This window comes from Actinomadura opuntiae (assembly GCF_030283205.1).
GTDB lineage: Bacteria > Actinomycetota > Actinomycetes > Streptosporangiales > Streptosporangiaceae > Spirillospora.
On record NZ_JASNWF010000031.1, the window covers coordinates 1 to 57,671 of the forward strand.

Here is a 57,671-nt window from a genome sequence, read left to right on the forward strand (position 1 = left end):
CCAGGTCAACAACCCCGGATCCCTCCTGCACTGGACCCGCAAAATGATCGAGATCCGGCAACGCCACCCCGTCTTCGGCGTCGGCTCCTACGTCGAACTCTCCGCCTCCAACCCCTCCGTCCTCGCCTTCACCCGCGAGATCGACGAGGTCGACGAGGCGCGCTGGGGCGGGATGGACACCGTGCTGTGCGTCGCGAACCTGTCGCGGTTCCCGCAGCCGGTCGAGCTGGACATGCGGCGGTTCGAGGGCTACTCCCCCGTCGAGTGCATGGGCGGCGTGCAGTTCCCCGCCATCGGCGAACTGCCCTACCTGCTCACCCTCCCCGGCCACGGCTTCTACTGGTTCCAGCTCACGCCGCCGGACGAGGCGCCCGCCGACCCGCCCGCCGGCGCCGCACCGGGCATCGCCGGGTTCGCCGACGGTGACGAGTCCGGGCGCGGCGTGGAGAGGGACGGCTGACGGTGCTGCCACCCGAGCACGTCCTCAGGCGGGATCTCGCGGAGTGGCTGCCCCGGCAGCGCTGGTTCGGCGGCAAGGACAGCCCGATCGAAGAGCTGTCCATCGGCACCGCCACCGAGCTCCGGGCGGGCGACCCGGGCCTGCACCACCTGGTCCTGGACGTCCGCCAGCACGGCGCGGCCGACCGGTACCAGGTCCTGCTCGGCGTCCGCCGCGACCTGCCGGACCGGCTCCGGTACGCGCGGATCGGCGGGCCGCCGGACGGCGGGGCGAAGGTGCAGGTGTACGACGCCGCGCACGACCCGGACCTGACCCGCACGCTGCTGGAGCACCTGGCCGCCGGCGCGTCGGTCGGCCCGCTGCGGTTCCGGCACGTGCCCGATGCCCGCATCCGGACGGACCTGACGAGCCTGCCCATCACGGCCGAGCAGAGCAACACCTCGCTGCTGTTCGGCGACGACTACATCTGCAAGCTGTTCCGCAGGCTCAGCGACGGCGTCAACCTCGACCTGGAGGTCAACCTCGCGCTGACGCGGGCCGGCTGCGAGCACGTCCCGGCGGTGCACGGCTGGATCGAGCTGGAGGAGGCCGGCGGCGCCGGCGGGGAGCCGGTCACGCTCGGCCTGCTGTCGGACTACCTGCGCACCGGCGCGGACGGCTGGAGCCTGGCGATCGCCAGCGTCCGCGACTGGTTCGCGCACACCACGCGGCCCGAAGAGGACGTGTGGGCGGAGCTGGACGCCAGCGCCGCCGGGGGCGACTTCGCCGCCGAGGCCGAGCGGCTCGGCGCCGCGACCGCGCAGGTGCACCGGTCGCTCGCCGAGGCGTTCGGGGTGACGGTCGTCCCGGCCGAGCAGATCCGTGCGCTGGCCGCGCGGATGAACGCCGAGCTCAACGGGACGTGCCGCGACGTGCCCGGCCTCGCGCCGCACGCCAAGGCGCTCACCGGCGCCTACATCGACCTGGCCGCGCAGGCCGGGCCGCTGCCGGTGCAGCGCGTGCACGGCGACTACCACCTCGGCCAGGTGCTGCGCTCGGAGTCGGGCTGGACGCTGCTGGACTTCGAGGGCGAGCCGGCCCGCACGCAGAGCGAGCGCCGCGCCCTGTCCCACCCGCTGCGCGACGTCGCCGGGATGCTGCGCTCGTTCGAGTACGCGGCGCGGTTCCTCATCACCCGGTCGGGGACGGTGCCGCTGGAGTCGGGCGGCCATCTGGAGACGCGGGCGCACGCGTGGGCGGCGCGCAACCGGGCCGCGTTCTGCCGCGGCTACGCGGCGGCGGGCGGGGCGGACCCGGCCGCGCACGCGGTGCTGCTGCGCGCATTCGAATTCGAGAAGGCGGTCTACGAGGTGCGCTACGAGGCGCGGAACCGGCCCGCATGGCTGCCGGTCCCGCTGAAATCGCTGGCCCATCTGACCGCTTGATCAAAGACACCGAACGGCGGCCTCAATTCCGCTCCATGATCACGCAAAATCGTCCGGTTCTCCCCCATTCAAGCGCGATCACCGGGTACCCGAACTGTCGGCGGGATGATCAACCGACGAGGGAAAACGGAGAGCGCGAGAATGTGCATCGCACGCCACTCACATCGGGACGGCGCAGATCGCCGCGCACGCACCGGCCGGTCCGCGCACCATACCGGGCAGGCCGTCCGAAAACATCGGGCGATCGCCATCGCCGTCACCGCGACCGCCACCGGGTTCGCCCTGGCGGTCCCGATGGGGGCACCGGCGCTGGCCCAGCTGAACCCGACCGTGCTGAAGCGGCTCAACCTGGACGCGGCGACGCTCAGCCAGGTCAAGGCCTACGACCGGTACCGCACCAAGGTGGCCGAGCAGCGCACCGACGCCCGGCGGGCGCTGGCGTTCGCGCGCGGGCAGATCGGCAAGCCGTACCGGTGGGGCGCGACCGGGCCGTCCAGCTACGACTGCTCGGGGCTGGCCATGGCCGCCTGGCGCCAGGCGGGCGTGAAACTGCCGCGGGTCACCTATTCGCAGTACCGGACGGTCGAGCGGAAGGTGGGCCTGGGCGATCTCAAGCCCGGCGATCTGGTCTTCTTCCACGGCCGAAGTCACGTCGGCATCTATGTCGGCAACGGCCGGTTCGTGCACGCGCCGCACACCGGCACGCGGGTGCGGATCGACAAGCTGGGCGGCGCCCGAAAACGGCAGTTCGCCGGCGCGGTGCGACCCGGGGCGCCGGCGAAGCGGACGTTCTCGCCGTCCATCCGCGAACTCGTGGACAAAATAGACAAAATGGCCGCACAGGGCCGCGAGACGCAGCGCAAGCCGCCTGATAAGCAGCGGACCCCCCATCTTCCGCCGCCCAACGACATGCCAGCAGGCCACCAGAAGAAGCCCCCGTCCCGCACCCCCGCCCATTCCGCGGCCCAGGCACCGCGAAGCGACCACCCGTCGATCCACAAGAAGCCTGCCAGACCGGACAGAGAGCCGGCCCCGCGGCCGAGGCACGTGAAGCCCGCCGCGAAGCACCCGCACCACGCCACGGACGCACCGCACGGGCACGCCGGGCAGAGCCCCCGGCACGACTCCGACTGGCGGTCCTGGACACCGTTCGGGCACCCCGGGACCATGAAGGCGCCCGGCCACATTCCCGGCTGAATCCAGCCACTCCACATCACGTCTCAACCGGCACCCACCCGGGCGCCGTCACCGATGCCGTCGTGACGCCGCCCGTGTACGCCGCCATGGACGTCCGGACGTCCATGGCGGCGAGTCGCCCGGCCCCGGCTTGACCTGGAGCACACTCCAGCTGCTTGGCTGGATCACCATGGAGTACACGCAGCTCGGCCGCACCGGCCTGAAGGTCAGCCGCCTCGTCCTCGGCACGATGAACTTCGGCCCGTTCACCGAGGAGGCGGACGGCCACGCCATCATGGACGCCGCGCTCGACGCGGGCGTCAACTTCTTCGACACCGCCAACGTCTACGGGTGGGGCAGGAACAAGGGCCGCACCGAGGAGATCATCGGCAGCTGGTTCGCCCAGGGCGGCGGCCGCCGCGAGAAGACCGTCCTGGCGACGAAGGTCTACGGCGACATGGGCTCGGAGGACGACCCGTGGCCCAACCAGGGCAGGCTGTCGGCGCTGAACATCCGCCAGGCCTGCGAGGCGTCGCTGAAGCGGCTCGGCACCGACCACATCGACCTTTACCAGTTCCACCACATCGACCGGTCGACACCGTGGGACGAGATCTGGCAGGCGATCGACGTCCTCGTCCAGCAGGGCAAGGTGCTGTACGCGGGATCGTCGAACTTCCCCGGCTGGGGCATCGCGCAGGCGAACGAGTCGGCCGCGCGGCGCGGCTCGCTCGGCCTGGTCAGCGAGCAGTGCCTATACAACCTGGTCGAGCGGCGCGCGGAGATGGAGGTGATCCCCGCGGCCGAGGTGTACGGCCTCGGCGTCATCCCGTGGTCGCCGCTGCACGGCGGCGTGCTCGGCGGCGTCCTGCGCAAGGAGAGCGAGGGCGGCACGTCCCGGTCCCGGTCGGGCCGCGCGGCGCAGATGCTGTCCGACCCGGCGGAGCGGGCGAAGATCCAGGCGTACGAGGACCTGTGCGACAAGCACGGCATCGCCCCCGGCGACGCCGGCCTCGCCTGGCTGCTGACCCGCCCCGGCGTGACTGGCCCGATCGTCGGCCCGCGCGTCCGCGAGCAGCTCGACTCCGCGCTGCGCGCCGTCGAGCTGGAGCTCTCCGAGGAGTTCCTGAGCGCCCTCGAGGAGATCTTCCCCGGCCCCGGCCCGGCTCCGGAGGCGTTCGCCTGGTGACCCGTCCGGGCTCGCAGCCGCCCGGATGATGCGAACGATCACCACGGAGCGGCGCAGCGGTATACCGTTCCAATCGAGACAGATCCCCCTTCACTGCGCAGATGCGGAGCGGGCCGTGACCGACGACCAGCCCTCGATCGCCGACATCCCGAACGACGTGCCGACCTCGGCGCGGGCCTACGGATGGCTGCTCGGCGGCAAGGACAACTACGAGGTCGACCGGCAGTTCATCCGGGGCCAGTTGGAGCACCATCCGGCCGGGCTGGACATCACCCGGCAGAACCGGCTGTTCCTGTACCGGGCCGTCCGGTACCTGACGGCCGAGGCGGGGATCCGGCAGTTCATCGACATGGGCTGCGGCCTGCCGACCGACGCCAACGTGCACCAGGTGGCCCGGCAGTTCGCGCCGGACGCCCGCGTCGTCTACGTCGACATCGACCCGATCGTGCTCGCGCACGGGCGCGCGCTGCTGGCCGGCGACGAGCGCACCACGGTCATCACCGCGGACATGCGCGACCAGGACGCGGTCCTCGAGCACGAGGACGTCAGGCGGCTCATCGACTTCGCCGAGCCGGTGGCGACGCTGTTCCTGTCCGTCGGGCACCACCTGCCCGACGCCGACGACCCGAAGGCGGTCCTGCACGCCGTCATGGACCGCGCCGTGCCCGGCAGCCACCTGACGTTCTCGCAGGTGGCGTGCGACGACCCGGTGCGCAGCGCGGAGATGACCGAGCAGGTCACCAGCGCCGGGATCCCGTGGCAGACCCGTACGCCCGCCGAGATCGACGCGCTCCTGGCGGACTTCGAGCCGGTGGAACCGGGACTGTGCAACCTGGTCGACTGGCGCCCGATGGATCTGCAGCCGCCGCTCGCGCCCGTCCCGGAGGAGCTGCGCCGGTACGAGGGCGCCTCCAAGCAGGACACCGGCATCTACGAGTACGGCGGCGTCCTGCGCAAGCGCTGACCTCCCCGAACCGTCCGACCACGCCCCCGTAGGCCACAGCGGCCTGCGGGGGCGACGCATTTCCCGGCGCCGCCGCGCCCTCCTCCCGGCATGGGACGCATCCGGACACGTCGTGCTAAGTTGCACTGAAAACCGTTTTCATTTTCAGGAGCGTCCGATGCCCTCTCTCCCCCTGCGCGCCCTCGGCGCCGCCGCCGCGGCCCTGCCCGCGCTGGCGCTCGCCGCCTGCGGTTCCCCGTCGGAGGCCGAGCCGGCCGGGTCGTCCGGCGGCACCGTGGCGGTCGTCGCCTCGACCAACGTCTACGGCGACATCGCGCGGACGATCGGCGGCGGCAAGGTGCGCGTCACCTCCTTCATCAGCGACCCCGCGCAGGACCCGCACTCCTACGAGGCCGGGACGCGCAACCGCCTCGCCCTGAGCCGGGCCGGGGTCGTGATCGAGAACGGCGGCGGCTACGACGACTTCATGGGCACGCTGCTGAAGGCGTCGGGGTCGAAAGCCGAAATCCTCGACGCGGTGCGCATCTCGGGGCGGACGGCGCCCAAGGGCGGCGAGCTGAACGAGCACGTGTGGTACGACCTGCCGTCCATGGCGCTGCTGGCCGACCGGCTGTCGGCCGCGCTCGCGAAGGCCGATCCCGCCGGCGCAGGCGCGTTCACCGCGAACGCCGCCACGTTCAAGGCCAAGCTCAAGGATCTGGAAGGCAGGGTCGCGGCGCTCAAGGCGGCGCATTCCGGCGAGGGCGTCGCCATCACCGAACCCGTCCCGCTCTACCTGCTGGAGGCGGCCGGGTTGCGCAACGCGACGCCGGAGGCGTTCAGCGAGGCCATCGAGGAGGGCGACGACGTCGCGCCGCGCACGATGCGCGAGACGCTCGGGCTGTTCAGCGGCAAGAAGGTGAAGGCGCTGGTCTACAACGCGCAGACCAGCGGCCCGCAGACCGAGCAGGTCGAGAAGGCGGCGAAGGACGGCGGCGTCGCGGTCGTCCCCGTCACCGAGACCCTGCCGTCCGGTCAGGACTACCTCTCCTGGATGGACGGCACCATCGCCGCGCTCGGGAAGGCGCTGTCGTGATCGCGATGCGCGGCGGGGCCCTGCGCTACGGCGAGCGGACGGTGTGGAGCGGCCTCGACCTCGACGTGGCGGCCGGCGAGTTCGTCGTCGTCCTCGGCTCCAACGGGTCGGGGAAGACGAGCCTGCTGAAGGTGCTGCTCGGGCTGCGGCGGCTGTCGGCCGGGACGGTGACGGTCGGCGGGCGCCCGCCGCGCCGGGGCGGCGACCTCATCGGCTACGTCCCGCAGCACCGCAGCGTCCCCCCGCACACCCCGCTGCGGGCCCGCGACCTGGTCCGGCTCGGCGTCGACGGGCACCGCTGGGGGCCGGGACTCCCCCGCCCGCACGCGCGGCGCCGCGTCGAGGAGGTGCTGCGCGACGTCGGCGCGGAGGCGTTCGCGGACGTCCCCCTCGAACTGCTGTCGGGCGGCGAGTTGCAGCGCGTGCGGGTCGCGCAGGCGCTCGCGTCCGGCCCGCGCGTGCTGCTGTGCGACGAGCCGCTGGCCTCGCTGGACGCCGAGCACCAGCGGATCGTCAGCGAGCTGGTCGACCGGCACCGCCGCGCCCACCGCACCGCCGTCGTGTTCGTCACCCACGAGGTCGAGCCGGTGCTGCCGCTGGCCGACCGCGTCCTGCACATGCCGGGGGAACCGGGCCGGGAGGCGCGCGATGTGGCATGAGATCGTCAACTTCGACGACTACGGCGCGCTGCTCGGGCTGGTCCGCAACTCGCTGATCGCGGGCGCGGTGCTCGGGCTGGTCGGCGGGCTCGCCGGGACGTTCGTCGTGATGCGCGACCTGGCGTTCGCGGTGCACGGCATCAGCGAACTGTCGTTCGCGGGCGCGGCCGCCGCGCTGCTGCTGGGCGCCGGCGTCGCGGGCGGCTCGGTCGCGGGCGCGCTGGTGGCCGCCGCGCTCATCGGCGCGCTCGGCACCCGGGCGCGCGACCGCGGCTCGGTCATCGGGGTGCTGATGCCGTTCGGGCTGGGCCTCGGCGTGCTGTTCCTGTCGCTGTACAAGGGCCGCGCCGCCAACAAGTTCGGCCTGCTCACCGGGCAGATCGTCGCGATCGACACGCCCCGGCTGTCGTGGCTGCTCGCGACGTCGGCGGTCGTGCTGGTGTGCCTGGCGGTCCTGTGGCGGCCGCTGGCGTTCGCGAGCCTGGACCCGGACGTGGCGGCGGCGCGCGGCGTCCCGGTGCGCGCGCTGTCACCGGTGTTCATGCTCGTCCTCGGCCTGGCCGTCGCGGTGTCCGTGCAGATCGTCGGGGCGCTGCTGGTGCTGGCGCTGATCTGCACGCCGGCCGCGGCGGCGGTGCGGGTGACCGCGTCGCCGGTGCTGGTCCCGGTGGTCAGCACCGTGCTCGCGACCGTGTCGGTGGTCGGCGGCATCCTGCTGTCGCTCGGCGCCGGCGTCCCGATCAGCCCGTACGTCACCACGATCTCGTTCGTGCTGTACGGGGCGTGCCGCGCGGCCGGCGCCGTCCGGGCCCGGCACGGCTGGACGGCCCGGCGCCATCCGGCGCGGCGGTACGACACCGTCTCCACATGATCTCTTGACGCCCGCCCGGCACTGGCGGCCGGGCGGGCCCGGACCCCCCGTCGCCGTATCGGATATTCCGGATCCCTGTTCGCCGGGACGTTGCGATTCGCTTACCCGCCGATGGGCATCGCCGCAGGTCGGCAGGGCATCAGCACTCTGCGAGTGCAGGGCGACAGGGAAGGGGACGCGATGTGGGACTTCGCGGGCCGGGACACCGCCATCGACCTGGGGAGCGCGACCGTGCGGATGCATGTGAAGGACCGCGGGGTCGTCGCGCGCGAGCCGTCGCTGCTCGCCCGCTGCCTGCATACCGGCAAGATCCTCGCCCTCGGCCTGCCGGCGCAGGAGATGGCCGGCCGGAACCCGGACGTGCGGCTCGTCCGGCCCATCCGCGAGGGCGCCCCCACCGAGACCGACGAGGCCGAGTACCTGCTGCGCGCCCTCGTCCGCGCCCACCACGGGCGCCGCCACACCGCGCGGCCCCGGCTGGTGGTGACGGTGCCGAGCGGCATGTCGTCGGTGCACTACCGGGCGCTGCAGTTCTCGGCGTTCCAGGCCGGCGCGCGCCGCCTCACGCTGGTGCCGACCCCGATCGCGGCCGCCATCGGGATGGGGCTCACCTCGTCCGGCCGCAAGGAGGTCGTCGTCGTCGCCGACATCGGGGCCGACATCACCGACGTCGGCGTCATCTCCTTCGGCGGGCTCGTCACCTCGCACACCGCGCTCGCCGGCGGCTCGTCGCTGGACCGGGCGATCGTCGCGCTGGTGCGGCGCGAGCACAACGTGCGGATCTCGCCGGCCGCCGCCGAGGCCGCCAAGCTGGAGGTCGGCGCGGTGCCGCCGATCGGCCGCCGCCCGCTGCGGCAGACCGTGGTGCACGGCCGCGACCTGTCCACCGGCCTGCCGCGCGGGATCGTGCTGACCACCGCCGACGTCGCCCGCGCCATCGCCGGCCCGGTCGCCGACATCGTCGCCGCGATCCAGCAGGGGCTGTCCGGCTGCTCCCCGGAGATCTCCGGGGACCTGCTCGGCGTCGGCATCACGCTGACCGGCGGCACGTCCCGGCTGCCCGGCCTGGACCGGCTCATCAGCGAGCGCACCGGCCTGGCCGCGCGGATCGGCGACGACACCGGCGACGCCGCCGTCATCGGCGCGGCCGACGTGCTGCGCTCGTCCGGCTCGCAGGAGCCGCCGGCCCGCCGCAGCTCCCCGCGCCCGCACCTGCTCACCACCGTGCCGGAGTTCTAGCGGGCCGCGACGCGGGGGCTCGTGGGGGCCGCGCGGGTCTCGTAGGGTACGTCCCGGACGAGGGAGGTCCCATGAGCGACGCGCCCGGACGCGACGGCCCCGGCGAGCCCCGGCTCGAGGAGGTGTCGGACGGGGTGTTCGCCTATGTCCAGCCCGACGGCACCTGGTGGATCAACAACACCGGCTTCCTGGCCGGCGAGCGCGGGGTGATCAGCGTCGACGCGTGCTCGACCGAGCGCCGCACCCGCGCCTACCTGGAGGCGATCGGCCGGGTGACCGTCCGTCCCGTCCGGACGCTGGTGAACACCCACCACCACGGCGACCACACCTTCGGCAACTACCTGTTCCCGGGCGCGACCATCGTCGGGCACGAACGGACCCGCGAGAACGCGCTCGCGTGGGGCGGGCCGTTCGACGAGCCGTTCTGGACGAAGGTCGACTGGGGCGGCGTCGAGGTCGAGCCGCCGTTCCTCACCTACACCGACGGGGTGACGCTCTGGTCGGACGACCTGCGCTGCGAGGTCCGGCACGTCGGCACCGCCGCGCACACCACCAACGACTCGATCGTGTGGATCCCCGAACGCCGCGTCCTGTTCTGCGGCGACCTGCTGTTCAACGGCGGCACCCCGTTCGTGATGCAGGGGTCGGTGGCGGGCACGATCGCGGTGCTGGAGGAGGTCGTCGCGCCGCTGGACGCGGCGACGATCGTCCCGGGCCACGGTCCCGTGGCGGGCCCGGAGCTGATCGGTGACGTCCTCGGCTACCTGCGGTTCCTTCAGGCGACGGCGGCGCAGGCCAAGGCCGCCGGGCTGGCGCCGCTGGAGGCGGCGCGGGAGACCGACCTCGGCCCCTACGCGGAGCTGACCGACGCCGAGCGGATCGTCGGCAACCTGCACCGCGCGTACGCCGAGCTCGACGGCCTGGAGCCGGGCGGCGAGATCGACACCGCCACGGCCCTGCTGGAGATGGTCGACTACAACGGCGGCCGCCCCCTGACCTGCCGCGCCTGACACGCCCGGCCCGGCTCGGCGGCGGCGCGCTCGTCCCGGTCGGTGCGTCAGCGGAGTTCCGCGGTCGTCAGGAGGCGGATGTGGGCGGTGGCCCAGGCCTCGGCGGTGCGGTGCGGGTCGTCGGCGGCGAGCGCGGCGGCGAGGCCGGCGAGGGTCGCGGCGGCGGCGCGCAGGCCGATGCGCCGCAGGTCGTCGCCGGCGCGGGTGATCCGGTCGCGCAGTACCGGGGTGGTGTGCAGCAGGCCGCGGTGCGCGGCCTCGGCGCAGACGTCGAGCGCGGCGTGCACGACGTCGCCGAGCGGGTCCGGCGCGGCGGGGGGCGGGCCGTCCAGCACGGCGGTGCCGGTGCCGGGCGCCAGGTCGGGGACGACGACGCCCGACCCGGTCCACACCGCGAACGGGTCGATGACGAGCCCGCCCCGGTCCCGGCGGACGGCGCCGGTCACCATGCGGGGCGCGTCGGCGAGCGCCGCCGCGAGGGCGTCGAGCGCGGCGGGACGGTACGGGCCGTGCTCGGCGGACACGACGGCGGTCGCTCCGGCGGCGTCCGCGATCACCGCGTCCAGCCGCTGCGCGCCCGGGTGGTAGCCGACGTCCCGCACCTCGGCGACCGCGACCGCGCGGACCAGTTCCGCCTCCACGCGCGGCCGGACCAGGCGGGGCGGCAGCGCGTCCAGCGCCCGCACCTCTGCCTTCAGGTCGCGGACGAGCAGCCCGGCGGGCAGCCCTTCCCAGGCGTCGCCGAGCGGCGTGACGGTGGTCTTGGCGATCCGGCCCGCCGCGACGCGGACGACCCGCCCGGCGCTGCGGGCGGCGCTCTCCGACACGACGTTGGCGGCGGCGAGGGCGCGCAGCGGGGAGCCGAGGACGCGGCGCCCGGCCAGGTCGGCGCCGGTGAGCTGCTCGCCGTCCGGGACGTTCCAGCGGCGCTTGAGCACCAGGACGACGCCGGTGCCGGCGTGCGCGAGGAAGACGTCGGCGGTGCGGACCCCGCCGGTGCCGCCGACGCGGCAGCCGAGCGCGGTGAGCCGGACGCGGCGCAGCGGCGTCTCGGCGGGCTCGTCGGTGCCGAGCACCTGCGAGCGGGTGCCGCCGGCGGCGGACGCGCGGTGCCGGGCGTGCACCTCGGCGATCAGCGCGGCGAACCGCGCGGGGTCGTGGGCGGCGTCGCGCCCGTGGTAGGCGGCGAGCTGCCCGGCGAGGTCGTCGAGCGCCCCGGCGGGCCAGTGCAGGTTCCGCGCTGTCAGCTCGGCGGCGGTCCGGCGCAGTGCGGTGGCGAGGACGGGGCCGGCGTGCACGGCGCCCTCCAGCAGGATCTGGTCCACCAGGCCGACGGCCGCGTCGAGCCCGCCGCCTCGCTCCCCCTTCGTCTCGCCGCCGACGTCGAGGCGTACGTCGGCGCCGGTCAAGCCGCGCTCGTCGGCGGCGCGGAAAGCCCAGGCCGCCAGCACGGTCATCTCGCCGCGCACGGACGCGACGGCGTCGGTGTGCACGTAGCCGAGCTCGCCGGGCACCAGGAACCGGACCGTGCAGGTCTGCAACTCGACGCGCGCGACCGGGTCTCCGGCGGTCGGCCGGTGGATCGTGGCCGCGTATCCCGCGCGGTGGGCGCGCCGGGCGGCGGTCAGGGCACGGCGGCCGAGGACGGCGGCGAGCGCGTCGTCGTCCAGCGACCCGGGCGACCAGCCGGCCGCCTCGCCGGGTTCTTCGGCGCGGTCTTCGGCGTCGTCTCCAGAGGCGTCGCGCTGGTAGGCCAGGACGAGGCAGATCTGGTGGCGGCACGTGCCGGTCGCCGCGCAGGTGCAGGTCGCGGCCTCCAGGCCCGCGCCCGCCGGGAGCGCGGCCGTGGTGCCGTCGGGGTACCTGCCCTCGACGCCGCCGTCCGGCGCGACCGTCATCTCCGGTCCGTTGCCGGCGTCCAGGTCCTTGGCGGCGCGCTTGACCAGGCCCCGGTTGGCGAGGGCGGCGAGCGCGTCGGGGGTCAGCGCGAGCAGGTCCGCGCGGGTCATCCGCCGATCCTCTCGGCGACGAACTCCGCGAGCCGGCCGGGGGTCATCGCGCCGACGTGCGCGCCGGCGTCGGCGAGCCGCCGCCCCATCTCGCGGTCGAACGCGGGGTTGGCGGCCTCGTCCAGCGCGGCGAGGCCGAGCACGCAGGTGCCCTGCTCCACCAGCCGCCGCACCTCCCGGACGAGCCGGCCGGGGTCGCCGCCCTCGTAGAAGTCGCTGATCACGGCGACGATCGCGCGGCGCGGGTTGTCGACCAGCCCGGCGGCGTAGGCGACCGCGCGGCCGATGTCGGTGCCGCCGCCGAGCTGCACCTTCATCAGCAGCTCCGCCGGGTCGGTGACGTCGGACGTCAGGTCGACGACGGAGGCGTCGAACGCGACCAGGTGCGTCTTCAGCCCCGGCAGGCCCCACAGGCAGGCGGCGGTGACCGCCGAGTGGATCACCGAGTCGACCATCGAGCCGGACTGGTCGACCAGCAGGATCATCTGCCACTGCTCGACGTGCCGCCGCGTCCGCGACACGAACCGCGGGCTCTCGATGTAGAGGCGGCGCTCGTCGGGGCGGTAGTGCGCGAGGTTGGCGCGGATCGTCCCGCGGAAGTCGAAGTTGCGGGAGTTGCGGATGCGGCTCGGGCGCCGCGACCGGGTCCCGTGGAACGCCCGCCGGACCTCGGTGGCGAGCTTGTCCATCAGCTCCCGCACCACGGCGTCGACGATCCGCCGCGCGAGCGCGAGGACCTCGGGGTTCATCAGGTGCTTGGTGCGCATGACGGCGCGCAGCAGCGCCCGGTCGGGCTCGATGCGCTCCAGCACGGCGGGGTCGGTGACGATGTCGTGGATCTCGTAGCGTTCGACGGCGTCGCGTTCGAGCCGCTCGATGGTCTCCTTGGGGAACAGCCGGTGCACGTCGTCGAGCCAGTCGACGGTGGTGAGCACGGACGGCCCGTCGCCGCCGGTCCGGTCGTCGGGCCGGCCGCCGCCGGGCGCGGTGCCGGGACCGCCGGCGCGGACGCCGCGGCGCGCGAGGCCGGGGTCGCGGCCGTAGAGCCAGGCGAGGGCGCGGTCGCGGGCGGCGGCGTCGCCGCCGAGCGGTCCGGTGGCGGCCCCGGCGGGGGCGCCGAGGATGAGCCGCCAGCGTTCCAGGTCCGCGCCGGGGTCGGGGGTCATGGTCGTCCTCCGGTGAGTCCGGCGGTCTCCAGGGCGCGGTCGACGCGCTCCTCCAGGGCGCGGGCCTCGGCGATGGCGAGCGGGTCGCCGCCGGGGCGCAGCAGCGCGCGGCCGGACCCGCGCAGCCCCCGGCGGGCGAGCAGCTGCCCGGCGATGGCCTCGCGCTCGCGCGGCGGGAAGTACTCGAACGCCTGCCGCAGCGCGGGCAGCGCGATGAGGAAGTCCTCCTCGGTGAGCGCGCCGACCAGCTCGTCCAGGACGGCCAAGACCGTCCCGCCGGCGTCGAGGACCTCCTGCCTGGCCAGCGCGAACAGCCCGGCGAGCCAGTCGCCGAGCACCCGCGGGGCGGAGGCGCCGCGCACCGCGCGGGCCGGGTCGGCGGTGTCGCCCAGGGCCCGGCCGAGCCCGAACGCGGCGCCGCGCAGGTCGGGCGGCGCCTCGGGCGCGGCGGCGACGCGGCGGGCGACGCCGAGCGCCGCGTCCCGGTCCAGGCCGAGCGCGGCGGACGCGTGCAGCAGCGCGTCGCGGGTCGCGGCCAGCGCCCGCAGCCGCGCGGGGTCGGCGGGCTCCGGGCCGCCGCGGATCCCTTCGGCGAGCCACAGGATCCGTTCCGTGCACTGCTCGATGACGGTGCCGAACAGCGGGCTGCGGGCCGTGCCGAGGACGTGGTCGTGCCGCCACAGGCCGAGGACGGCGTCCAGGGCCCGGCCGAGCGCGCCGATGTCGGACGCGCCCGCGACGCCCGCCTCGATGGACGCGGCGATCCGCCCGGACTGCCCGGCGCATCCGCACAGCGCCGCGTCGAACAGCACGTCCGCCAGGCCCGCCATGTCGCCGGCCGCGCCGGACGTCCGCTCGTCCAGGACGGCCGCCGCGGCGTCGGCGAGGGTCGGCCCGTACGCGCCCGCCTCGATCAGCGCGGCCAGCCGGGTGCCGTCCGGGTCGGCGGTGTCGACGTGCCAGACCTCGTCCAGCACCGGGTCGGCGCCGGTCGCCGGGCCCGACTCGCGGTCGGCGCCGGGGACGCCCAGGACGCGCAGCCGGTGCAGCGCGCGGCTGCGCTCCAGCCCGCGCGCGGCGGTCAGCTTCAGCGCGACCCGGCCGCCGCGGCCGAGGCCGAGCCGTTCGAGTTCGGCGGCGGCGTCGTGGACGAGCGGCGGTGCGGGCGTGTCGGGGTGCAGCCGACCGACCCGGTTCCCGCTCAGCGCCGCCACCATCTCGGCGACCGCGGGATGCGCGCCCGGCGCGAGGGGGCCGCGCCACGTCCACGGGAGCCGCTGGTCGAGGTCCTCGCCGACCAGCGCGGACACCAGGCCGTCCAGCAGGTCGGTGCGGGCGGGCGCGCGGTGGCCGCGCAGCCGGGTCAGCCCGTCGGTGAGCGTCCGCGCGGCGATCAGGTCGGCGGTCGACACCACCTGCCTGCGTTCGCGCAGCCGGGTCACGACGGTCTCGGTCAGCGCGGCGGCGGCGCCGTCCGGGCCGTCCTCCCAGAGCCGCTGGTAGTACTCCGGCGACGGCATGCCCGACTGGTAGCCGGTGAACGCGTCCAGCCGCCGGAAGGAGTACGGGACGAGGAAGCTGCCGCCGGTCGCGCCCTCCGCGGGTGCCGGGACCTCCGGCCACTCGGTGCCGCCGTCGCGCACGAGGACTTCGAGGGCGGGCTTGTGGAACCCGCCCGTCACCACCACGACCGGGCGGTCGCCGGCGTCGGCCTCCGCCGCCCGGATCCACGCGGCCATGTACGACTCGCGGGCGGAGTCGTCGGGCCCCGGGTCGGCGTCGCCGCGGACGAGGGCGAAGTAGGCGTCGAGCCGCGCGGGCAGGTCGTCGGCGTCGATCTCGAACAGGTGGTCCCACAGCACGTCGGTGTTGTCGACGGCGAACTCGCGGCACAGCCGCGCGGTGGCGTCGGCGTGGCGGCGCTCGGCGTCGGCGTACCGGTTGCCGCGCTCGGCGAACGCGGGATGCCAGGCGGGCAGGTCGATGAACCGCAGCTCCGCGCCGACGGCCCGGCCGGTGGTGAGCGCCGCCCATTCCGGCGAGTAGTCGCAGAACGGTGACCAGGACGAGTGCACCCGCTCGGCGTCGCGGTAGAAGCTGTAGACCGCGACGGGCGGCTCGTGGCCGAGCAGCAGCTCGTCCAGCCGCCCGCTGAAGTCGGCGGGGCCCTCGACCAGCACGTACGCGGGGCGCAGCCGCGCGATCGTGTCGCGGACGAGCCGCGCGCACGCCGGGCTGTGGTGCCGGACGCCGACGAACGTGACGGCCATCAGCCGGGCAGCAGGTGCCGGGCGGCGTGCAGCGCCCTCCACTGCTCGCCGTCGCGCCGCGGCGCCTGCTGCTCCAGGTAGCGGCGCAGCCGGGTCAGGTCGTCCGGGCTGTCCTTGGCGGCCGTCCCGGCGAGGCACTCGACGATGTCGGCGGCGCCGCCCGCCTCGCCGCGCAGGAACCAGCCCCGTACCCCGACCGCGTGCGCGACCGACACCGCCTCGGCCGTGCTCATCACCGCCGACAGCCGGTCCATCGGCCGGCCCTCCTCCGTGGTGGCGTTGCGCAGTTCCCGGAACGTGGTGACCAGCACCTCCAGGACGTCGCGGCGCGGTGCGACGCCGACGCCGCTGCGCTCCAGCAGCCGCGCGGCCTCCTGCTCGACCAGGTCCAGTTCGGTGGCGAAGTCGGCGATCGGGAACACCGTCTCGAAGTTGAACCGCCGTTTGAGCGCGGCGCTCATCTCGTTGACGCCCCGGTCGCGGGTGTTCGCGGTCGCGATCACGTTGAACCCGTCCCGCGCGAACACCATCGACTCCGGCCCGGACAGCTCCGGGATCGCCAGCACGCGATCCGACAGCGGCGACAGCAGCGAGTCCTGCACCTCAAGCGGGCACCGGGTGATCTCCTCGAACCTGACGACCCTGCCCTCGGCCATCCCGGTCAGCAGCGGCGCCGGCACCAGCGACCGCGTGGACGGCCCCTCCGACACCAGCAGCGCGTAGTTCCAGGAGTACTTGATCTGGTCCTCGGTCGTCGCGGCGCCGCCCTGGATCGTCAGCGTGGACGTCCCCGACACCGCCGCCGCGACCAGCTCCGACAGCAGCGACTTCGCGGTGCCCGGCTCGCCGACCAGCATCAGCCCGCGGCTCGTGGCGAGGGTGACGAGGGCCCGGTCGATCAGCGCGGTGTCGCCGACGAACTTGCGGGTCACGCCGAGCGCCTCGTCCCCGACGATGAAGCGCCGCGCCCCGGTGAGGCTGAGCGCCCAGCCGGGCGGGCGCGGCCCCTCGTCGTTCTCGCGGAGCCGCTCCAACTCGTCGGCGAACCGCACCTCGGCGGGCGGCCGCTGGTACTCGGTCATGGCGTCCGTTCCGGGTCGGGCCGGCCGGGGAGGTGATCTTCCATGCCGCCCCACGGTAGAGGAGCGCGCCGACAATCCGCGGCGAGCCCGACCACGGGGACGAGCGCGACCGCGCCCGCCAGCGCGCCGAACCCCACCGCGCCCCGCACCAGGTGCCGTCCCAGCGACTCACCGGTCATGGCCGCCCTCCAGCGCCTCATGGACCGCCGCCCGCGCCCGATGCAGCCGCGACTTCATCGCGGGCACGCTCAACCCGAGCGCGGCGGCGGTCATCGGTCCCGAGATCCCCTGCACGTCCCGCATGATCAGGACGCGCCGCCGGTCGGCGGGCAGCGCGGCGATCGCCGCCGCCACCCGCTCGGCCTCCAGCCGCCGGAACACGTCCTCCTCCGCCGACGGCGCCGCGCCGTCCGGAAGCAACGCCGCACCCACGGCGATCACCGCGATGGTCATGACAACCTCCGTTCCCGCACCGGCAGGGCACCGGCGCCCTCATAGGAGGCCGCGTCCCTCCGAAAGGATTCACCCCGCACCCGTTTCCGCCCGGAAACCCGTCCCCGCCGCGACGTCCTATCCTGCGCCGACCGGGCGTAGCTTGGACGATGAGGGGTGGTCGACCATGGCCGACGACGTCCGCCGCATAGGCGACAACATCCGCGCCGCCCGCCGAGCCAGAGGCATGTCCCTGGAGGTCGCGGCCGGGCTCTGCGGCCACACGAAGGGATGGCTGAGCCGCGTCGAGAACGGGCGGCTGCGGCTCGAGCGACGCTCCGACATTGCCGCGCTGGCCCAAGCCCTCGAAGTGTCGGCGGACGCCCTTCTCGGCATGCCCGCGCCGGAGATCCGGCCCGACCGCCGCGAGTTCAGCCTCGTCCCCATGCAGAACGTCCTCTTGGACGCCGCCCCGGACGACCCGCCGGACACCCCAGCGCGTCCGGTGGCGGCCCTGCATGAGGAATTGCTCCGCCTGGAGCAGGCTCACCGCCAGGGGGACATGGGCACGATGATCCGCGGCCTGCCCTCCATCATCGGCGAACTCTACGTGCACGCCTCAGGCGAAGGTCGCTCTCGCGATGAGGCGCTGAAACTGGTGATCTGTGCATGCGGCTCGGACGCGACGTGCACGCTGCGCTTCCTCGGCGAGACGAACCTGGCGTGGATCAGCGGCGAACGTGCGCGCGAGGCGGCGGAGCTGCTCGGCGACCCGGTCTGGACGGGCGCCGCCGCGTTCGGCCGCGCCCACGCGCGCAGCTCGACCAACAAACCGCGCGCCCTCATGACCTCGGCCCGCGCCGCCGACACCGTGGAGCCGCACGTCGGCGACGATCGCTTCTCCCGCGAGGTCTACGGCATGTTGCGCCTGTCGTCCGCCCTGGCGTGCCAGGTCGAGAACGACCACGACGGCGCCCGGCACCACGCCGCCGAAGCCGCCCGCATCGCCGAACCTCTCGGCGACGCCCCGGACGCCTGGGAACTGTTCGGTCCCGCCAACGTCGGTGTCTGGCGCACGTCGCTCGCTGTGGAGGCGGGTGAGCCCGGCGAGGCGCTGACGCACGCGGACGCGGTCGAGCCACGCGCCCTGGCCTCCAACAATCGGCGCGCCGCCCTGCGCATCGAGCGCGCTCGTGCCCACGCGATGCTCGGCCGCAACGCGGAAGCCGTCCGCGAATTGCGCCAGGCCGAACGCCTCTCCCCGCAGCAGGTGCACAACCATCCGCTGATCAAGGACCTCGTCGCCGACCTGGTGACCCGCGCCCCAGGCCGCGACCTGCGCGGGCTCGCTTGGCGCATGAACCTCGCCTGAGCGGTGGGTGGAGGGGTTTCGGGGGCGCAACCTCGGGAGTGTGTTCGTACTTAGCGTGGTCGTCTCGTTGCGGAATGTGAGACGAACACGGAGGGTGCATGAGGCGGGGGTGTTGCGAGCCGCCGGCGCTTTACTCGTGGGACGTGCCGGAGGCGTCGGCGGGTGGGGTGTCGGACGACTGGGCGACGGTGGCGCGGCACGTGGACGCGGCGCTGCGCGGGCTGCCGGGCGGGGCGCGCGGTGTCGTGCGGCGGGTGCGGGTCAGCCTCGTCGGGCGCGGCGGGTACGTCGACCTCGGTGAGGTCGCGGAGGCGTCGCGGCTGGACGGCGGCGTCGTGTGGACGGCCCGGTGAACGCGGTGCGGTACCTCGACGCGCTGGCGGCCGAGCTGGTCGGGAAGGGGTGGACGGTCGCGCTGCGGCTCGGGGAGCCGCCGCTGCTGCGGGTGTCCCACCGGTCGGCGCCGCGCGTCGGGGAGAGCGTCATGGTGGTGGTCGTGGACGGGGCGCCGTGGTTCCGCGATTCGGTGGGGTGTCTCGTCGGGCCGTGCTCGGACGTACAAGCGGCCGGGGTCGTGGTGGGGCGGACGCTGCGGACGATCGTCCGGGGGCGTGTTCGTGCTGGTGGGAGCAGTGCGGGACGATGGTGGCGAGGAAGAGGAGGACGTGTGACGCGTGAGCTTGGGGACGGGACGCTGGCGGTGGGGGCCGGGAGGCCGCCTGCGAAGAAGTACGCGCCGCCGTTGCCGGGGCCGGTCTTCGCGGCGCATTTCCACCTGCCGGGCGAGCCGACGGGCCCCTACACGTACGGGCGCGACACCAATCCGACGTGGACGCTGCTGGAAGCGGCCATCGGGGAACTGGAAGGCGGCGCCGAGGTCATTTCTTTCTCGTCGGGAATGGCGGCGATCGCAGCGGTCCTGTTGTCACTGGTGCGGTCCGGTGATGTGGTGGTGCTGCCGGACGACTGCTATCAGACGACGCGGGCGTTGAAGGAGCGGCTCGAATCGTATGGCGCGGTCGTCCGTATGGGGCCGACGGCGGGGAATGCGCAGATCGAATTGCTCGACGGCGCCCGGCTGGTGTGGGTGGAGACGCCGTCCAATCCGAATCTGGACGTATGCGATGTCGCGCGACTGGTCGAGGCGGCGCACGAGGCGGGCGCGCTGGTCGCGGTCGACAACACGCTCGCGACGCCATTGGGGCAGCGGCCGTTGGACCTGGGCGCGGACTTCTCGGTGGCCAGCGACACCAAGGCGTTGACTGGTCACGGTGACCTGCTGCTGGGCCATGTCGCCACGCGGGACGCGGCGTTGGCGGAGAGCGTGCGGCTGTGGCGGAAGACGGTCGGCGCCATTCCGGGGCCGATGGAGGCATGGCTGGCACACCGTTCGCTGGCCACTCTGGAATTGCGGCTGGACCGGCAGGACGTCAATGCGATGGCGCTCGCCGAGGCGCTGCGGAAACGGCCGGAAGTCACCGGCCTGCGGTATCCGGGATTGCCGGACGATCCGTCCCACGAAATCGCCGTGAAGCAGATGCGGCGGTTCGGGTGCGTCGTTTCCTTCACGCTGCCGGACGAGGCGTTCGCGGAACGTTTCCTCGGCGCGATGCGGCTGGTCAACCAGGCGACGAGTTTCGGTTCCGTGCACAGTTCCGCCGAGCGCCGGGGACGGTGGGGCGGCGACGCCGTGGAACCGGGGTTCGTGCGGTTCTCGGTCGGCGTGGAGAACACCGACGACCTCGTCGCCGACGTCCTGCAAGCGCTCACGGAGGCCGGCGACGAGCGATGACCTCGGTCAATCGAGGTTCGTGAGGTCGGCGAGGATCTCCGACAGCAGGACCGGATCCATACTGGCGAAGCCGTTCTCGATGGGGAACGCCGGGTCGTACGCGCGAGGTGCGGGCGCGATCCAGACGTGCTCCAGCTTCTGCTCGGGGTGCAGGTCGACGTAGCCGGCGACGATGCCGGGGGCGAACTGCACCACGACGTGGTGGGTGCCGGCGCGGCGGGAGATCCAGCGCTGGACGCCGCCGTCGAGGGCGGGTCCGCGTTCCCAGCCCGTCCGGGTCAGGCCGAGGATCTTCCCGTACGGGACGCGAAGGCCCTCGAAGCGGGCGAGGCGGCCGTCGCGGCCCTCGCCGTCGGCGAGGGTGAACACGGGCCGGGCGAGCTGCGGGAACGGCTGGGTGATCTCGTAGTCGGCGAACGCCTCCGCCCAGGCGGGCAGGGCCTCGCCGAGCCGCAGCGGGTGGGCGATCCGCACGCCGCCGGCGAGGTCGAAGGCGTCGTCGTGGACGTCGGCGGGCGTGCGGTCCTCGGCGAGCCGGAACGCGGTGCCGCCGGACGTCCAGACCAGGCGCCGCGCGATGTGCCACATCAGCGGGTGCCGGACGAAGAACGCCGCGAACTCGTCGGGCGTCCAGGTGCGGCCCTCGACCATCGCGGTCTCCAGCCGGGCGATCTGGAGGGACGCGACGGCGCGGACGTCCTTCTTCAGGGCCGTGAACCGCCGGTGCACGGACGGGTCGTCGTTGGGGCCGGGCTTGGGCAGTGTCTTGCGGCGTTTGCCGTCCTCTCCGGTGACGTAGGGCCGGAGCTGCTCGTCGAAGCCGACGGTGAAGCGGCGCGGGCCGTAGTCGAGCGTCATCGTGCCCGAGTCGTCCAAGCCGAATGACGGGACGAGCCGGTCGGCGAGCTGCTCGCCGTCCAGCCCCTTGCGCGCGGCGACCTCGCGGAGTTTCCCCTGCGCCTGCCGCTGCAACCCCTTGTAGCGGCCGCTCCGCGCGATGCCGTCGAGGTGCAGCAGGGCGAGGTCGGTGCCGATCGCGGCGAGCGCGTCCAGGCCGGCGGCGGCGCGGTCGTGCCCGGCCTGGCCGGGCCACTCCTTGATCAGCGGGGTGAGGCGGCGGACGGTGTCGTCGTCGCCGAACCGGCCGAGCGCGGGCAGGACGAACCCGGAGCGGCCCGGCATTCCGGCCTCTCGCCACGCCTCGAACACCGCCCAGGCGAAGGCGGTGAGGGACGCCGGGTCGCACAGTGCGGCGGTCTCCTCGGCGGCCTCGGCCGCGCCGGGGAACGCGTCCGGCCGCAGCGCCATCGCCCACAGGTGCACGAGGTTGCGGGCGGCGCCGGGCGGCAGGCGCAGCCCGGAGTCCCGCAGGACGGGCCGGGGCAGCGCCTCGGTGTCCAGCCATCGGGGCAGGTCGGGCGGCTTCGGCCGCGTGTGTGCGGGCTCGGTCTGCACCGGCGCATCCGCGAGCAGTTCCGCGACGGCCCGCGCGGCCTCATCGCCATGCACGCGGGCCGCCTCCACGACGTCGCCCTCGATGAGGCGCAGCGCGTGGACGGCGTTGCGGCGCGGTCCGACGCGTTTGCCGAGCGCGTCCGGCACCAGGTACGGGACGGCATCCAGCCCGTGCCGGGCGAACCACGCGCGGGCGAGTTTCTGCGCCGACTTGAGCCGGTAGAGCCAGTCGGCCATCAGCCGCGCGACGTCCGCGCCGAGGAACGGCAGCAAGACGGGCCCGGTCCCGAACGGGTTCGCCTTCGCCATCCGGACCGACACGTCCCACGCCGCGTCCTCGAAGCGCGCGATGATCGGCTTGAGCGAATGGTCGAAGTCCCAGGTCACCGGGGGCGGTGCCCAGGCGGCGAGCAGCGGGCGGGCGAGGTGCTCGGGCGCGCTCGCCAGAAACCCGGCCTGGCTCGGGAGATACATCGACCCGTCGCGGACCCTCTCGGCCTCCCGTTCCCAGTCGCCGTCGGCCCAGGGCCCGCCGTAGGGGCGGATCGCCGCCCACTGGTCGCGTTCGCCCGGCTCCCAGACGATGCGCCGGTCGTGCGGCGGTTCGAGGCCGGGCACGACGGGGTGCCCGGCCTCGGCCTTCGGCGCGGCCGGTTTCCGCAGCCACGGCGGGTCGACGAGGTTCGCGGGCAGCGCGTCCGGCGGCGCGTCCTTCATGGTCTTCCTCTCAGCGGGCGTCGGCGGTGAGGGCCGTCAGGTCGGCGATGACCTCGGACGCGGTGACCGGGTTGAGCTCGCCGAACGGCAGCGGGTTCCCGCGGTGCATCCACAGCTCGTCCCGGCGGCGGCACAGGCACACCTGCCTGAGCGTCTGGTCGCCCATCGTGTCCGGGGCGCCGACGGCGATGCCGGGGTCCAGGTCGATGACGACGTGCAGGTTCAGTCCGGCGGGACGGGAGATCCAGCACTCCACGCCCGCGTCCTGCGGCGCGCCGCGCTCCCATCCCCGCTTGGTCAGCCCGAGCATCCGGCCGACGGGGACGGTGGCGCCCTCGAACCGGGTGAGGTGCCCGCTCGTGCGCTCCTCGTCGGTCAGCTCGTACACCGGGCGTCCGAGCTGCGGGAACGGCTGGAGGATCTCGTAGTCGGCGAACACCTCCGCCCATGCGGAGACCAGATCGGTGCCGCCGAGGTGCACGGGGTGCACGACACCGACCACGACCGTCTCGGGAAGGTTCAGGGCGGAGTCGTGCACGCCCGCGAACGTGCCGTCCTCCGCCACCCGGAACGTGATGCTCTTGTACTGGTCCATCTCGACGGCGATCCAGACCAGCCGCCGGACGAGGTGCCGGACCAGCGGATGCCCGGCGAGCAGCTCCCGGAACTCGGTGAGCGACCAGCGGCGGTTGCGCACCATCGCCGTCTCCAGGCGGGCGATCAGGTCGGCGGCGACGGTCCGGACGTCCTTCTTCAGCGCGGAGAACGCCTTGTACGCGGCGGGCGCGAGCTCGGGGTCGTCCTTGGCGCCGGGCTTGGGCAGGGCCTTGCGGCGCGTGCCGTCCTCGTCGGCGACGTAGGGCCGGAGCTGCTCGTCGAACCCGACGACGAACCGGCGCGGGCCGTAGTCGAGCGTCATCGTCCCGGCGGCGTCGAGGCCGAAGTCGGGGACGAGACGGTCAGCGAGCTCCTCGGCGGTCAGCTCCAGCCCGGCGGCCACCTCGGCGATCTTCTCCTGCGCGCGCGTCCGCAGCCCCTTGAACTTCACCTTCTGCGCGATCGAGTGCAGGTGCATCAGCGCGACGTCGGTACCGATCGCGGCGAGGACGTCCAGGCCGGTCACCGCCTTGGCGTGGCCGCCGTCGCCGGGCCACGCGCGGATCACGGGGGTGAGGCGGCGGACGGTCTCGTCGTCGCCGAGCCACCCGAGCTGCGTGAGCGCCCAGCCGTCCTTGGACGGCCCGCCGTTGGCCTCCCACCGCCGGAACAGCGCCCATCCGAACTCCGCCAGCGACGCCGGGTCGCACAGCTCGCGGACGGCCTCGATCCCCGCGTAGACCTCGCCGGGCTTCGACATCGCCAGCATCGTCAGGACGTGCCCGGCCGCCGCGTCGGGAAGCGCGCGCTCGCGGTCGCGGAGCAGGATCTGCGGCAGCAGTCGCACGTCCGCCCACTCGCCTACCACCGGCATCTTGGCGGGGAGGATCTCCAGCGGGTCGACCGCCAGCAGGGTCTCGATCGCGGCGGCGGCCTTGTCGCCGTGTGCGCGCGCCGCGTCCACGACGCGTTCGGCGCCGTGCTGGGACGCGACGAACCGGAGCGCGGCCTCGGCGGCCCGCCGCTCCGCCCCCGCCTTGCCCAGTGCGGCGGGCAGCAGCTCCGGGACGGCCGCGAGGCCGTGCCGCGTGAACCAGGCGCGGGACGTCCGGCCGGCCTGCTTCAACCGGACGAGCCAGTCCGCCATCAGCCGGGCCACCTCGTCGCTCAGGAACGGCAGCAGGACCGCGCCGACCCCGGCGGGATCGCGGCGCGCGGCGCGCACGGCGGGGTCGAGCGCGTCCACTTCGAAACGGGCGACGACCACCCGCATCCACTCGTCCACGTACCAGGGCGCGGGCGGGTCCCAGTCCGCCAGCAGCGGCCGGACCAGCTCCTCGGGTGCCTCGACGAACAGCATCGGCTGCAGGTGGTCGGGCAGGTCACCGTTGCGGAACTTCGCGATCTGCGCGGGCCACTCCAGCCGCTCCGCCCACCGCCAGTAGTGGTGCAGGTCGACCGTCCACTCCTCGCGCTCCCCCGCCCGCCACGCGATCGCCCGCATGCCGGGCGCGGGCAGGTCCGTGATGACGACGGGCTTGGTCTTCGCGCGCGGGCGGTTCCACGGCGGGTCCACCAGCAGCGGCGGCAGCGACGCGGGATCGGCCGCCGGCATCCGCGCGCCGACGTCCAGCGCCGCCCGGACCGCCGCCCGCGACGCCTCGGGCAGGCCGGGTAGCAGCTCCTCCGCGAGCGCGGATTCGGCGCGCACGTGCGCGGACAGCAGGTCGGCCGCCGCCGGGCGGTCGGCCGCGGCGGCGAGCAGCCGCAGCGCCCGCGCCGGGAACCGCCGCGCCGCCGCGAGGGCCGCCGGGCCCGCGTACTTGCGGTTGAGCCGGTCGAGCAGGGCCTGGAACGCGGCGTCCACCGGCAGGACGGCCAGGGCGTCGAACTGGGTCCGCGCCGTGTCGCCGTCGACGTAGGGGGCGTCGAGGGAGTCGGTCAGGAGATCCAGTACGGCGTCCGGCCCGACCCCGTCCACCAGGCTGGCGATGACGCCGAGGCCGCGGGCGGAGTAGTCGAGGGACAGCCCGAACAGGTCGAGGTGCTCGCGTTCCCCGAACGCGCACAGGAGCATCCAGCGGTCCCCGTGGCTGATCGCGCGCAGCGTCCCCAGCGGGTCGGCGCACAGGTCGGCGAGCCACGCCCCCTGGTCGGGCGCCAGGTAGGTGGCGACGATCTTTTGCAGGGTCGTTTCGCGGTGGCGCGCCAGGCCCTGCACGGCCGCGAGGTGGACGTCGTCATCGGCGGCGGCGAGCAGCGCGCGCAGCCGCCGGGCGCTGTCCTCGCTCGCCCACCAGCAGAAGTTCTCGTCGGGCTTCCGCCGCCTCACGCCGCTCCATTTCATGGCGGAACCGGCGACGGCGAAATCGGCCCAGAGCCCCGCGAGCGCGACGTACGCGCAGGCGGCGAACGGCAACCCGTGCTCCTGGATCCACGCGTCCACGTACGAGTTCGGCTGCCCGTACCCGTGCTGCCCGTGCAGCGGCGCCGTGACGAGCGCGACCGCCGCGGCGCCGACCGGCTCGGCCTCGCCGCCCAGGTAGGCGCGGGCCGCGCCGGCCACCTCCGGCGGCGTGCCCGGCAGCGCGAGGACCTCCTCGACACCGGACCGGACGCCGTCCATCAACTCCCGCGCCCGCGCCGCCGCCTTGCGGTCGGCGCGGACCTCGGGCCAGGCGCGCGGCCGGTCGCGGCGGGGGTGCAGCCGGCGCAGCCATGCGTCCGGCATCACCAGGGCGTTCTCGTCGGGGCGGGCCTCGGCCGCGGCGTCCGTCGTGCTCATGACGGAACCGTAGGGGAGATCACCGACAAACCGGCGCCGGAACGGTCGAACCGGCGTCACGGGGAGCGGCGCATGTCCTCCTCGACCAGCTCGGCGGCCTTGCGGGCGGCGATGAGGACCGGGTCCCAGACGGGCGAGAACGGCGGCGCGTAGCCGAGGTCCAGGCCGGTCATCTCCTCGACCGTCATCCGGTTCCACAGCGCGATGGCCAGGCCGTCGATCCGCTTGGCGGCGTTCGCCTCGCCGACGATCTGCGCGCCGAGCAGCCGGCCCGACCGGCGCTCGACGACCAGCTTGGTCTTCATCGCGGTCGTGTCCGGCAGGTAGCCGGCGCGAGTGGTGGACTCGACCACGACGCCCAGCGTGTCGAACCCGGCGGCCGCCGCCTCCCGCTCGTTCAGCCCGGTCCGCGCGACCTCGGCGTGGCAGATCTTGGAGACGGCGGTGCCGGCCACGCCGGGGAAGGTGGCGTAGCCGCCGCCGATGTTGACGCCGGCGACGCGGCCCTGCTTGTTGGCGTGCGTGCCGAGCGCGATCGCGACCGGCAGGCCGGAGACGAGGTGGCGGTTCTCGACGCAGTCGCCCGCCGCCCACACCCGCTCGGTGCGGGTGCGCATCCGCCGGTCGGTGACGATCCCGCCGGTCGGGCCCGTCTCGATGCCGGCGGCGCGGGCGAGATCGGTGCCGGGACGGACGCCGAGGCCGAGGACCACCAGGTCGGCGGGGATCGTGCGGCCCCCGGCCCGGACCGCCGTCACCCGCCCGTCCGAGCCGGTGTCGAAGCCCTCGACGCCGGCCCCGAGACGCAGGTCGACGCCGATGTCGCGGATCGCGTCCGCGACGAGTGCGCCCATGTCGGGGTCGAGCGTGCTCATCGGCTGCTCGGCGGCGTCCACGAGCGTCACGTCGAGGCCGCGCGTCACCATCGCCTCGGCCATCTCCAGTCCGATGTAGCCGCCGCCCACCACGACGACGCGGCGCGGCTTCTCCCGGTCCAGGACGCGGCGGATGGCGATCCCGTCGTCGAGCACCTGGACGCCGTGCACGCCCTCGGCGTCCGCGCCGGGCAGGTCGGGGCGGGCGGGCACCGCACCCGTCGCGATCATGAGCTGGTCGTAGGGCTCCCAGGTCTCGCCGCCGCCGTCCACCTCCCGGACGCGCACCCGCGCCCCGTCCAGGTCGATCTCCGTCGCCTCGGTGCACAGCCGCAGGTCGATGCCGCGCTCGCGGAACTCCTGCGGGGTGCGGGCGATCAGGTCGTCCGCGTCGTCGATCATGCCGCCGACGTAGTACGGGATGCCGCACGCCGAGTAGGACGCGAAATGCCCGCGCTCCAGGACGGTGACGTCCAGGTCGTCCGGCCCGCGCCGCCTGCGCGCCTGGGACGCGGCGCTCATCCCGGCCGCGTCTCCCCCGATGACGAGCAGCCGCTCGCGTCCTGCCATGGGCACCTCCCGAAGATCGCCCCCGAGCGTACCGGCGGGGCGGCGGGTCAGATCCCGTAGACGCGGCGGGCGTTGCCGGACGCGACGAGCCCGGCGACGCGCTCGGCGTCGGCGGCCGTCCAGGCGCCGTCCTCGACGCCGCCCGCCAGCAGGCCCGCGAGCCCGCGCCGGAACAGCAGCGCGCCCAGGTGGTACAGCTCGGCCAGGCCGAACGCGTCGGAGGAGTACAGCACCTTCCCGAACGGCGCCAGCTCCAGCAGCTCGGCGATCAGCGCGGGCGCCCGATGCCCGAGGTTGTGGGTCGCGAGGCCGACGTCCACGTACACGTTCGGCAGCACCTGCGCGAGGTAGCCGGCCTGCCGGTGGAACGGGTAGTTGTGCAGCAGCAGCGCGGGGACGCCCGCCCGGTCCATGGCCCGCAGCAGCTCGATGAGCAGCAGCGGGTCGCCGCGCCGCAGGTCGGCGTCGATGTCGCCGTACCCGACGTGGAACTGCACCGGAAGGCCGAGGTCGACCGCGCACCAGATCAGGAAGCGGTGCAGGATCTCGTCGCAGACCCGCATCTCCTCCTGCCGCAGCAGGATCCCGGCAGCGCCCGTCACCTCGGCGTCCGACGGCCGCACGCCCGACAGCTCCAGCCCGGCGCGGTAGGCGGCCACCGACTTGGCGCCCGCCACGCGGGGCGCGCAGGCGGCGAGGCGGGAGCGGACCTCGTCGGCGAAGTCGTGGGCGTCCACGCCGTCCGCCGCGACCCGCTCGGCGACCGTCTCCAGCCGGACGATCTCGTGCGCCCGCGCCCCGGCGAGCCGGCCGAGCGCGGGCGGGTCCAGCAGCGCGCCCGGGTTGTAGCCGGTGTCCACGCACAGGGCGTCCAGCCCGGCGGCCGCGAGGAACCGCCGGTTCACCTCGGCGGCGCCCAGCTCGGCGCGGCGCGCGAGGTAGGCGCCGGGCTCGGCGTGCGCGGCCAAGTCCAGGACGGGCGCGCACCAGCGCCGCAGCGCGAACCCGACCTGCGTGTCGAACATGCTCACCCCGGGCGGCCCGCCCGACCCGGCCTCGGTGAGCAGCGCCTCGAACTCCGCGCGGTCCAGGTCCCCGGTGTGGACGCCGTGGCAGTGGTGGTCGATCAGCGGCAGCGACTCCAGGTATTCGAGCACCCTCCCTACGTCCCCGGAAACGCGGCGGCGTCCCTGAAATCACGGAGCGTTCTTCCTACGATGCCTGTGCGGGCGCTCCCCTGCCGGAGGCCCGCGTCCGCCGCCCTGCGACCGGGAGCCGAACCGTGGAACAGACCTTCGACAACGCCCTGGACGGGCCCGAGCGCGCCCGGCTGGGCGCGCGGGCGGCCGAGGCCGCCCGGCGGCTGGCCGGCGAGGAGGTCGCCGCCGTCGCGCTGACCTGGGTGGACGTCAGCGGCGTCACCCGCACCAAGACCGTCCCGGTGAGCCGGCTGGAGCACGCGGCGACCTGGGGCGTCGGGATGTCGCCGGTGTTCGACGTGTTCCTGCTGGACGACTCGATCGTGTCCGGGCGGCACGCCGGCGGCCCGGTCGGCGACCTGCGGCTGCACCCGGACCTGGACCGGCTCGTCCCGCTGGCGGCGCTGCCGGGCTGGGCGCACGCGCCCGCGAACCGGTACGCGCAGGACGGCGCTGTCCACCCCCTCGACAGCCGGGCGCTGCTGCGCCGCGAGGCCGACCGGCTCGCCGCCGGCGGCTGGACGGTCAAGGCGGCGTTCGAGATCGAGTGGGCGGTGTCGAGCACCGCCGGGGAGTTCACGCCCGCCTGCCACGGCCCCGCGTACGGGATGACGCGCGTCAGCGAGCTGGCCGGCTACCTGCGGGCGCTGCTCACCGCGCTGGAGCGGACGGGCGTCTCGGTCGACCAGCTGCACCCCGAGTACGCCGCCGGGCAGTACGAGGTGTCGGTGGCGGCCGAGGACCCGGTCGGCGCGGCCGACACCGCCGTCCTGGTCCGCGAGACGATCCGGGCGGTGACGCTGGAGCACGGCATGCATGCCTCGTTCTCCCCCAAGGTGGTGGCGGGCTCGGTCGGCAACGGCGGGCACGTCCACCTGAGCCTGTGGCAGGAGGACACCGGGGACGGCCCGGCGAACGCGATGGCCGGCGGCACCGGGCCCTGCGCGATGACGGACGCGGGGCAGGCGTTCGCGGCCGGGATCCTGGACCGGCTGCCCGCGCTGCTGGCGATCGGGGCGCCGTCGGTGGCCAGCTACCTGCGGCTCGTCCCGTCGCACTGGGCGGGCGCGTTCGCGTGCTGGGGGCTGGAGAACCGGGAGGCGGCGCTGCGGTTCGTCACCGGCGCGCACGGCGAGCAGGACCGCGCCTCGAACCTGGAGGTCAAGTGCTTCGACGGCGCCGCGAACCCCTACCTCGCGCTCGCGGCGCTGCTGGCGGCCGGACGGTCCGGGCTGGACGCCGGGCTGACGCTCCCGGACCCGGTCGAGGTCGACCCGGCCGGGATGACCGACGGCGAGCGCGCCGCGCGCGGGGTGCGGCCCCTGCCGTCCACGCTCGCGGACGCGGTGGCGGTGTTCGAGCAGGACGCCGTGCTGCGGGACGCGCTGGGCGAGGCGGTGACCGACACGGTCGCGGCCGTCCGGCGCGGGGAGGTCGCGCTGTTCGACGGCGCGACCCCGCAGGAGATCGCCGCCGCGACCCGCTGGCGGCACTAGCGGCCGGGCGCGGGGCCGGGCGCGGCGTGTCCTCGGGGAAGCATGTAAGGATTGAATTGTTGATGCCATTTACAGGGTGGCATCGGAGCGGGAGCCGGGGCAATGCGGATCACCGGGTACAAGAGCCACGGAGTGGCGGCGGCCGTCGCGCTGGTCAACGCCGTGACCAGCGCCGACGGCGACGACTCCGCGGAGGCGCTGCGGGGGCTGCTGCGCGAGAACGGGTTCTTCTGGCACGAGTTCGAACCGGCCGACGCCGGGGAGTTCCGCCGCTGGGGGCGGACGCTGCGCCGGTTCTTCGACGCCGCCGACCTCGACGAGGCGATGCGGCTGCTGAACGGGCTCATGCTGGAGCTGCCGCTGCATCCGCACCTCGCCGAGCACGACCCGCACGGCGTGCACATGCACTACGCGCCGCCCTCGTCCCGGCTGCCGGACCGGTTCCGCGCGACGACGCTGATGCACCTCGCGGAGCTCGTCGTCGAGCACGGGATCGACCGGACGGGCGTCTGCGACGCCGAGGGATGCGACCGGGTGTACGCCGACACCTCGCGGGCGGGGCGGCGCCGGTTCTGCTCGGAGGCGTGCGCGAACCGGACGAACGTCGCCGCCTTCCGCGCCCGCCGGCGAGGCTGAGCACCGCCCGCCGGCGCGGCTGACCGCGCCGCCCGGCCGGATTTTGCCGGGAGTTCACCGTGCGGCGGGAAGGAAGCGGATCGGCCTCCCCTTGAGTATCGGGCGCCCGAAAGGGCATGCCGACCTCGTACCGCCGACTCCGACCCGACCACTGCACCGATGCCTCAAGCGTTCTTCCGCCGTCCCGGCTTCCTCGACCGACAGGGCCGCGCCGTCCGCTCGCCGATCCAGGTGGCGACGGAGGCCCCCTCGTCGGTGTACCGGATCGCCCGGTTGACGATCACCGCCGTCGCCGCGTTCCTGATCGCCCGGTACGTGCTGCCGAGCACCGGCCAGCCGCCGCTGCTCGCGCCGCTGACCGCGCTGCTGGTCGTCCAGCACTCCGTCTACGAGACGATCAGGCACAGCCTGCTGCGGGTGGGCGCGGTCGCCTCCGGGGTGATGATCGCGGTCCTGTTCGCCCACGGGGTGGGGTTCTCCTGGTGGAGCCTCGGCCTGTCGATCCTCGCGGCGCTGGTCATCGGGCAGGTGCTGCGGCTCGGCGACCAGATGCTGGAGGTGCCGATCAGCGCGATGCTGATCTTCGCGCTGGGCGCGTCCAACTGGTCCGGCGCGACCGACCGGATCCTGGAGACGCTGGTCGGCGCCGCCACCGGGCTGGTCGCCACGTTCCTGGTGCCGTCGGTGCGGGTGCGTCCCGCGGAGGAGGCCGTCCAGGACGTCGCCGAGCAGCTCCGGGAGCTGATCCAGAGGATCGCCGACGGGCTGCAGGGCGACCGCACCGAGGGGGAGGCGGCCCGCTGGCAGGAGGAGGCGGAGCGGTTCGCCCGCGACATCGGCCGCACCGACCAGGACCTGCGGGACGCGGAGGAGAGCGTCCGGCTCAACCCCCGCACCCGGGCGCGGCGGCTCGTCGACGCGGGCGTGGCGCTGCGCAACGCCGTCGAGACGATGGAGCACTTCACGCTGTCGCTGCGCGGGCTGACCCGGTCGCTGGCCGACGACGAGCGGCTCGGCCCGCGCGGCCGGCTGCTGACCGATCCGACGCTGCGCCGCCAGCTCGGCGACGCGCTGGCGGGGATCGCCGCGAGCGTCGCCGCCTACGGCCGGCTGGCCCGCTCGGACCTGGCCACGGACGCCCGCCCGTACCTCGCGGAGAACGAGCTGGAGGTGCGGGTGGACATCGCCCGCGAGCGGCGCGCCCGGCTCACCCGCAGCCTGCACGAGCGGGCCGCGGCCGGCGACCTGTGGCCGCTGTACGGCGAGGTGTCCATGGACATCGACCGGCTGATCGAGAACCTGCGGGTCGAGCACCGGGCCCGCGCCCGCGAGCACTGGCGGCGGCACCGCGGCGCGACCCGGCACCTGCCGGAGCGGCCGGTCCGGGTCGTCCAGCAGGCGGGGCACCAGCTGCGCCGCGCCGCGGCGTCCGCCGCCGCGGCGGCCGAGCGCACCGCCCGCGACTCCGACGACTTCTACCGCTGACCCCGCGCCCGGCGGCGCGTCGCGACCAGATCGCCGGAGTGCTCGGCGCGCTCGCCGCCCACCTCACCGCCCGGTGCCCGTGGGCGGAGCGCGAGCCACAGGGCGGGAAGGGCGCCGAGGGCGGCGATGGCCGCCGCGGTGACCAGCATCGCGCCCAGGCCGTCCAGGCGGTACGGGATGCCGAGCACGGCGACGCCGGCGGCGATCCCCGCCTGCTTGGCGGTGTTGGTGATGCCGCCCGCGACGCCCGCGCGCTCGGGCGGCGCCGCGGCCAGCGCGACCTGGCTCGAGACGAGGTTGCTGATCCCGCCGAGCCCGCCCGCGACGAATCCGGGCACCATCAGCGGCCACGACCGGGCGGGGTAGGCGGCCAGCAGGAGCAGCGACGACACCGCGATCAGCAGGGGGCCGAGGGCGACGAGGAGGGCCGGCGGGACCCGGTGCGAGACGCGGCCGAGCAGCAGCGGGGTCGCCAGGGCGGGCAGGCTGTAGGTGAGGAACCACGTCCCGGCCGTCGCCGGCGAGGTGCCCATCTCGCCCTGCACGTACAGCGAGAAGTAGCCGAGGGCGCCCGCGCCCGCCGCGTGGTAGGCGAACGCGGCCGCCGCGTTGGCCGCGTAGAGCCGGTTCCGCAGCAGCGACAGGTCGATCATCGGCTCGGGGACGCGGCGCACCGCGAGCACAGCTCCCCCGGCGACGGCCGCCGCCAGGGGAACCAGCACGCCGGGGGCCGTCCAGCCGAGGCGCGGTCCCTCGATCAGCGCCCACATCAGGCCGCCGAGCCCCGTGGTGAGGCACGCCGCAGCCAGCGGGTCGAACGGGCGGGGCCGGGGGTCGCGGGACTCGCGCACCGCCGGCACGGCGAGGGCGAGCGCCGCCAGCCCGACCGGCACGTTCAGCAGGAAGATCGCCCGCCAGCCGAACAGCCCGGTGAGGACGCCGCCGGCCAGCGGTCCGGTGGCGATCGCGGCGCCGGACGCGGCGGCGAACACCCCGAGCGCCCGGTTGCGCGCGCGTCCGGCCGGGTAGGCGGCGGCGAGCAGCGGCGTGGCCGTCCCGTACAGCACGGCCGCGGCGCAGCCCTGCACCGCGCGCAGCGCGTCCAGCGCCGCCGCGGACGGCGCGAGCGCGCAGGCCAGGGACGCGGCCGTGAACGCGGTGAGGCCGGTCAGGAACATCCGGCGGCGCCCCCAGCGGTCCGCCAGCGCCCCGGCGGGCAGCAGCAGGACGGCGAGCGCGATGGCGTAGGCGTCGACGGCCCACTGCACTCCGGTGAGCCCGGCGTCCAGCCGGCGCCGCATGTCGGGCAGCGCCACGTTGACGCCGACGAGGTCGAGGACGAGCAGGTAGCCGGCCGCCGAGGCCACGGCGGCGGTCCACGCCGGACGGTGCGCGACGCGCATGGCGCCTCCTTTGTATACAGCGTAGATATACGGCGTATATTAAGGGCTAGACTGCGATCCGTGAAGACCCCGGCGCAGCGCGGTCGCGGCACCCGCGGCCTCACCAGGGACGAGGTGCTCGACGCGACCGTCGACCTCGCCGAGGAGCGCGGCCTCGGCGCGGTGAGCATGCGCGCCGTCGCCGACCGGCTCGGCGTCACCCCGATGGCCCTGTACCGCTACGTCGGCGACAAGCAGGGGCTGCTGGACGGGCTAGTCGAGCGCCTGCTGCGCGACATGCCGGACGACGATCCCGCGCTCCCCTGGCGCGACCGGCTGCGCGCGTTCGGGGCCGGCATCCGCGCCGTCGCGCGCCGGCACCCCGACCTGTTCATGCTGCTGCTCACCCGGCCGACCGTGACCGAGGAGGCGCGCCGCCCGCGCAACGCGATCCAGGCGATGCTGCGCGACGCCGGGGTCCCCGAGGAGGTCGTCCGGCCGCTCCAGCGGCTGCTCGACACGGTGGGCATGGGGTTGGCCGCCTCGGAGGCCAACGGCCGCTTCACCGGCGACCCCGAGGGCGTCGAAGAGGTGTACGACCTGGCGGAGGAGATCTTCGTCGCCGCGATCGAGCGGTACGCCGCGTCGTCCTGAACTTCCAGGAATAGGGCGACCGGTCTACTTGTAATCGCTAGACCGGTCGGTCTAGAGTGGCGGGCATGGCACCCCAGGGCGAGACGAGGGAACGGGTCCTGCGGACGGCGGCGGAGCTGTTCCGGCGGCAGGGCTACCACGGCACCGGGCTGAACCAGGTACTCGCGGAGAGCAGGGCCCCGAAGGGGTCGCTGTACTTCCACTTCCCGAACGGCAAGGAGCAGCTGGCGTCGGAGTCGGTGGCGCTGGCGGGGCGGGAGGTCGGCGACGCGCTCGCGCAGGCGGTGCTCGGCGCGCGCGACGCGCGGTCGGGCCTGGCCGCGGTGGGTGAGCACTTCGCCCGCGGCCTGCTGGAATCGGACTTCACCGAGGGATGCCCGGTCGCGACCGTGGCGCTGGAGTCGGCCGCGCAGAGCGAACCGATCCGCTCGGCCTGCGACGGCGTCTACGGGGACTGGCGGCGCGGCATCGAGACGGCGTTGCGCGGCTGGGGCGTCCCCGAGGACCGCGTCCCGCCGCTCGCGGCGATGGTCCTGTCGTCCCTGCAGGGCGCCCTGCTGCTCGCCCGGGTCCAGAAGGACGTGACCGTGATCGGCACGGTCACGGCACAGCTCGGCGACCTGGTCGAACAGGCCGCCTCCTAAAGGAGACCCTTATGCGCGTGCATCACCTGGACTGCGCCCGGATGCTGGAGATCGAGCCCGCCGACGAACCGCTGGAACCCGCCCACGGCGTCAGCCACGTCCTCGTGGTGGAGACGGACTCGTCCGGGCTCGTGCTGGTCGACGCCGGGATCGGCACCGGCGACATCGCGGACCCGTCCGGGCGGCTGATGGACGACTGGGTGGAGATGACGCAGCCCGCGCTCGATCCCGCGACGACGGCCGTGGCGCAGATCGAGGCGCTCGGCCTGTCGCCCTCGGACGTCCGGCACATCGTGCTCACGCACCTGCACCGCGACCACGCGGGCGGGCTGAGCGACTTCCCCGACGCGGCGGTGCACCTGTTCGAGGCGGAGCGGGCGGACGGCGGCAAAACCCCCGCGCAGCTCGCGCACGGCCCGAAATGGGTGACCTACGAGAGCGGGCCGGGCGACCATTGGAACGGGTTCGACGGCGTGCAGGCCCTTGACGGCATTGCGGAGGAGATCCTGCTGATCCCGCTGCACGGGCACACGCCCGGCCATGCCGGAGTCGCAGTGCGGGACGGCGACCGCTGGCTGCTGCACGCCGGCGACGCGTACATGTACCACGGCGAGGTCGACCGGCCCGAACCCGTCGTGCACCCGCTGATGGAGCTGGTGCAGGCGAGCGGCGAGGTCGACCGGGAGCAGCGGCTCGCCGGTGTCGCGCGGCTGCGCGAGCTGGCCCTCGATCCGGGCAGCGGCGTGGAGGTCTTCTCCGCGCACGACCCGTGGGAGTTCGCCCGCTACGCGTGAGTGAGGCGGTGGGCGAGGGCCGTGTGGCGGCGGCCCGCGCCCGCCGTGCGGACGGCGGCGGCGAGCGCCCGCCGCGACCCGACCAGGACGACCAGCTTCTTCGCGCGGGTGATCCCCGTGTAAAGCAGGTTGCGGCGCAGCATCATCCACGCGCCGGTCGTCAGCGGGATCACGACCGCCGGGTACTCGCTGCCCTGCGACCGGTGGATCGTGATGGCGTAGGCGTGCGCGAGTTCGTCCAGCTCGTCGAAGGCGTAGTCGATGCTCTCGTCCTCGTCGGTGCGGACGGTCAGCGACTGCTCCTCCAGGGACACGGCGGTGACGACGCCGACCGTCCCGTTGAAGACGCCCGCCTCGCCCTTGTCGTAGTTGTTGCGCAGCTGGGTGACCTTGTCGCCGACGCGGAACACCCGTCCGCCGTAGCGGCGTTCGGGACGGTCGTCGCGGTGCGGGGTCAGGGCCTCCTGGAGCTGCGCGTTCAGGGCGCCCGCGCCGGCGACGCCGCGGTGCATGGGCGTGAGCACCTGGACGTCGCGGCGCGGGTCGAGTCCGAACTTGCGCGGGATCCGGTTGGCGATGACGTCGACGGTCAGCTCGGCGGCCTCCTCCTGCTCCTCGCAGGGGAACAGGAAGAAGTCGGGGTAACCGCGGGTGTGCGGATGCTCGCCGGTGTTGACGCGGTGCGCGTTCACCACGATCCCGGACTGCTGCGCCTGCCGGAAGATCTTCGTCAGCCGGACGCGCGGGATCACCTCGGCGCCGAGCAGGTCGGCGAGCACCTCGCCCGCGCCGACGGACGGCAGCTGGTCGACGTCGCCGACCAGCAGCAGGTGCGCGCCGCGCGGGACCGCCTTGACCAGCTTGTTCATCAGGATCAGGTCGACCATGGAGCTCTCGTCGACCACGACGAGGTCGGCGTCGAGCGGGCTGTCCTGGTCGTACTTGGCGTCGCCGCCGGGCTGCAGCTGGAGCAGCCGGTGCACGGTCGCGGCCTCGTGCCCGGTGAGCTCGGCGAGCCGCTTGGCGGCGCGTCCGGTCGGCGCCACCAGGACGATCTTCGCCTTCTTCGCGGCGGCCAGCTCCACCACCGACCGGACGGTGAAGCTCTTGCCGCAGCCGGGCCCACCGGTCAGCACGGCGACCTTGGACGTCAGGGCGAGCTTGACGGCCTGCTCCTGCTCGGGCGCGAGGGCCTGGCCGGTGCGGCGCTTCAGCCAGGGCAGCGCCTTGTCCCAGTCGACGTCCGCGAACGCCTTGAGCCGGTCCTCCTTGGCGTCCAGGAGATCGCGCAGGCCGCGCGCCACCGACCGTTCCGCCCGGTGGAACGGGACGAGGTAGACGGCCGGGATCGTCGCGGCGTCCTCCCCCTCCCCCGGGATCGGCTCGCGGACGACGCCCTCCTCGCGGGCCAGCTCGTCCAGCGCCGGGACGATCAGCTCCCGCCCCACACCGAGGATCTTCTCCGCCGCCGTCACCAGGTTCGGCTCGGGCAGGAAGCAGTGCCCGTCGTCGGCGGCCTCCGACAGCGTGTACTGGAGGCCCGCCTTGATGCGCTCCGGGCTGTCATGGGGAATCCCGACTGCCTGCGCGATCGTGTCGGCGGTCTTGAACCCGATGCCCCACACGTCCGCGGCGAGCCGATAGGGCTCCTTCTGGACCGTCTCGACCGAGCGGTCGCCGTACTTCTTGTAGATGCGGACGGCCAGCGACGTCGAGACGCCGACACCCTGCAGGAAGACCATCACCTCCTTGATGGCCTTCTGCTCCTCCCACGCCTCACCGATCCGCTTGGTGCGCTTGGGGCCGAGCCCGGGGACCTCGACGAGCCGCTCCGGCTCCTCCTCGATGACCCGCAGGATGTCGGTGCCGAAGTGGCCGACCATCCGGTCCGCCATCACCGGCCCGATGCCCTTGATCATGCCGGAGCCGAGGTAGCGGCGGATGCCCTGGATCGTCGCCGGCAGCACCGTGCTGTAGGAGTCGACCTCGAACTGCTTGCCGTACTTCGGATGCGACCGCCACCGGCCGGTCAGCCGCAGGCTCTCCCCCACCTGCGCGCCGAGCAGCGCCCCGACGACGGTTAGCAGATCGTTGCCCGTCCGCTCCGTCGCGACCCGCGCGACCGTGTACCCGGTGTCCTCGTTGGCGTACGTCACCCGCTCCAGCACCGCCTCCAGCACCACCGGCCGAGGCGGTTGAGGCTGAGCCGGATTCGTCATGGAACCCATGATGTCGGAACCACCGGACACCCCGCCCCGCCTCCCGCGTTGACTTGCGGCGAGTCGTTGTTATGGCGCGTTCCAAAACAACGACTCGCCGCAACTCAACGAACGGCGTCCGGTCGGTCGAGGAAGTCGTTGATGACCTTCAGCCATTGCTCGGGCTGCTCGGCGAACGGCAGATGCCCGGTGGGCATCTCGGCGATCTCGGCGGCGGGTATGGCGGCGGCCAGCTCACGCTGCAGGGCCGGGGAGATGAGCGGGTCCGCGGTGGTGACGATGACGAGGGTCGGCGCGGCGATGCTTGCGAGGTGGCCGCGGACGTCGATCCTGCGCACCAGGTCAACCTGCTCTGAGGTGCCAGCCGGCAGAGCGGTTGCGAGCTGCTCCGTGGCGGCCCGGACCTGGGCGGGGGTGAGGGCGTTCAGTGCCGGTTCCCCGAGCGCCATCAGGTTCAGGTAGGCGGCGAGCACCGCGTGCTGACCGGTGTCGAAGAGCTGCTGCCAGATGGAGGCGGCCAGCTCGGTACGGGTGTCGGCGTGTGCGAACGTCGCGCTCAGGACAAGCGAGCTGACGCGCTCCGGGTACCGCACGGCGAGACGGATCGCGACCGGTCCGCCGAGCGAGTACCCGCTGACCGCGAAGGTGTCGAGCCCTTCGGCGTCGGCCGCCGCGACGAGCTGGTCCACCAGCTCGTCGGCCTCCAACGGGCCCGGCGCCGCCGGAGTGGCACCGGAGCCGGGGTAGTCGACCCCGACGACGGTGTGCCGCGCGGCGAGCCCTTCCATGATCGGTCCGTAGTTGGCCTCGATCCCGCCGCCAGCACCGTGGGCGAGCAGCAGACCGGGACCCTCGCCCCGGACGGTACGGGCGAAGGCGGTCGACGTCGTCATCGGGAACTCCCTTCCGAACGAGCTTTAGCGATCACTAAAGCCGGATGCGAGAACGACCGTAGCAGAGCTCTTTAGCGATCGCTACAGCGGGGCGGTAGGCTGGCGGCCATGAGCAGCGCCCGCACCCCGTCCGAGGCCGCCGCGCCGACCCGCCGCGCGTTCGACCGCGATCAGGCCCTGGCCACGGCCCTGCGCGAGTTCTGGACGCACGGGTACGACACGACGTCCATCGCCTCACTGACCGAGGCGATGGGGATCAGGCCGCCGAGCCTGTACGCCGCCTTCGGCGACAAGCGGCAGCTGTTCGAGGAGGCCGTCGACCTCTACTCGCGCACCTACGGCACCGCGCCGGCGCGCGACCTGGACGCCCGCTCGGCCATCGCCGCGATGCTGCGGCACCTCGCCACGGACTACACCGACCCGAGCCATCCGCCCGGATGCTTCATCATCAGCGCGGCGACGAACTGCGGCCCCGGCTCGCAGGACGTCAAGGCCAAGCTGCGCGCCAAGCGCGAGGAGACCAAGGCCGCGATCGCCGCCTGCATCCGCGCCGACATCGACGCGGGCCGCCTCCCCGCCACCACGGACGCCGACGGCCTGGCCGCCTTCTACGCGGCGGTCATCCAGGGCATGAACCAACAGGCCTGCGACGGCGCGACCCGCGAAACACTCCAACACATAGCCGACACCGCAATGACGGCATGGCCAACCACCGAACACGCAGCCACACCGCCCACCGAGCACAAGAAGTAAAGCGCCCAGGCACGCAGCTCACATCACGCCAGACCGCTCAAGACCCCGAGGCCCGGACGCACGCCACGAACGCCGCCCACTCTCCACGAGTGAACTCGAGGATCAGAGCAGCAGACAGCGCCTTGGAGTCACGAACGCCGACCATGCCGTCCGCAGAGCGGGCGACCTCGACGCAATTGCCGTTCGGTTCGCTGTGGCGCGACTTGCGCCAGCCGGTGTAGTGGTGGGTCATACCTCTGATCCTGCCGCGTCGGTGAGCCGGTCGGCTACCCGGCTGAGGAAGGTAAGGCTGTCTTCCGGGGGCAGCGCAGCCTTACAGAGTCGGTCGTACATCTCGACGTATCGAGCGATCTCGGCGCGTTTGGTCATTATGACGTCGGTGGTGACGGTGTCGATGACGGCCATCGACGGGTCACCGGGCTCAGGGAAGGTGTAGAGGGAGAAGGAAGACTTGGGCAGGAAGCCGCCGGGGACAGGACGGTCGGCGGAAAGCACTTGGATAGTGATCCTTTCTTCGGCCTCGACCAGGTCGACCAGGCGACGGAGTTGGGCGGCCTTCACCGCTGGCGGGATGGCGAGTCGGTGGAGCATCGTCTCGTCCAGCACCGCCCCGTAGGCCGGGCCGTCTTCGGCGAGTAGGCGCGCCTGGCGAAGGGTGCGAGCTTCGGCCATACGTTCGGGACGGTAAGCGAGCGGTCCTTGGCACGCGTCCAACTCGATGAGCGCCTCGATGAACTCGGCTGTCTGGAGAGCGGCGGGCATCGCAGTCTGGTCGTAGCTGCGGATGGTGTCTGCGCCCGATTCGAGGTCGGCGTAGAGCTTCTGCCGGGGGCCCATGGAGTCGCCGAAGCGGTCCCACCAGCGTTTCTCTCCGGCGTCGCGCGTCAGGCGGACGATCCTCTCGTGCTCGCGGCCCGTGACCTCCAGGACGTCCAGGATGCTCATGATCTCGATGAGGTCGGGGCGCACCTGGGCGTTCTCCAGGCGGGTGATCTTCGTGCGGGACATGTACACCCGGCCGGCGAGGTCGTCGCTGGTCATGTTCCGCTCTTCGCGGATCTTGCGGAGTTCGGCCGCGAGCCTGCGGCGGCGAACGTAGGGGCTCGGCATGAGCCGCCTCCCTCTGATCAGGTCGATCACCGTACGTGAATGGTCAACAACTTTCTGAAGTCGACTCCGAGCTGCAACCTACTGACCGCATACGGTCACGACTGTTCTGCCTACGCAGGTCACTGGGTTGCTGTGCGAATTCGCACGTGCGGGTTTCGCACGTGCGGGATCCGCATGTGCGGAGACGTCCTGTGCCGATCGGCCTGCCGGAGGGCATTGGTGGACGATTCTTCGTGCTCGTTCAGTGGCCGGTTGTGACGATGTGGGGGTGGAGGGCGGCGGGTGCCGATCGCTCCGCAACCGTTCGTCCTCATCACGAGCAGAGGTGATCAGATGACCCCCGCGACGCTTCTCGCCGCCGAGCCGGTGCCGCTGTGCTGGCGCCGTTCGTTTCCCGGCGCGGCCGAGCAGGCCCGCGCCGTCCGCCGGTTCGTCGGGTGCCTGCTGGACGGCTTCCCGCGGCTGGACGACGTCCTTCTCGCCGCCGACGAACTCGTCGTCAACGCGCTGCGGCACACCGAGTCGGGCCGGTGCGGCGGACGGTTCACGGTCGAGGTCGCGCATGCGTACGACCACGTCCGCGTGTCGGTGAGCGACCAGGGCGGGCCTGGCGAGCCCGTGTGCCGGGAGGCCGGCGAGCTGGACGAGTCCGGGCGCGGGCTGCGCACCGTCTCCCTCACCGCCGCGAGTTGGGGATGGCACGGCAACGACCGGGGCCGCACCGTGTCCGCCGTGTTCGCCGGGAAGTGGTCGGCGTGAAGGGGCAGGCGTCCTGGGCGCACGGCCAGGTCCACCAGCGCGTCCACTCCGTCATGACCGCCGCGATGCGCGCCGACGCCAGGACGATCGACACAGCGCTCCTGCAACTCGGCGACGGAGGTCTCGACCCGTACAGCCGGGAGTTCGTGCGCGAGGCGCGGCGGCTGGTGCTCGCCTGCACGGCCGCGCTGACCTGCGTATTGTCCGCGCACCGGCCCGGCGCCGGGCCGGGCGGCGACGAGATCTGCCGGGGCTGCGGCACGTCCGGCTGCCGGACGCTGCACGGCGTCGCGGACGTCCTCGCCGCCTACGCCGTCCGTCCGGTGACGATCGACCGGGCCGAGGCGTGGCGCCGCGCCGACGCCTGGTTCAACCGGGACGGCGACCCGGCACCCGTCGCGATCGCGGAGTTCGCCGATGGCTTCGCGGCCTGGCGGGTCCCGGACGAGACCGCACAGGTCATCGTCATCGTCATCGACCGCGAACGCGGAACGCTCACGCTCTGGCCCCCGCTCCCCCTCGACACCCTCGCCCGCGAGTACCGCACATATCGCCGCGCCGATCAGCAGACGCGTTGAGTTGCGGCGAGTCGTCGTTATGCGGCCGCCCATAACGACGACTCGCCGCAAGTCAACGGGGTGCGGCGGTCGGCGTGCGAGGGGCGGGAGCGGGTTTCTTGATCGGGAGCGGAACATGCAGGTCACCGGGGTCGGGAAGTGATCTTGACGGCCGGGGCGTGGCCGGATCCGGCTGCGATTCTGGATCTTCCGTTGATCGCGACGTACGTTCCGGGCGCACCCGTACCGCACGTACTGGGAGGTAACGCTGGTGTTCCGCTCCCGAACCCCGGCACTGGCGGCCCTGAGCGCCGCCGCCGTCACTCTCGCAGCCGCCGCCCTCGACGCCGCACCCGCCACCGCGCAGCCCGCGGCCGGGAACGATCCAATCGCCGGCTTCACCGCGCAGAACTCCCGCTGGCAGCGCCAGTACGAGAAGCTGTTCAGCGCGATCCCGTCGGCCGCGAAGGCCCGCGCGCTCGACGCCGAGCTGGCGAGCGAGCCCGCCGTCACCACCACGACCGGCGACCGGCACCGCGTCGAGCGGATCGTCCGGCAACTCCGCTCCTACGGCCTGAAACCCGAGGTCAAGACCTACTACGCCTACACGTCGCTGCCGAAGAAGGTCAGCCTCCAGATGACGGCGCCGCGCCGCGCGGTGCTGCCCGTCAAGGAGAAGCGGCGTCCCTGGCAGCAGCACTGGGACGAGGTCATCCCGGCGCACAACGGGCTGTCGCCGTCCGGGAACGTGCGGGGCCAGGTCGTCTACGCCAACTACGGCCGCCCGCAGGACTTCGAGCAGCTCGACAAGGCCGGCATCTCGGTCAAGGACAAGATCGTCCTGGTCCGCTACGGGCAGGTGTTCCGCGGCGTCAAGCCGCGCGAGGCCGCCAAGCGCGGCGCCAAGGGCGTGCTCATCTACTCCGACCCGGCCGACGACGGCTTCACCAAGGGCGCGGTGTACCCGGACGGGCCGTGGCGCGCGCCGGACGGCATCCAGCGCGGCAGCATCGCGCAGATCCAGCTCGCGTCCGGCGACCCGCTGACCCCCGGCTGGTCGGACGACTCGCCGAACACCCGGCGGCTCAAGCCGTCCGAGGCGCCGATGCTGAGGGGGCTCGTCCCGACGCTGCCGATCTCCTACGGCGCCGCCGAGCCGCTGCTGCGCTCGCTGACCGGCGCGCAGGCGCCGGAGGACTGGCAGGGCGGCCTGCCGTTCACCTACCGGATCGGCCCGGGCGGCACGCAGGCGCACCTGGACCTGACGAACACCTTCCAGGTCCGCAAGCTCTGGGACGTCACCGTGAAGATCCCAGGCAGCGAGCGTCCCGACCAGGAGGTCGTGCTCGGCGCGCACCATGACGCGTGGGTGTACGGCAGCGACGACAACCTGTCCGGCACGGAGAACGTCCTGCAGATCGGCCGTGCTCTCGGCACGCTGCTCAAGCAGGGCTGGCGGCCTAAGCGGACGGTCGTCCTCGCCACCTGGGACGGCGAGGAGTACGGGCTGTTCGGCTCCACCGAGTACGCCGAGCAGCAGGCCGAGCGGCTCCGCAACGCCGTCGCGTACGTGAACATGGACGGCGCGGGCGGCTCCCACTTCGGGGCCGACGCGACGCCCGCGCTGGACCAGTCCGTCATCGACGCGGCCAAGGAAGTGGCCTGGCCCGGCACCAGCGGGACCGCCTACGACGCGTGGAAGGCCCAGAACGACGGCAAGACGCCGATCGACCGCATCGGCGGCGGCTCGGACTTCCAGGCGTTCTTCCAGCGCTACGGCGTGCCCGCGATGAACCTCGGGTCCTCCTCGACGGGCTCGTCCGGCAACTACCACTGCTCGTGCGACGACTTCTACTGGATGTCGCACTTCGGCGACCCGACGTGGGAGTACCACGCGGCGATGTCGCGGCTCGTCGGCATCGCGACGCTGCGGCTCGCCGACGCCGACGTCATCGCCATGCGGTACGCGCCGTACGCCGCCGAGACCGCGCAGTACCTGACCGCGTTCACCGACCAGCAGCGCAAGCAGCTCGGCAAGGTGGTCGTGGACGTGTCCCGCGACATCGACCAGGCCAAGGCGTGGCAGAAGGCCGCCGACGCGTTGCAGGCGCGCGCGCAGCAGGCCCTCGGCAGGGGCGACACGGCGGAGTTCCGGCGGCTGAACGCAAAGCTCATGCAGGACGAACGGGACCTGCTCACCCAAGCCGGGCTGCCGGGACGCCCGTGGTACCGGCACCAGATCTACGCCCCCGGCATGGACACCGGCTATGCCACGCAGCGCCTTCCGGGCCTGAACGACGCCCTGTTCCTCCAGAACGACCCGGCGACCGCGAAGGCCTACGAGGCGCGCCTGTACACCTCCCTCCGCGCGGCCACCCGCACCCTCACCCCGTAGGCGCTCCGAGCCGGGCCGCGCGGGCAGTCAGGTCCGCGCGGCCCGGCCGGGGGTCTCGCCCTTCGCCACCTCCAGGACGCCGGTCTCGGTGACCAGCGCGGTCACCAGGCGGGCCGGGGTGACGTCGAACGCGGGGTTGAACCCTTCGGCGCCGCCCGGAGCCGTCCGCGTCCCGCCCCAGGCCAGCACCTCGTCGGGGTCCCGTTCCTCGATCGGGATCCGGTCGCCGGACGCGAGCGCGAGGTCGACGGTGCTCCACGGCGCGGCGACCACCAGCGGGATGCCCACCGCCGCGCACGCCAGCGCGACGCCGACCGAGCCGATCTTGTTGGCGGTGTCGCCGTTGGCGGCGATCCGGTCGGCGCCGATGACCGCGACGTCGACCAGCCCGCGCAGGACGGTGCTCGGCGCGGCGCCGTCCGCCTGCACCAGGCAGGGGATCCCGGCCCGGACCAGCTCCCACGCCGTCAGCCGGGCGCCTTGCAGCAGCGGGCGCGTCTCGTCGGCGTAGACCTTCTCGACCCGGCCCCGGCCGTGCAGTTCGCGGACGACGCCGAGCGCGGTCCCCCATCCGGCGGTCGCGAGGGCGCCGGCGTTGCAGTGGGTGAGGATGCGCAGCGGACGGTCCGGCGTGCGGGCGGTGATCCAGTCCGCGCCGAACGCTCCGATCGCGCGGTTGCCCCGGACGTCCTCGTCCAGCACGGCCTGCGCCTCGGCGACCACGGCGTCCACGCCCTTGCCGACCAGCGCCGCGGCCCGGTCGACGCCGGCGGCCAGGTTCACCGCGGTGGGCCGCGCCTCGCGGACCCGGGCGATCGCCGCGCCGCGCGCCGCGTCGTCCCAGCCCTCCCGCTCGGCCTGGAGCATCGCGATCGCGACGCCGAACGCGCCCGCCACGCCGAGCGCGGGCGCGCCGCGCACCACCAGCCGCCGGATCGCGTCCACGAGTCCCTCGACGTCGCGCACCACCACGTGCTCGACGCGCCCGGGGAGCACGGTCTGATCCAGCAGCCGCAGCCCGTCCCCGGCCCATTCCACGGTCCGCACGTCGTCCGTCATATCGCCCATTCTGCCTCCCGGGCGGCGCGAAGCCTTACCCGGCAGGGCTTTGCGGCCTTCGCGACCACGCCGGTCATCCATACCGTGACCTGCGGTAACTTGACACGGGTCGAACTCTTGTTCGAGATTGGACGCAGAGCGCGCGAGAGGAGGGACGACCGTGCCGGAGGCGGCGCTGCGGGACCTGGCGAGGTCGCTGGAGCACGCGTCCGCGCCGCCCGCCCGCGCGGTCCCGCTGCTGCCCGCGCTGCGCCCGGTGGTCCCCGGCGGGCTGCGCCCCGGCTCGGTGGTCGGGCTGGACGGGCCCGGCGCGGCCTCGCTCGCCCTCGCGCTCGTCGCGGGCGTCTCCCGGCACGGCGGCGAGGACGGCTCCGGCGGCTGGTGCGGGATCGTCGGCGTCCCGTCGTTCGGGGTCGTCGCCGCCGAGGGGATGGGCGCCGAGCCCGAACGCCTCCTGCTGGTCGACGACCCCGGCGACCGCTGGCCCGACGTGGTCGCCGCGCTGGCCGAGGCGGTCGAACTGGTGCTGCTGTGCCCGCCCGAGCGTCCCGGCGCCGCCGCCGTCCGCCGGCTGTCGGCCCTCGCCCGCAAGCACGGCTGCGTCCTCACGCTGACCGGGCCGTTCGCCCGCGACTGGCCGGGCGTCCGGCTGCGCCTGCGCCTGGACGGGATCGCCTGGGAGGGCGTCGGCGACGGCCACGGGCGCCTGCGCGGCCGGCGCGTGCAGGTGGTCGCCGAGGGCCGCGACGCTCCAGGCCGGGGCCGCCGCGCCCATCTGTGGCTGCCCGCCCCCGACGGCAGCGTCAGGCCCGCCGCCCCGGTGCGGCCGCCGCTGGAGATCGTCCCGCCGCCCGCGGTGAAGGACGGCGCGCCCGTGCACACCCGCCGCGACGGCGAAGCGGCCGTCGTCCGCATCCGGGAGGGGATCGCGTGACGCGGGTGCTGGCGGTGTGGTGCCCGGACTGGCCCGTGACCGCGGTCGGGGTGGAGGCCGCCACGGCGGGGGCCGTGGTGGTGCAGGGGCGGATCGCGGCGTGCTCGGCGGCGGCGCGGGCCGAGGGCGTCCGGCGCGGGCAGCGGTTGCGCGACGCGCAGCGCCGCTGCCCCGACCTGGTGGTGCGGGAGCGCGACACCGACGCGGAGGGGCGGTTGTTCGAGGCCGTCGTCGAGGCGGTCGCGGAGCTGGCGCCGAGGGTGGAGGTGGTGCGGCCGGGGCTGTGCGCCATCGCGGCGCGCGGGCCTGCCCGGTTCTACGGCGGTGAGGAGGCGCTGCGCGTCCTGGTGCAGGACACGGTCGTGGAGGCCGGGTACGACTGCGGGTCCGGGATCGCGGACGGGTTGTTCGCCGCCGAGCTGGCAGCGCGCGCCGGGCAGGGCGGCGTGGTGGTGCCGGAGGGCGGCGCGGCGGCGTTCCTGGCGCCGTATCCGCTGTCGGTGCTGGACCGTCCGGAGCTGGCCGACCTGCTGCGGCGGCTCGGGATCGCGACGCTGGGCGCGTTCGCGGCGCTGCCGTCCGGGCACGTCGCGGGCCGGTTCGGGACGGACGGGGCGCTGGCGCACCGGCTGGCGCGGGGCGAGGAGCCGCGGCCGATCGCGCCGGTCCGCGCGGCGGCGGACCTGTCGGTGCGGGCGGCGTTCGACCCGCCCGCCGAGCACGCCGAGCAGGTGGTGTTCACGGCGAAGCGGCTGGCGGACGAGCTGCACGAGGGGCTCGCGGCGGGCGGGCTGGCGTGCGTGCGGCTGGAGGTCGAGGTCGGGTTCGCCGACGGGCACGTGCTGCGGCGGCTGTGGCGGCATGACGGGCGGTTGTCGGCCCTCGCGGTCGCAGAGCGGGTGCGGTGGCAGCTGTCGGCTTGGCGGGACGGGCGCCCGGCGGCGGGCACCGACCCCGAGGGCATCGAGGCGCCCGCCGAAGAGGAGGCCGTGTGGGGCGGTGTGACGTGGCTGGAGCTGGCGCCCGACCAGCTCGTCCCGGACGGCGGCCGGCAGGAGGCGCTGTGGGGGCGGACCGCCGTCACCGACCGCGTCGCGCGGGCCGCCGACCGGATCCAGGGGCTGCTCGGCCACGGCGCGATCACCCGGCCGGTGCCGGCGGGCGGGCGCGGACCGGGCGAGCAGGTCGTCCGGGTCCCGGTCGGGGACCTGCCGCCGGCGGGCCTGCCGGACGGGCCGTGGCCGGGCCGCCTGACCGCGCCCGCACCGGCTGTGGTGCCGCCGGCGGCGCCGGAGGCGGAACTGTTCGACGCGTCCGGGGCGCCGGTGATGGTGTCGGCGCGGTGCGCGGTGTCGGCGCCGCCGGCCGCGCTGGTGGTCGGCGGCCGTCCGGCGGCGGTGACGGCCTGGACGGGCCCGTGGCCGGCGGACGAGCGCTGGTGGGACCCGGCGAAAGCGCGGCGCCGCGCCCGCTTCCAGGTCGTCACCGAGGACGGCTCCGCCTACCTCCTCGCCGTCGAGGGGCGGCGCTGGCACGTGGAGGCCACCTATGACTAGGCGGGTGGGCTGTGGGGTGGCATAACCCGCCGATCTCGTGGCGGGAGTTCGAGGAGAAGCTGTCGTGGCGTCCCGCCGAGCGCATCCCGCAGGAGGCGCCGGACGAGCCGGAGGCGCCGCGCCGCGCGGAGGGCGGCGTGCCGTGGGCGGAGCTGCACGTCCATTCGTCGTTCAGCTTCCTCGACGGCGCCAGCTCCCCGGACGCGCTGGTCGCCGAGGCGGCGCGGCTCGGCGTGGAGACGATGGCGGTCACCGACCACGACGGCATGTACGGGGCGGTGCAGTTCGCGCAGGCGGCGAGCGAGTCGGGCATCGGGACGGTGTTCGGTGCGGAGCTGAGCCTCGGGCTGCCCGGCCCGCAGACCGGGGAGCCCGACCCGGCGGGCCGGCACCTGCTGGCCCTGGCCAGGGGCCCGGAGGGCTACGCGCGGCTGTGCTCGGCGATCACGGCGGCGCAGCTCGCGGGCGGGCGCAAGGGCCGTCCGGTGTACGACCTGGACGCGCTCGCGGACGCGCACGGCGGGCACTGGGCCGTGCTGACGGGTTGCCGCAAGGGGCCGGTTCCGGCGGCGCTGGAGTCCGGCGGCCCCGAGGCGGCCGAGCGCGAACTGCGCCGGATGGTCGACATGTTCGGCCGCGAGAACGTCTTCGTGGAGCTGGTCGACCACGACCAGCCGGACGACGACGAGCGCAACGACGTCCTGTTCGAGCTGGCCGGACGGGTCGGGGCGGACGTCGTCGCGTCCAACAACGTGCACTTCGCAGCACCCGGCGCCGACGCGCGCCTCGCGCAGGCGATGGCGGCGGTGCGGGCGCGGCGCAGCATGGACGACATGGTCGGGTGGCTGCCCGCGAGCGGCACCGCGCACCTGCGCAGCGGCGCGGAGATGGCCGCGCGGCTGGCGCGCTTTCCCGGCGTGTTGGAACGCACGGTGGAGCTGGGCCGCGAGTGCCGGTTCGGGTTCGACGTGGTCGCGCCCCGGCTGCCTGACTGGCCCGTCGGGGACGGCCACACCGAGGCGAGCTGGCTGCGGCACCTGGTGAAGGAGGGCGCGCTGAAGCGGTACGGCCCGCCCGACAACGAGAAGGTGTCGGGCGCGTACGCGCAGATCGCCAAGGAGCTGGACGTGATCGAGCAGCTCAAGTTCCCGGGCTACTTCCTGATCGTCCACGACATCGTGGAGTTCTGCCGGAGCAAGGGGATCCTGTGCCAGGGACGCGGTTCGGCGGCGAACTCGGCGGTCTGCTACGCGCTCGGCATCACCGGCGTCGACGCCGTCCGGCACGGGCTGCTGTTCGAGCGGTTCCTGTCCCCCGGACGCGACGGCCCGCCCGACATCGACCTCGACATCGAGCACAAGCGCCGCGAGGAGGCCATCCAGTACGTCTACCGCAAGTACGGGCGCGAGTGCACGGCGCAGGTCGCCAACGTCATCAGCTACCGGCCGCGCATGGCCGTCCGGGACGCGGCGCGCGCGCTCGGCTTCTCCCCCGGCCAGCAGGACGCCTGGTCCAAGAGCATCGACCCGCGCGACCCGGTCGGCTCCGAGACCGACATCCCCGCGCCGGTCATGGAGCTGGCCGACCGGATGCTGACGCTGCCCCGGCACCTCGGCATCCACTCCGGCGGCATGGTCATCGCGGACCGTCCCGTCGGCGAGATCTGCCCGATCGAGTGGGCGACGATGCCGAACCGCAGCGTCCTGCAATGGGACAAGGACGACTGCGCGGCGGCCGGGCTGGTGAAGTTCGACCTGCTCGGCCTCGGCATGCTCGCGGCCCTGCACGACTGCTTCGACCTGGTCGCCGAGCACCACGGGCAGCGGCACGACCTCCAGTCGATCCCGCCGGAGGACCCCGAGGTCTACGAGATGCTGTGCGACGCCGACACCGTCGGGGTGTTCCAGGTCGAGTCGCGCGCGCAGATGGCGACGCTGCCCCGGCTGCGGCCGCGCGAGTTCTACGACCTGGTGGTGGAGGTCGCGCTGATCCGCCCCGGCCCGATCCAGGGCGGGTCCGTCCACCCGTACCTGCGGCGCCGCAAAGGCCTGGAGCCGGCGACGTGCCCGCACCCGCTGATGGAGCCGGCGCTGCGGCGGACGCTCGGCGTCCCGCTGTTCCAGGAGCAGATGATGCAGCTCGCCGTGGACTGCGCCGGGTTCACCCCGAACGAGGCCGACCAGCTGCGGCAGGCGATGGGCGCCAAGCGCGCGCCCGAGCGCGTCGAGCGGCTCCGCAAGCGGCTGCTGGACGGGATGGCCGAGCGCGGCATCCCGGCCGACATCGCCGAGAGCGTCTACGAGAAGATCCTCGGCTTCACCGGGTTCGGGTTCCCCGAGTCGCACGCGCAGAGCTTCGCGCACCTGGTGTACGCGAGCGCGTGGCTGAAGCGGCACTTCCCCGCCGCGTTCACGGCGGCGCTCGTCCGCAACCAGCCGATGGGGTTCTACAGCTCGCAGTCGCTGCTGGCGGACGCGCGGCGGCACGGCGTCGTCGTCCGGGGCGTCGACATCAACGCCAGCGACGTCCACCCGACGCTGGAGGAGCCCGTCGAGGTCGAGTCGGACCATCCGCACGCGCCCGCCGCGCCGCAGCCCGCGATCCGCGTCGGCCTCGCCGGCGTCCGCAACCTCGGCGACGACACCGCCGAGCTGATCGCGGCCGGACGCCCCTACGCGAGCATGGAGGACCTGGCCCGCCGCGTCCCGCTGTCGGCGGCGGCCCTGGAGGCGCTCGCGACCGCCGGGGCGTTCGATCGCCTCGGCCTGACGCGCCGCGAGGCGCTGTGGGCGGCGGGCGCGCTCGCCGGCACCGGGCCCGGGCAGCTCGAAGGCGTCACGCCCGGCGCGTCCGCCCCGGCGCTGCCGCCGATGACGCCGATCGAGGAGACCCTCGCCGACCTGTGGGCGACCGGCGTCTCCCACACCCATCCGGTCGCGCACGTCCGCGAGGCGCTGGACGAGCTGGGCGCGCTGTCGTCGCAGCGCCTCGCCGCGACGCCGTCCGACACCAACGTCGTCGTCGCCGGGCTGGTCACGCACCGGCAGCGCCCGCCGACCGCCGGCGGCATCGTGTTCATGACGCTGGAGGACGAGACCGGCATCATCAACGTCGTCTGCCCGCCGCAGGTGTTCCAGCGGCACCGGGGCCTCGCCGTCGACTCCCAGGCGCTGCTGGTCGGCGGGCGCCTCGAACGCGCCGACGGCGTCACCAACGTCCGCGCCACCCGGCTGCGCCGGCTCCCCGTCCCCGGCAAGGTCCGCGCCCGCAACTTCCACTGACCGGAGGCCGAACCCGGGCACTGCCCGGCGCGTCCGATGTGTGTCATCGTTGTCACGGAGAGGGTCGCGTGCCGCCGTTGGGGGCGGCCGCCAAGGCGCGGCTCCGGCGAAAGGCTGATCGCCGATGGAGAGCCCACGGTCGCATCCAGGGTCCGCCGCGCCCGCGCCGCGCGAGCTACGGCCGGACGACCCCACCCGGGTCGGGCGGTACGAGATCGAGGCCAGGATCGGCGAGGGCGGGATGGGCGCGGTGTACCTCGGCCGCGACCCCGGCGGGCGGGCCGTCGCCGTCAAGGTCGTCCGCCCGGACCTCGCCGGCAACAAGATGTTCCTCGCCCGCTTCCACGACGAGGCCGCGCACGCCGAGCGCGTCGCGTCGTTCTGCACCGCGCAGGTGCTGGAGCACGGCGAGGACCTCGGCCTGGCCTACCTGGTCACCGAGTACATCGAGGGGCCGTCGCTGCTCGACCACGTCACCGGCACCGGGCCGCTGTCGCCGGGGATGCTGCACGGCGTCGCGGTCGGCGTGGCCGCCGCGCTGGTCGCGATCCACAGCGCGGGCCTGGTGCACCGCGACCTCAAGCCGAGCAACGTGCTGCTGTCCATCTCCGGCCCCCGCGTGATCGACTTCGGCATCGCGCGGGCGCTGGACGCGGCGTCCTCGCACACCCGCACCGGGCAGGTCGTCGGCACCCCCGGCTGGTTCGCGCCCGAGCAGATCACCACCCAGCGCATCACCCCCGCGGTGGACGTGTTCGCCTGGGGCTGCCTGGTCGCCTTCGCCGCGAGCGGCCGCAACCCGTTCGGGCAGGGCTCCTTCGAGCTGCTGGCGGCGCGCGCCGTCCATGCCGAACCGGAGCTGGGCGCGCTGCCGGACTCGCTGTCACGGCTGGTGCGGGCCGCGCTGCGCAAGGACCCCGAGCAGCGGCCGAGCGCCCGCGACCTGCTGCTCGCCCTGGTCGGCGGCTCCGGAGAGGCCGACGTGTCGCAGACCCTCGGCGCGTCCTGGACGACGCCGCTGGTGCCCCGCCCGGACGTCACGTCCCGCGACCCCGGCGCCGTCCCGGCCCCGCCCCTGCCCCGGCCGCACCCGCAGACCGCGCCCGCGCACGAACGCCGGCAGCAGGCCCCCATGCCCGCCACCGAACGGCACCAGCAGGTCCCGCACCAGGAGACGGTGCCGTCCCGCGAGATCGCCCCGCATCCCGTCACGGTGCCTCAGCAACGGCGCGACCGGCCCGACCGGCGCAGGACGGCCCTCGCCGCGGGCGCCGCCGCCCTCGTCGTCGCCGCGATCGCGGCGGGCAGTGCCTACTTCCTCACCCGCCCCGACGACCACGGCGCCCACGCCAACACCGGCTCCACCGCGAAGGCCGCCGGCGGCTTCCCGACCGGCCCGATGCTCGTGCGGATCGACACCGCCTCCGGATGGCCGAAGGAATGCCACGCCGACATCGGCACCTACACGCCCGGCGCCGCGGCGCCCACCACCCTCGTCGGCGGGCCGGCCTGCGACACGCTCCCGGAGCGGTCACCGGACCACAGGTACATCGCGTTCAGCCGGTCGGTCGACGGGAACACCTCCGCGCAGGTCGCGAACGCCGACGGCTCCGGCGTGCACAAGGTCGCCGACATCGCGGGCGGCCGGGTGACCTGGTCGCCCGACGGCACCCGGCTGGCCTACATGGGCGGCTCCGGCGGCACCCACCAGATCTACACCGTCGCCCTCGCGGACGGCACGGTCACCCGGCTGACCGACGACGACTCGGCGAAGGACGACCCGATGTGGTCGACCACCGGACGGATCGTCTTCTGGAGCAAGAAGGACGGCGCCGAGCAGATCTACACCCTCGACCCCGACCACCCGTCCAAGCCCTGGGTGCGGGTGACCCACGACGACGTCCGCTCCGTCGACCCCGAATGGTCGCCGGACGGCTCGAAGATCGCCTACACGCGCGGCGCCTCCGCGACGAGCGACATCTGGGTGATGAACGCCGACGGATCCGGCGGCCACGCCCTCACCCGCGGCGGCGCGCACGACATGGACCCCGGCTGGTCCCGCGACGGCCGCTGGATCTGCTACGTCAGCGGCCCGGTCGGCACCCCGGAGATCCACGCCGTCCGCGCCGACGGCACCGGCGACCGCGTCGTCACCCCGCCCGGCAAGGTCCTCGGCCACCCGAGCTGGTCGTAGGGGCGGGTCAGCCGCCGAGGGAGTCCAGGCGGCGCAGGATCACGCCCTCGCGCAGCGCCCAGGGGCAGATCTCCAGCTCCTTGGCCTCGAACAGGTCCATCGCCGCGTCGGCGACGATCGCGCCCGCGAGGAGCTGGGGGGCGCGCGACTCCGACACCCCGGGCAGCTCCGCGCGCTCGGCGGACGTCAGCTTCGCGAGCTTCTCCGTCCACTCGGTGAGGTCGGCGTCCTGGAGGACGCGCCGCTGGTACGGTCCCTCGGCCGACGGCGCCGCGCCCGCGATCCGCGCGAGCTGCCGGAACGTCTTGGACGTCGCCACCGCGTGATCGGCGGGCCCGTACCGGGACACGTCCCCGACATGCCGGGCGATCTCCGCGCGGACGTACCGGCGCAGCGCGCGGACCTCCCCGGCGGGCGGCGGGTCGGCGGTGAACCAGTCGCGGGTGAGCCGGCCCGCGCCGAGCGGCAGCGAGAACGCCGCGTCCGGCTCCTCGTCGATGCCGGACGCGACCTCCAGCGAGCCGCCGCCGATGTCGACCACCAGCAGCCGCCCGGACGACCAGCCGAACCAGCGGCGCACGGCCAGGAACGTCAGCCGCGCCTCGTCCTCGCCCGACAGCACGTCGATGCCGACCTGCTTCTCCCGCCGGATCCGGTCGAGGACCTCCTCGCCGTTGGCGGCGTCGCGGACGGCGGAGGTGGCGAACGCGACCAGGTCCTCGACGCCCTTGTCCTCGGCGACCTGCAGGGCCTCGTCGACGAACTCGCGGAGCAGGCCCTCGCCGCGCTCCGACAGCCGGTCGCCGTCCTCCAGGTGCGCGGCGAGCCGCAGCTCCGCCTTGTGGGAGAACGCGGGGATCGGGCGCGCCCCCTGATGGGCGTCCACCACCAGCAGGTGCACCGTGTTCGAACCCACGTCCAGCACGCCGAGTCGCATGCTCCGACGCTATCGGACACCCGGCCGGCCGGAACGTCAGACCAGCCTGAACGGGGACGCAACACCCGTACCGCTACGGTGGGGCCCATGGACGGGCACGAGGCGCGGCGCTGGCGGGTGCCGCCCAAGGTCGTCGTGGTCAAGTGCGCGGCGGCCGTCGCGGTCGGGGCGCTGGCCGCGCTGAGCGCCGGCGACTCGCAGCGGCTGCTGCTGGCGGGCGTCGCGGCGCTCGGCCTCGCGGTCGTCGCGCTGCGCGACCTGCTGGCGCCCGTCCGGGTGGCGGCCGACCGCGAGGGCGTCACCGTCGTCGCCGGCTACTCGGGGCACCGCCGCATCCCGTGGGGCGCGGTGACCGCGATCCGGGTGGACGAGCGGCGCCGGCTGCTGCTCCACACCCGGATGCTGGAGATCGAGACCGCCGACGACCTGCACCTGTTCAGTGCCTTCGACCTCGGCGCCGACGTCCACGACGTCGCCGACGACCTCTACCACCTGCGCGCCCGCACCACCCGCTGACCCCGACCACCAGCGCCCCTCCTCTTGCCTCCGGCGGCCCCGGCGTTCCATGCTGCGTCATGCGTCTGAAGCATCTTGGCCTGCCGGTCCGTGACGTGCAGCGCAGCCGGCGGTTCTACGAGACCTACTTCGGATTCGACCCCGCCTCCGCGCGAGGGGGCGGCGGCACGATCATCATCCGCAACGCCGACGGCGTGGCCCTCGCCCTCCACGGCGGCAAGGACATCGGGCCGCCGCCCGCCTTCGTCCACTTCGGCTTCCAGCTCTTCGCGCCCGAGGAGGTGACAGATCTGCTCACCCGGATGCGGGCGGACGAAGTGGACATCATCGAGCAGTATGACGATCCAGGCTGCGTCTCGTTCACCTGCACAGACCCGGACGGTCACCGAATCGAGGCGTACTGGGAGGTCTCCGGTGCCCTGACGGGCTTTTGACGGCCTGCGTCGCGGCGGCTCCGGACGAGCCGCACCTTGACCCCCGACGATCACCTGCTCGACTTCGAGGTTGTGACACACGCACTCAGGCGGGGAGGTCTTCGGTGGTCGGGTAGGAGGTCTGGGCGCCGGGTTTGCGGACGGCGGCGGCGCCGACGCGGGTGGCGTAGCGGGCCGCGTCCGGCAGGGAGTCGCCGCGGGCCAGGCGCAGGCAGAGCGCGGCGGTGAACGCGTCGCCCGCGCCGGTGGTGTCGACGGCCTCCACCTTCGGCGACGGGATGGGTGTCGTGCCGTTGGCGTCGGCGACCACGACGCCGTCGGCGCCGAGGGTGATGACGGCCGAGCGGGGGCCGGAGCGCAGGAGTGCTTCCGCCATCTCGTCGGGTTCGCCGGGGCCGCCCAGCAGCCAGGCGGCCTCGTGCTCGTTGACCACGAGGGGGTCGCAGAGCGCGAGGACCTCGTCGGGGACGGGCGCGGTCGGCGACAGGTTCAGCACGACGCGGGCGCCCGCCGAGGCCGCCGCGCGGGCGGCGGCCTCGATCGCGGGCATCGGCACCTCGAGCTGGAACGTCACCACGGACGCGGCGGCGATCATGTCGCGGGCCGCGGCGACGTCCTCGGGGGTGAGCCGGGCGTTGGCGCCGGGCGAGACGATGATGCTGTTGTCGCCGTCCGGCCCGACGGTGATCAGCGCGACGCCGCTCGGACCGGGCGTGACCGCCAGGTGCGCCAGGTCGACGCCGGCGCCGGCGAGCGCGTCGCGCAGCAGCGCGCCGTGCCCGTCGTCGCCGATCCGGCCGACGATCCCGACCCGGCCGCCGAGCCGTGCCGCGGCGACGGCCTGGTTGGCGCCCTTGCCGCCCGGGTGGGTGGCGAGGTCGGAGCCGAGGACGGTCTCCCCCGGCGCGGGCCGCCGGTCCACGCCGACCACCAGGTCCGCGTTGACCGAGCCGACCACGACGACGTCGTACTGATCGGGCACGACACTCCCCTTCTACTGCGTGGCGAACTGGGCGGCGTTCTCCGGCGTGGCGATCTTCACCGGCACCGGGGCGTTGGCGACCAGCTTGCCGCCCTTGGCGGCCTTGAGCGCGCTGTCGACGGCCATCTTGCCGAGCAGCCGGGGCTGCTGGGCGACGGTCGCGTTCAGCGTCCCGTCCTGGACGGCCTTGATGCCGTCCGGCGTGCCGTCGAAGGCGACCACCTTGATCTGCTTGCCGGCCTTGCCGCCGAGCGCCTTGATCGCGCCGAGCGCCATCTCGTCGTTCTCGGCGAACACCCCGTTGATGTCGGGGTGGGACTGGAGCAGGTTCGTCATGACGTCCAGGCCCTTGGTGCGGTCGAAGTCGGCGGGCTGCTTGGCGACGACCTGGATGCCGGGGTACTGCTTGAGGCCCTCGGTGAAGCCCTGCCCGCGCTCGCGGGAGGCGGAGGTGCCCGGCTGGCCCTGGATCACCACGATCTTGCCCTTGCCGCCCAGCAGCTTCGCCATCTGCGCGGCGGCGTCCTTGCCGCCCGCGATGTTGTCGGATGCGACGAGCTGCTCGACCTTGGCGCCGTTGACGGTCCGGTCGGCGGCGACGACGGGGATGCCGGCCCGGTTGGCGGCCTTCACCGCGGGCGCCGCGGCGTCGGAGTCGACCGGGTTGACGACGATCGCCTTCATCCCCTGGCTCGCGTAGTTCTGCACCTGGTTGACCTGCTGCGACGCGTCGTTCTGCGCGTCGCTGACGGTCAGCTTCACGCCGACCTTCTTCGCCTCGTCCTGCGCGCCCTGGCGGAACTGGACGAAGAACGGGTTGTTCAGCGTGGACACCGACAGCCCGATCTTCACCGAGCCGCCGCCCGCCGCGCCGCCGGACTTGGAGTCGTTGCCGCCGGTGGTGGCGACGACCGCGGCGAGCGCGACGATGACCGCGACGACCGCGGCGCCGCCCGCCCAGAACGTCGCCGGGCGGACCCGCAGGCCGCGCCGCCGGACGGTGTCCAGCAGCACCGCCGCCGCGATCACGATCCCGATGACGACCTGCTGCCAGAACGCCGACACCGACAGCAGGTTCAGGCCGTTGCGCAGGACCGCGAGGATAAGCGCGCCGACCAGGGTGCCGAACGCCCGCCCCTTGCCGCCGGACAGGCTCGCCCCGCCGATGACGACGGCGGCGATCGCGTCCAGCTCGTAGCCGTTGGCGGCCTGCGGCTGCGCCGAGGCCAGCCGGGAGGCCAGCACGATCCCGGCGACGGCCGCGAACGCGCCGGACAGCGCGTAGGTGACGAGCTTCTGCCGGTCCACCCGGATGCCCGACAGCCGCGCCGCCTCCTCGTTGCCGCCGATCGCGTACATGGCGCGGCCGCTGTAGGTGCGGGCGAGGATCAGCGCGGTCAGCAGCCCCATCACGATCATCACGATGACCGGGACGGGCAGGTACTCGCCGATCGTGTCGCCCAGATGGCTCACCGCGCCGGGGAACGCGATCGGGCTGCCGTCGGAGATCACCAGCGCCAGGCCGCGCGCGACACCGAGCATCGCCAGCGTCGCGATGAACGGCGGCAGCTTCCCGTAGGTGATCAGCACGCCGTTGAGCAGGCCGGCGACGACGC

The 57,671-nt window shown here is 74.2% G+C and carries 48 protein-coding genes (1 of these 48 running past the window's edge); 29 read left to right on the plus strand and 19 right to left on the minus strand.

All coding sequences use genetic code 11. The features are described 5' to 3' along the window. The 10 genes from QP089_RS43385 to QP089_RS43430 all read left to right on the plus strand — a co-directional run. Positions 1–460: alpha-glucosidase C-terminal domain-containing protein (locus tag QP089_RS43385; RefSeq protein ID WP_285920397.1), on the plus strand; the 460-nt coding region annotated here is incomplete at its 5' end. A gap of 2 nt (positions 461–462) precedes the next feature. Then, positions 463–1,884, plus strand: a complete 1,422-nt coding sequence (locus QP089_RS43390) for a maltokinase N-terminal cap-like domain-containing protein (RefSeq protein WP_285920398.1) — start codon at positions 463–465, stop codon at positions 1,882–1,884. A gap of 141 nt (positions 1,885–2,025) precedes the next feature. Then, positions 2,026–3,081, plus strand: coding sequence for a C40 family peptidase (locus tag QP089_RS43395; RefSeq protein ID WP_285920399.1), 1,056 nt, complete (start codon positions 2,026–2,028; stop codon positions 3,079–3,081). A 169-nt stretch (positions 3,082–3,250) separates the two neighbouring features. Further along, positions 3,251–4,246 (plus strand): aldo/keto reductase, encoded by a 996-nt coding sequence (locus QP089_RS43400; RefSeq protein WP_285920400.1) that lies wholly within the window; start codon positions 3,251–3,253, stop codon positions 4,244–4,246. Between the two features lie 115 nt (positions 4,247–4,361). Beyond that, positions 4,362–5,210: an SAM-dependent methyltransferase gene (locus tag QP089_RS43405; RefSeq protein WP_285920401.1), complete on the plus strand. Its 849-nt coding sequence runs from the start codon at positions 4,362–4,364 to the stop codon at positions 5,208–5,210. A 157-nt stretch (positions 5,211–5,367) separates the two neighbouring features. Next, positions 5,368–6,285 carry a metal ABC transporter solute-binding protein, Zn/Mn family gene (locus tag QP089_RS43410; RefSeq protein ID WP_285920403.1) on the plus strand — a complete coding sequence of 306 codons (918 nt, stop codon included), beginning with the start codon at positions 5,368–5,370 and terminating at the stop codon, positions 6,283–6,285. Between the two features lie 5 nt (positions 6,286–6,290). Next, positions 6,291–6,944 (plus strand): metal ABC transporter ATP-binding protein, encoded by a 654-nt coding sequence (locus QP089_RS43415; protein ID WP_285920471.1) that lies wholly within the window; start codon positions 6,291–6,293, stop codon positions 6,942–6,944. Then, a complete protein-coding gene (locus QP089_RS43420) occupies positions 6,934–7,815 on the plus strand; it encodes a metal ABC transporter permease (protein WP_285920404.1) in 882 nt (293 codons plus the stop codon). Before QP089_RS43415 ends, QP089_RS43420 begins: the two co-directional genes overlap by 11 nt. Positions 7,816–7,995: 180 nt before the next feature. Continuing rightward, entirely contained in the window at positions 7,996–9,054 is a 1,059-nt protein-coding gene (locus QP089_RS43425; protein WP_285920405.1) for a rod shape-determining protein, read from the plus strand. A gap of 71 nt (positions 9,055–9,125) precedes the next feature. Beyond that, complete coding sequence (locus tag QP089_RS43430) at positions 9,126–10,064, plus strand: MBL fold metallo-hydrolase (RefSeq protein WP_285920406.1); 939 nt, start codon at positions 9,126–9,128, stop codon at positions 10,062–10,064. A 47-nt stretch (positions 10,065–10,111) separates the two neighbouring features. Here QP089_RS43430 and QP089_RS43435 read toward each other — a convergent pair whose 3' ends face one another. From QP089_RS43435 to QP089_RS43460, 6 genes are read right to left on the minus strand one after another with little or no spacing between them, the layout of a single operon-like run. Then, positions 10,112–12,073 (minus strand): YehQ family protein, encoded by a 1,962-nt coding sequence (locus QP089_RS43435; RefSeq protein WP_285920407.1) that lies wholly within the window; start codon positions 12,071–12,073, stop codon positions 10,112–10,114. Further along, complete coding sequence (locus QP089_RS43440) at positions 12,070–13,239, minus strand: VWA domain-containing protein (protein WP_285920408.1); 1,170 nt, start codon at positions 13,237–13,239, stop codon at positions 12,070–12,072. Before QP089_RS43440 ends, QP089_RS43435 begins: the two co-directional genes overlap by 4 nt. Then, the gene (locus QP089_RS43445) at positions 13,236–15,509 is read right to left on the minus strand and encodes a DUF5682 family protein (RefSeq protein WP_285920409.1); all 2,274 of its coding nucleotides are present in this window, start codon (positions 15,507–15,509) and stop codon (positions 13,236–13,238) included. Before QP089_RS43445 ends, QP089_RS43440 begins: the two co-directional genes overlap by 4 nt. Next, a complete protein-coding gene (locus tag QP089_RS43450) occupies positions 15,509–16,591 on the minus strand; it encodes an ATP-binding protein (RefSeq protein WP_285920410.1) in 1,083 nt (360 codons plus the stop codon). The genes QP089_RS43445 and QP089_RS43450 overlap by 1 nt, the downstream gene beginning before the upstream one ends. Continuing rightward, complete coding sequence (locus QP089_RS43455; protein ID WP_285920411.1) at positions 16,588–16,770, minus strand: hypothetical protein; 183 nt, start codon at positions 16,768–16,770, stop codon at positions 16,588–16,590. The genes QP089_RS43450 and QP089_RS43455 overlap by 4 nt, the downstream gene beginning before the upstream one ends. Further along, complete coding sequence (locus QP089_RS43460) at positions 16,760–17,044, minus strand: RNA polymerase sigma factor (RefSeq protein ID WP_285920412.1); 285 nt, start codon at positions 17,042–17,044, stop codon at positions 16,760–16,762. The genes QP089_RS43455 and QP089_RS43460 overlap by 11 nt, the downstream gene beginning before the upstream one ends. Positions 17,045–17,210: 166 nt before the next feature. Between QP089_RS43460 and QP089_RS43465 the strand changes: the two genes are divergently transcribed. The 3 genes from QP089_RS43465 to QP089_RS43475 all read left to right on the plus strand — a co-directional run bounded on the left by QP089_RS43465 (position 17,211) and on the right by QP089_RS43475 (position 20,187). Continuing rightward, positions 17,211–18,395 (plus strand): helix-turn-helix domain-containing protein, encoded by a 1,185-nt coding sequence (locus QP089_RS43465; protein WP_285920414.1) that lies wholly within the window; start codon positions 17,211–17,213, stop codon positions 18,393–18,395. Positions 18,396–18,538: 143 nt separating this feature from the next. Continuing rightward, positions 18,539–18,748 carry a hypothetical protein gene (locus QP089_RS43470; protein WP_285920415.1) on the plus strand — a complete coding sequence of 70 codons (210 nt, stop codon included), beginning with the start codon at positions 18,539–18,541 and terminating at the stop codon, positions 18,746–18,748. A 314-nt stretch (positions 18,749–19,062) separates the two neighbouring features. Further along, positions 19,063–20,187, plus strand: coding sequence for a cystathionine gamma-lyase (locus QP089_RS43475; RefSeq protein WP_285920416.1), 1,125 nt, complete (start codon positions 19,063–19,065; stop codon positions 20,185–20,187). A 6-nt stretch (positions 20,188–20,193) separates the two neighbouring features. Here the strand turns inward: QP089_RS43475 and QP089_RS43480 are convergent, their stop codons facing one another. From QP089_RS43480 to QP089_RS43495, 4 genes are read right to left on the minus strand one after another with little or no spacing between them, the layout of a single operon-like run. After that, positions 20,194–22,359, minus strand: coding sequence for a DUF4132 domain-containing protein (locus QP089_RS43480; RefSeq protein ID WP_285920417.1), 2,166 nt, complete (start codon positions 22,357–22,359; stop codon positions 20,194–20,196). A gap of 10 nt (positions 22,360–22,369) precedes the next feature. Further along, on the minus strand, positions 22,370–25,741 hold the full coding sequence (locus QP089_RS43485) for a DUF4132 domain-containing protein (RefSeq protein WP_285920418.1): 3,372 nt from the start codon (positions 25,739–25,741) through the stop codon (positions 22,370–22,372). Between the two features lie 56 nt (positions 25,742–25,797). Next, entirely contained in the window at positions 25,798–27,186 is a 1,389-nt protein-coding gene (locus QP089_RS43490; RefSeq protein WP_285920419.1) for an FAD-dependent oxidoreductase, read from the minus strand. A 47-nt stretch (positions 27,187–27,233) separates the two neighbouring features. Further along, positions 27,234–28,343 (minus strand): amidohydrolase family protein, encoded by a 1,110-nt coding sequence (locus QP089_RS43495; protein ID WP_285920420.1) that lies wholly within the window; start codon positions 28,341–28,343, stop codon positions 27,234–27,236. A gap of 125 nt (positions 28,344–28,468) precedes the next feature. Here QP089_RS43495 and QP089_RS43500 point away from each other — a divergent pair, with 125 nt between their 5' ends. The 3 genes from QP089_RS43500 (at position 28,469) to QP089_RS43510 (ending at position 32,002) form a co-directional block, all read left to right on the plus strand. Further along, on the plus strand, positions 28,469–29,881 hold the full coding sequence (locus QP089_RS43500; RefSeq protein WP_285920421.1) for a type I glutamate--ammonia ligase: 1,413 nt from the start codon (positions 28,469–28,471) through the stop codon (positions 29,879–29,881). 102 nt (positions 29,882–29,983) lie between these two features. Beyond that, the gene (locus QP089_RS43505) at positions 29,984–30,517 is read left to right on the plus strand and encodes a CGNR zinc finger domain-containing protein (RefSeq protein WP_285920422.1); all 534 of its coding nucleotides are present in this window, start codon (positions 29,984–29,986) and stop codon (positions 30,515–30,517) included. Between the two features lie 159 nt (positions 30,518–30,676). Next, the gene (locus QP089_RS43510) at positions 30,677–32,002 is read left to right on the plus strand and encodes an FUSC family protein (RefSeq protein ID WP_285920423.1); all 1,326 of its coding nucleotides are present in this window, start codon (positions 30,677–30,679) and stop codon (positions 32,000–32,002) included. Here QP089_RS43510 and QP089_RS43515 read toward each other — a convergent pair. Beyond that, positions 31,993–33,405, minus strand: coding sequence for an MFS transporter (locus QP089_RS43515; protein WP_285920424.1), 1,413 nt, complete (start codon positions 33,403–33,405; stop codon positions 31,993–31,995). The genes QP089_RS43510 and QP089_RS43515 overlap by 10 nt on opposite strands. Before the next feature lie 60 nt (positions 33,406–33,465). Here QP089_RS43515 and QP089_RS43520 point away from each other — a divergent pair, with 60 nt between their 5' ends. The 3 genes from QP089_RS43520 to QP089_RS43530 all read left to right on the plus strand — a co-directional run bounded on the left by QP089_RS43520 (position 33,466) and on the right by QP089_RS43530 (position 35,476). Then, complete coding sequence (locus QP089_RS43520) at positions 33,466–34,038, plus strand: TetR/AcrR family transcriptional regulator (protein ID WP_285920425.1); 573 nt, start codon at positions 33,466–33,468, stop codon at positions 34,036–34,038. A gap of 65 nt (positions 34,039–34,103) precedes the next feature. Beyond that, entirely contained in the window at positions 34,104–34,682 is a 579-nt protein-coding gene (locus QP089_RS43525; RefSeq protein WP_285920426.1) for a TetR/AcrR family transcriptional regulator, read from the plus strand. Positions 34,683–34,693: 11 nt separating this feature from the next. Then, complete coding sequence (locus tag QP089_RS43530; protein WP_285920427.1) at positions 34,694–35,476, plus strand: MBL fold metallo-hydrolase; 783 nt, start codon at positions 34,694–34,696, stop codon at positions 35,474–35,476. Here QP089_RS43530 and recD2 read toward each other — a convergent pair. Together recD2 and QP089_RS43540 are read right to left on the minus strand one after the other, a co-directional pair. Then, positions 35,467–37,695, minus strand: a complete 2,229-nt coding sequence (recD2, locus tag QP089_RS43535) for an SF1B family DNA helicase RecD2 (protein WP_285920428.1) — start codon at positions 37,693–37,695, stop codon at positions 35,467–35,469. The two genes, QP089_RS43530 and recD2, sit on opposite strands and share 10 nt — an antisense overlap. Positions 37,696–37,799: 104 nt before the next feature. Continuing rightward, complete coding sequence (locus tag QP089_RS43540) at positions 37,800–38,588, minus strand: alpha/beta fold hydrolase (RefSeq protein WP_285920429.1); 789 nt, start codon at positions 38,586–38,588, stop codon at positions 37,800–37,802. Between the two features lie 108 nt (positions 38,589–38,696). On the opposite strand from QP089_RS43540, the gene QP089_RS43545 reads away from it, so the two are divergent. Next, positions 38,697–39,341 (plus strand): TetR/AcrR family transcriptional regulator, encoded by a 645-nt coding sequence (locus tag QP089_RS43545; protein ID WP_285920430.1) that lies wholly within the window; start codon positions 38,697–38,699, stop codon positions 39,339–39,341. Between the two features lie 37 nt (positions 39,342–39,378). On the opposite strand, the gene QP089_RS43550 is transcribed toward QP089_RS43545, so the two are convergent. After that, a complete protein-coding gene (locus QP089_RS43550; protein WP_285920431.1) occupies positions 39,379–39,573 on the minus strand; it encodes a DUF397 domain-containing protein in 195 nt (64 codons plus the stop codon). Further along, a complete protein-coding gene (locus QP089_RS43555) occupies positions 39,570–40,481 on the minus strand; it encodes a helix-turn-helix domain-containing protein (RefSeq protein ID WP_285920432.1) in 912 nt (303 codons plus the stop codon). The genes QP089_RS43550 and QP089_RS43555 overlap by 4 nt, the downstream gene beginning before the upstream one ends. 303 nt (positions 40,482–40,784) lie before the next feature. On the opposite strand from QP089_RS43555, the gene QP089_RS43560 reads away from it, so the two are divergent. The 3 genes from QP089_RS43560 (at position 40,785) to QP089_RS43570 (ending at position 44,162) form a co-directional block, all read left to right on the plus strand. Continuing rightward, positions 40,785–41,210 carry an ATP-binding protein gene (locus QP089_RS43560; RefSeq protein ID WP_285920434.1) on the plus strand — a complete coding sequence of 142 codons (426 nt, stop codon included), beginning with the start codon at positions 40,785–40,787 and terminating at the stop codon, positions 41,208–41,210. Next, on the plus strand, positions 41,207–41,788 hold the full coding sequence (locus tag QP089_RS43565; protein ID WP_285920435.1) for an SUKH-4 family immunity protein: 582 nt from the start codon (positions 41,207–41,209) through the stop codon (positions 41,786–41,788). The genes QP089_RS43560 and QP089_RS43565 overlap by 4 nt, the downstream gene beginning before the upstream one ends. A 250-nt stretch (positions 41,789–42,038) precedes the next feature. Continuing rightward, positions 42,039–44,162, plus strand: coding sequence for a M28 family peptidase (locus QP089_RS43570; protein WP_285920436.1), 2,124 nt, complete (start codon positions 42,039–42,041; stop codon positions 44,160–44,162). A 27-nt stretch (positions 44,163–44,189) separates the two neighbouring features. Here QP089_RS43570 and mtnA read toward each other — a convergent pair whose 3' ends face one another. After that, positions 44,190–45,221 (minus strand): S-methyl-5-thioribose-1-phosphate isomerase, encoded by a 1,032-nt coding sequence (gene mtnA, locus QP089_RS43575; RefSeq protein WP_285920437.1) that lies wholly within the window; start codon positions 45,219–45,221, stop codon positions 44,190–44,192. Between the two features lie 160 nt (positions 45,222–45,381). On the opposite strand from mtnA, the gene imuA' reads away from it, so the two are divergent. The 4 genes from imuA' (at position 45,382) to QP089_RS43595 (ending at position 53,186) form a co-directional block, all read left to right on the plus strand. Further along, entirely contained in the window at positions 45,382–46,155 is a 774-nt protein-coding gene (gene imuA', locus QP089_RS43580; protein ID WP_285920438.1) for a DnaE2-dependent mutagenesis accessory factor ImuA', read from the plus strand. After that, positions 46,152–47,711 (plus strand): DNA polymerase Y family protein, encoded by a 1,560-nt coding sequence (locus QP089_RS43585; protein WP_285920439.1) that lies wholly within the window; start codon positions 46,152–46,154, stop codon positions 47,709–47,711. The genes imuA' and QP089_RS43585 overlap by 4 nt, the downstream gene beginning before the upstream one ends. A gap of 11 nt (positions 47,712–47,722) precedes the next feature. Further along, the gene (locus QP089_RS43590; RefSeq protein ID WP_285920440.1) at positions 47,723–50,992 is read left to right on the plus strand and encodes an error-prone DNA polymerase; all 3,270 of its coding nucleotides are present in this window, start codon (positions 47,723–47,725) and stop codon (positions 50,990–50,992) included. 124 nt (positions 50,993–51,116) lie between these two features. Beyond that, entirely contained in the window at positions 51,117–53,186 is a 2,070-nt protein-coding gene (locus QP089_RS43595; RefSeq protein ID WP_285920441.1) for a protein kinase domain-containing protein, read from the plus strand. Between the two features lie 7 nt (positions 53,187–53,193). Here QP089_RS43595 and QP089_RS43600 read toward each other — a convergent pair whose 3' ends face one another. Next, entirely contained in the window at positions 53,194–54,123 is a 930-nt protein-coding gene (locus QP089_RS43600; RefSeq protein ID WP_285920442.1) for a Ppx/GppA phosphatase family protein, read from the minus strand. Positions 54,124–54,210: 87 nt separating this feature from the next. On the opposite strand from QP089_RS43600, the gene QP089_RS43605 reads away from it, so the two are divergent. Further along, the gene (locus tag QP089_RS43605) at positions 54,211–54,639 is read left to right on the plus strand and encodes a PH domain-containing protein (RefSeq protein ID WP_285920443.1); all 429 of its coding nucleotides are present in this window, start codon (positions 54,211–54,213) and stop codon (positions 54,637–54,639) included. 59 nt (positions 54,640–54,698) lie between these two features. Beyond that, positions 54,699–55,073: a VOC family protein gene (locus QP089_RS43610; protein ID WP_285920444.1), complete on the plus strand. Its 375-nt coding sequence runs from the start codon at positions 54,699–54,701 to the stop codon at positions 55,071–55,073. Positions 55,074–55,158: 85 nt separating this feature from the next. Here the strand turns inward: QP089_RS43610 and QP089_RS43615 are convergent, their stop codons facing one another. Together QP089_RS43615 and QP089_RS43620 are read right to left on the minus strand one after the other, a co-directional pair. Beyond that, positions 55,159–56,055: a ribokinase gene (locus tag QP089_RS43615; protein WP_285920445.1), complete on the minus strand. Its 897-nt coding sequence runs from the start codon at positions 56,053–56,055 to the stop codon at positions 55,159–55,161. A gap of 12 nt (positions 56,056–56,067) precedes the next feature. Further along, positions 56,068–57,671: the 3' portion of an ABC transporter permease/substrate-binding protein gene (locus tag QP089_RS43620; RefSeq protein WP_285920446.1), read on the minus strand. Its footprint extends 352 nt past the window's final position; only the last 1,604 of its 1,956 coding nucleotides appear in the window; its start codon lies beyond the right edge, outside the window; it ends in the stop codon at positions 56,068–56,070.

Bases quoted from the DNA above. Each gene is read 5' to 3' on its own strand.
- QP089_RS43395 (WP_285920399.1), top strand. From the start codon at position 2,026: ATGTGCATCGCACGCCACTCACATCGGGACGGCGCAGATCGCCGCGCA.
- QP089_RS43400 (WP_285920400.1), top strand. From the start codon at position 3,251: ATGGAGTACACGCAGCTCGGCCGCACCGGCCTGAAGGTCAGCCGCCTC.
- QP089_RS43410 (WP_285920403.1), top strand. From the start codon at position 5,368: ATGCCCTCTCTCCCCCTGCGCGCCCTCGGCGCCGCCGCCGCGGCCCTG.
- QP089_RS43415 (WP_285920471.1), top strand. From the start codon at position 6,291: ATGCGCGGCGGGGCCCTGCGCTACGGCGAGCGGACGGTGTGGAGCGGC.
- QP089_RS43420 (WP_285920404.1), top strand. From the start codon at position 6,934: ATGTGGCATGAGATCGTCAACTTCGACGACTACGGCGCGCTGCTCGGG.
- QP089_RS43425 (WP_285920405.1), top strand. From the start codon at position 7,996: ATGTGGGACTTCGCGGGCCGGGACACCGCCATCGACCTGGGGAGCGCG.
- QP089_RS43430 (WP_285920406.1), top strand. From the start codon at position 9,126: ATGAGCGACGCGCCCGGACGCGACGGCCCCGGCGAGCCCCGGCTCGAG.
- QP089_RS43435 (WP_285920407.1), bottom strand. From the start codon at position 12,073: ATGACCCGCGCGGACCTGCTCGCGCTGACCCCCGACGCGCTCGCCGCC.
- QP089_RS43440 (WP_285920408.1), bottom strand. From the start codon at position 13,239: ATGACCCCCGACCCCGGCGCGGACCTGGAACGCTGGCGGCTCATCCTC.
- QP089_RS43445 (WP_285920409.1), bottom strand. From the start codon at position 15,509: ATGGCCGTCACGTTCGTCGGCGTCCGGCACCACAGCCCGGCGTGCGCG.
- QP089_RS43450 (WP_285920410.1), bottom strand. From the start codon at position 16,591: ATGACCGAGTACCAGCGGCCGCCCGCCGAGGTGCGGTTCGCCGACGAG.
- QP089_RS43455 (WP_285920411.1), bottom strand. From the start codon at position 16,770: ATGACCGGTGAGTCGCTGGGACGGCACCTGGTGCGGGGCGCGGTGGGG.
- QP089_RS43460 (WP_285920412.1), bottom strand. From the start codon at position 17,044: ATGACCATCGCGGTGATCGCCGTGGGTGCGGCGTTGCTTCCGGACGGC.
- QP089_RS43465 (WP_285920414.1), top strand. From the start codon at position 17,211: ATGGCCGACGACGTCCGCCGCATAGGCGACAACATCCGCGCCGCCCGC.
- QP089_RS43480 (WP_285920417.1), bottom strand. From the start codon at position 22,359: ATGAAGGACGCGCCGCCGGACGCGCTGCCCGCGAACCTCGTCGACCCG.
- QP089_RS43485 (WP_285920418.1), bottom strand. From the start codon at position 25,741: ATGAGCACGACGGACGCCGCGGCCGAGGCCCGCCCCGACGAGAACGCC.
- QP089_RS43490 (WP_285920419.1), bottom strand. From the start codon at position 27,186: ATGGCAGGACGCGAGCGGCTGCTCGTCATCGGGGGAGACGCGGCCGGG.
- QP089_RS43505 (WP_285920422.1), top strand. From the start codon at position 29,984: ATGCGGATCACCGGGTACAAGAGCCACGGAGTGGCGGCGGCCGTCGCG.
- QP089_RS43510 (WP_285920423.1), top strand. From the start codon at position 30,677: ATGCCTCAAGCGTTCTTCCGCCGTCCCGGCTTCCTCGACCGACAGGGC.
- QP089_RS43515 (WP_285920424.1), bottom strand. From the start codon at position 33,405: ATGCGCGTCGCGCACCGTCCGGCGTGGACCGCCGCCGTGGCCTCGGCG.
- QP089_RS43525 (WP_285920426.1), top strand. From the start codon at position 34,104: ATGGCACCCCAGGGCGAGACGAGGGAACGGGTCCTGCGGACGGCGGCG.
- QP089_RS43530 (WP_285920427.1), top strand. From the start codon at position 34,694: ATGCGCGTGCATCACCTGGACTGCGCCCGGATGCTGGAGATCGAGCCC.
- recD2 (WP_285920428.1), bottom strand. From the start codon at position 37,695: ATGACGAATCCGGCTCAGCCTCAACCGCCTCGGCCGGTGGTGCTGGAG.
- QP089_RS43540 (WP_285920429.1), bottom strand. From the start codon at position 38,588: ATGACGACGTCGACCGCCTTCGCCCGTACCGTCCGGGGCGAGGGTCCC.
- QP089_RS43545 (WP_285920430.1), top strand. From the start codon at position 38,697: ATGAGCAGCGCCCGCACCCCGTCCGAGGCCGCCGCGCCGACCCGCCGC.
- QP089_RS43550 (WP_285920431.1), bottom strand. From the start codon at position 39,573: ATGACCCACCACTACACCGGCTGGCGCAAGTCGCGCCACAGCGAACCG.
- QP089_RS43560 (WP_285920434.1), top strand. From the start codon at position 40,785: ATGACCCCCGCGACGCTTCTCGCCGCCGAGCCGGTGCCGCTGTGCTGG.
- mtnA (WP_285920437.1), bottom strand. From the start codon at position 45,221: ATGACGGACGACGTGCGGACCGTGGAATGGGCCGGGGACGGGCTGCGG.
- QP089_RS43595 (WP_285920441.1), top strand. From the start codon at position 51,117: ATGGAGAGCCCACGGTCGCATCCAGGGTCCGCCGCGCCCGCGCCGCGC.
- QP089_RS43600 (WP_285920442.1), bottom strand. From the start codon at position 54,123: ATGCGACTCGGCGTGCTGGACGTGGGTTCGAACACGGTGCACCTGCTG.
- QP089_RS43605 (WP_285920443.1), top strand. From the start codon at position 54,211: ATGGACGGGCACGAGGCGCGGCGCTGGCGGGTGCCGCCCAAGGTCGTC.
- QP089_RS43610 (WP_285920444.1), top strand. From the start codon at position 54,699: ATGCGTCTGAAGCATCTTGGCCTGCCGGTCCGTGACGTGCAGCGCAGC.